Source organism: Streptomyces sp. NPDC085944 (assembly GCF_040686295.1).
GTDB classification, from domain to species: domain Bacteria; phylum Actinomycetota; class Actinomycetes; order Streptomycetales; family Streptomycetaceae; genus Streptomyces; species Streptomyces salinarius.
Genome location: NZ_JBFBJX010000001.1, coordinates 250,463 through 303,218 on the forward strand (window position 1 = coordinate 250,463; position 52,756 = coordinate 303,218).

The 52,756-nt window shown below is 70.9% G+C and carries 67 protein-coding genes (1 of these 67 only partly in view); 42 read left to right on the forward strand and 25 right to left on the reverse strand.

The features are described from left to right. Positions 1–501 precede the first annotated feature (501 nt). The 7 genes from AB0P07_RS01225 to AB0P07_RS01255 all read right to left on the reverse strand — a co-directional run bounded on the left by AB0P07_RS01225 (position 502) and on the right by AB0P07_RS01255 (position 7,823). Complete coding sequence (locus AB0P07_RS01225) at positions 502–1,218, reverse strand: hypothetical protein (RefSeq protein WP_365543414.1); 717 nt, start codon at positions 1,216–1,218, stop codon at positions 502–504. Between the two features lie 3 nt (positions 1,219–1,221). Further along, positions 1,222–2,328: a hypothetical protein gene (locus AB0P07_RS01230; RefSeq protein WP_365543417.1), complete on the reverse strand. Its 1,107-nt coding sequence runs from the start codon at positions 2,326–2,328 to the stop codon at positions 1,222–1,224. 17 nt (positions 2,329–2,345) lie between these two features. Next, positions 2,346–3,545, reverse strand: coding sequence for a hypothetical protein (locus tag AB0P07_RS01235; RefSeq protein WP_365543419.1), 1,200 nt, complete (start codon positions 3,543–3,545; stop codon positions 2,346–2,348). A gap of 64 nt (positions 3,546–3,609) precedes the next feature. Beyond that, positions 3,610–4,554 (reverse strand): phage tail protein, encoded by a 945-nt coding sequence (locus AB0P07_RS01240; protein ID WP_365543421.1) that lies wholly within the window; start codon positions 4,552–4,554, stop codon positions 3,610–3,612. Positions 4,555–4,596: 42 nt separating this feature from the next. Further along, positions 4,597–5,880: a tape-measure protein gene (locus AB0P07_RS01245; RefSeq protein WP_365543424.1), complete on the reverse strand. Its 1,284-nt coding sequence runs from the start codon at positions 5,878–5,880 to the stop codon at positions 4,597–4,599. Next, positions 5,877–7,076 carry a phage tail protein gene (locus AB0P07_RS01250; protein WP_365543427.1) on the reverse strand — a complete coding sequence of 400 codons (1,200 nt, stop codon included), beginning with the start codon at positions 7,074–7,076 and terminating at the stop codon, positions 5,877–5,879. The genes AB0P07_RS01245 and AB0P07_RS01250 overlap by 4 nt, the downstream gene beginning before the upstream one ends. Positions 7,077–7,115: 39 nt before the next feature. After that, the gene (locus AB0P07_RS01255) at positions 7,116–7,823 is read right to left on the reverse strand and encodes a hypothetical protein (RefSeq protein ID WP_365543430.1); all 708 of its coding nucleotides are present in this window, start codon (positions 7,821–7,823) and stop codon (positions 7,116–7,118) included. Positions 7,824–7,863: 40 nt separating this feature from the next. On the opposite strand from AB0P07_RS01255, the gene AB0P07_RS01260 reads away from it, so the two are divergent. Both AB0P07_RS01260 and AB0P07_RS01265 read left to right on the forward strand, forming a co-directional pair. After that, positions 7,864–8,277, forward strand: a complete 414-nt coding sequence (locus AB0P07_RS01260; protein ID WP_197924114.1) for a DUF3592 domain-containing protein — start codon at positions 7,864–7,866, stop codon at positions 8,275–8,277. A gap of 255 nt (positions 8,278–8,532) precedes the next feature. Next, on the forward strand, positions 8,533–8,934 hold the full coding sequence (locus tag AB0P07_RS01265) for a DUF3592 domain-containing protein (RefSeq protein ID WP_365543434.1): 402 nt from the start codon (positions 8,533–8,535) through the stop codon (positions 8,932–8,934). A gap of 109 nt (positions 8,935–9,043) precedes the next feature. Here the strand turns inward: AB0P07_RS01265 and AB0P07_RS01270 are convergent, their stop codons facing one another. The 4 genes from AB0P07_RS01270 to AB0P07_RS01285 form a co-directional block, all read right to left on the reverse strand. Further along, the gene (locus AB0P07_RS01270; RefSeq protein ID WP_365543437.1) at positions 9,044–9,394 is read right to left on the reverse strand and encodes a hypothetical protein; all 351 of its coding nucleotides are present in this window, start codon (positions 9,392–9,394) and stop codon (positions 9,044–9,046) included. Positions 9,395–9,459: 65 nt separating this feature from the next. Continuing rightward, positions 9,460–9,750, reverse strand: coding sequence for a hypothetical protein (locus AB0P07_RS01275; RefSeq protein WP_365543440.1), 291 nt, complete (start codon positions 9,748–9,750; stop codon positions 9,460–9,462). Positions 9,751–9,841: 91 nt separating this feature from the next. Beyond that, a complete protein-coding gene (locus tag AB0P07_RS01280) occupies positions 9,842–10,441 on the reverse strand; it encodes a phage tail protein (protein ID WP_362341904.1) in 600 nt (199 codons plus the stop codon). A 168-nt stretch (positions 10,442–10,609) separates the two neighbouring features. After that, positions 10,610–11,020, reverse strand: coding sequence for a hypothetical protein (locus AB0P07_RS01285; protein WP_256109417.1), 411 nt, complete (start codon positions 11,018–11,020; stop codon positions 10,610–10,612). 354 nt (positions 11,021–11,374) lie between these two features. Here AB0P07_RS01285 and AB0P07_RS01290 point away from each other — a divergent pair, with 354 nt between their 5' ends. After that, positions 11,375–11,638: a hypothetical protein gene (locus AB0P07_RS01290; protein ID WP_365544486.1), complete on the forward strand. Its 264-nt coding sequence runs from the start codon at positions 11,375–11,377 to the stop codon at positions 11,636–11,638. 69 nt (positions 11,639–11,707) lie between these two features. Here AB0P07_RS01290 and AB0P07_RS01295 read toward each other — a convergent pair whose 3' ends face one another. Next, positions 11,708–11,914, reverse strand: a complete 207-nt coding sequence (locus tag AB0P07_RS01295) for a helix-turn-helix domain-containing protein (RefSeq protein WP_365544489.1) — start codon at positions 11,912–11,914, stop codon at positions 11,708–11,710. An 8-nt stretch (positions 11,915–11,922) separates the two neighbouring features. Continuing rightward, positions 11,923–12,675 (reverse strand): hypothetical protein, encoded by a 753-nt coding sequence (locus tag AB0P07_RS01300; protein ID WP_365543443.1) that lies wholly within the window; start codon positions 12,673–12,675, stop codon positions 11,923–11,925. Positions 12,676–12,913: 238 nt separating this feature from the next. On the opposite strand from AB0P07_RS01300, the gene AB0P07_RS01305 reads away from it, so the two are divergent. From AB0P07_RS01305 to AB0P07_RS01340, 8 genes are all read left to right on the forward strand, one after another. After that, entirely contained in the window at positions 12,914–13,357 is a 444-nt protein-coding gene (locus AB0P07_RS01305) for a helix-turn-helix transcriptional regulator (protein ID WP_365543446.1), read from the forward strand. Between the two features lie 194 nt (positions 13,358–13,551). Next, positions 13,552–14,256 (forward strand): hypothetical protein, encoded by a 705-nt coding sequence (locus tag AB0P07_RS01310; RefSeq protein ID WP_365543449.1) that lies wholly within the window; start codon positions 13,552–13,554, stop codon positions 14,254–14,256. Positions 14,257–14,608: 352 nt separating this feature from the next. Continuing rightward, the gene (gene rpsL / locus AB0P07_RS01315; RefSeq protein ID WP_003948652.1) at positions 14,609–14,980 is read left to right on the forward strand and encodes a 30S ribosomal protein S12; all 372 of its coding nucleotides are present in this window, start codon (positions 14,609–14,611) and stop codon (positions 14,978–14,980) included. Between the two features lie 2 nt (positions 14,981–14,982). Further along, on the forward strand, positions 14,983–15,453 hold the full coding sequence (gene rpsG, locus AB0P07_RS01320; protein WP_003974303.1) for a 30S ribosomal protein S7: 471 nt from the start codon (positions 14,983–14,985) through the stop codon (positions 15,451–15,453). 39 nt (positions 15,454–15,492) lie between these two features. Continuing rightward, on the forward strand, positions 15,493–17,619 hold the full coding sequence (gene fusA, locus AB0P07_RS01325) for an elongation factor G (RefSeq protein ID WP_362281441.1): 2,127 nt from the start codon (positions 15,493–15,495) through the stop codon (positions 17,617–17,619). 174 nt (positions 17,620–17,793) lie between these two features. Beyond that, the gene (gene tuf, locus AB0P07_RS01330; RefSeq protein ID WP_007443930.1) at positions 17,794–18,987 is read left to right on the forward strand and encodes an elongation factor Tu; all 1,194 of its coding nucleotides are present in this window, start codon (positions 17,794–17,796) and stop codon (positions 18,985–18,987) included. 197 nt (positions 18,988–19,184) lie between these two features. Beyond that, the gene (locus tag AB0P07_RS01335) at positions 19,185–20,084 is read left to right on the forward strand and encodes a hypothetical protein (RefSeq protein ID WP_365543454.1); all 900 of its coding nucleotides are present in this window, start codon (positions 19,185–19,187) and stop codon (positions 20,082–20,084) included. Continuing rightward, on the forward strand, positions 20,081–20,332 hold the full coding sequence (locus tag AB0P07_RS01340; protein WP_365543456.1) for a hypothetical protein: 252 nt from the start codon (positions 20,081–20,083) through the stop codon (positions 20,330–20,332). The genes AB0P07_RS01335 and AB0P07_RS01340 overlap by 4 nt, the downstream gene beginning before the upstream one ends. Before the next feature lie 8 nt (positions 20,333–20,340). On the opposite strand, the gene AB0P07_RS01345 is transcribed toward AB0P07_RS01340, so the two are convergent. Together AB0P07_RS01345 and AB0P07_RS01350 are read right to left on the reverse strand one after the other, a co-directional pair. Beyond that, on the reverse strand, positions 20,341–22,815 hold the full coding sequence (locus AB0P07_RS01345; protein ID WP_365543459.1) for an ABC transporter permease: 2,475 nt from the start codon (positions 22,813–22,815) through the stop codon (positions 20,341–20,343). Between the two features lie 276 nt (positions 22,816–23,091). After that, on the reverse strand, positions 23,092–23,838 hold the full coding sequence (locus tag AB0P07_RS01350) for an ABC transporter ATP-binding protein (RefSeq protein ID WP_365543462.1): 747 nt from the start codon (positions 23,836–23,838) through the stop codon (positions 23,092–23,094). 171 nt (positions 23,839–24,009) lie between these two features. Between AB0P07_RS01350 and AB0P07_RS01355 the strand changes: the two genes are divergently transcribed. The 3 genes from AB0P07_RS01355 (at position 24,010) to AB0P07_RS01365 (ending at position 27,242) form a co-directional block, all read left to right on the forward strand. Then, complete coding sequence (locus tag AB0P07_RS01355; RefSeq protein ID WP_365543465.1) at positions 24,010–25,341, forward strand: sensor domain-containing protein; 1,332 nt, start codon at positions 24,010–24,012, stop codon at positions 25,339–25,341. Next, positions 25,341–25,973, forward strand: a complete 633-nt coding sequence (locus AB0P07_RS01360; protein WP_365544492.1) for a response regulator transcription factor — start codon at positions 25,341–25,343, stop codon at positions 25,971–25,973. The genes AB0P07_RS01355 and AB0P07_RS01360 overlap by 1 nt, the downstream gene beginning before the upstream one ends. A gap of 147 nt (positions 25,974–26,120) precedes the next feature. Next, positions 26,121–27,242: a hypothetical protein gene (locus AB0P07_RS01365; protein WP_365543468.1), complete on the forward strand. Its 1,122-nt coding sequence runs from the start codon at positions 26,121–26,123 to the stop codon at positions 27,240–27,242. Positions 27,243–27,375: 133 nt separating this feature from the next. Here AB0P07_RS01365 and AB0P07_RS01370 read toward each other — a convergent pair whose 3' ends face one another. The 4 genes from AB0P07_RS01370 to AB0P07_RS01385 form a co-directional block, all read right to left on the reverse strand. Continuing rightward, positions 27,376–28,752, reverse strand: a complete 1,377-nt coding sequence (locus AB0P07_RS01370) for an alpha-lytic protease prodomain-containing protein (protein WP_365543471.1) — start codon at positions 28,750–28,752, stop codon at positions 27,376–27,378. Between the two features lie 117 nt (positions 28,753–28,869). Then, complete coding sequence (locus AB0P07_RS01375) at positions 28,870–29,817, reverse strand: LysR family transcriptional regulator (RefSeq protein ID WP_365543474.1); 948 nt, start codon at positions 29,815–29,817, stop codon at positions 28,870–28,872. Positions 29,818–29,902: 85 nt separating this feature from the next. Next, positions 29,903–31,651 carry an NlpC/P60 family protein gene (locus tag AB0P07_RS01380; protein ID WP_365543477.1) on the reverse strand — a complete coding sequence of 583 codons (1,749 nt, stop codon included), beginning with the start codon at positions 31,649–31,651 and terminating at the stop codon, positions 29,903–29,905. A 4-nt stretch (positions 31,652–31,655) separates the two neighbouring features. Further along, positions 31,656–32,660, reverse strand: coding sequence for a WYL domain-containing protein (locus AB0P07_RS01385; protein WP_365543480.1), 1,005 nt, complete (start codon positions 32,658–32,660; stop codon positions 31,656–31,658). A gap of 74 nt (positions 32,661–32,734) precedes the next feature. Between AB0P07_RS01385 and AB0P07_RS01390 the strand changes: the two genes are divergently transcribed. After that, positions 32,735–33,136 (forward strand): VOC family protein, encoded by a 402-nt coding sequence (locus AB0P07_RS01390; protein WP_365543483.1) that lies wholly within the window; start codon positions 32,735–32,737, stop codon positions 33,134–33,136. A gap of 9 nt (positions 33,137–33,145) precedes the next feature. Here the strand turns inward: AB0P07_RS01390 and AB0P07_RS01395 are convergent, their stop codons facing one another. From AB0P07_RS01395 to AB0P07_RS01405, 3 genes are all read right to left on the reverse strand, one after another. Next, positions 33,146–34,030, reverse strand: coding sequence for a hypothetical protein (locus AB0P07_RS01395; RefSeq protein ID WP_365543487.1), 885 nt, complete (start codon positions 34,028–34,030; stop codon positions 33,146–33,148). A gap of 17 nt (positions 34,031–34,047) precedes the next feature. Then, positions 34,048–34,926: a helix-turn-helix domain-containing protein gene (locus AB0P07_RS01400; protein WP_365543489.1), complete on the reverse strand. Its 879-nt coding sequence runs from the start codon at positions 34,924–34,926 to the stop codon at positions 34,048–34,050. A 254-nt stretch (positions 34,927–35,180) separates the two neighbouring features. Beyond that, positions 35,181–35,615 carry an ATP-binding protein gene (locus AB0P07_RS01405; RefSeq protein ID WP_365543492.1) on the reverse strand — a complete coding sequence of 145 codons (435 nt, stop codon included), beginning with the start codon at positions 35,613–35,615 and terminating at the stop codon, positions 35,181–35,183. A 112-nt stretch (positions 35,616–35,727) separates the two neighbouring features. Here AB0P07_RS01405 and AB0P07_RS01410 point away from each other — a divergent pair, with 112 nt between their 5' ends. Further along, positions 35,728–36,576: a helix-turn-helix transcriptional regulator gene (locus AB0P07_RS01410; RefSeq protein ID WP_134656334.1), complete on the forward strand. Its 849-nt coding sequence runs from the start codon at positions 35,728–35,730 to the stop codon at positions 36,574–36,576. After that, entirely contained in the window at positions 36,573–36,761 is a 189-nt protein-coding gene (locus AB0P07_RS01415; protein ID WP_365543495.1) for a DUF397 domain-containing protein, read from the forward strand. The genes AB0P07_RS01410 and AB0P07_RS01415 overlap by 4 nt, the downstream gene beginning before the upstream one ends. On the opposite strand, the gene AB0P07_RS01420 is transcribed toward AB0P07_RS01415, so the two are convergent. Further along, the gene (locus AB0P07_RS01420; protein ID WP_365543498.1) at positions 36,715–37,629 is read right to left on the reverse strand and encodes a helix-turn-helix transcriptional regulator; all 915 of its coding nucleotides are present in this window, start codon (positions 37,627–37,629) and stop codon (positions 36,715–36,717) included. The genes AB0P07_RS01415 and AB0P07_RS01420 overlap by 47 nt on opposite strands. A 77-nt stretch (positions 37,630–37,706) precedes the next feature. Between AB0P07_RS01420 and AB0P07_RS01425 the strand changes: the two genes are divergently transcribed. From AB0P07_RS01425 to AB0P07_RS01440, 4 genes are all read left to right on the forward strand, one after another. Beyond that, positions 37,707–38,465 (forward strand): SDR family oxidoreductase, encoded by a 759-nt coding sequence (locus AB0P07_RS01425; protein ID WP_365543501.1) that lies wholly within the window; start codon positions 37,707–37,709, stop codon positions 38,463–38,465. Between the two features lies 1 nt (position 38,466). After that, a complete protein-coding gene (locus AB0P07_RS01430) occupies positions 38,467–38,676 on the forward strand; it encodes a 4-oxalocrotonate tautomerase family protein (protein ID WP_115743711.1) in 210 nt (69 codons plus the stop codon). A 157-nt stretch (positions 38,677–38,833) separates the two neighbouring features. After that, positions 38,834–40,192, forward strand: coding sequence for an NADP-specific glutamate dehydrogenase (gene gdhA, locus AB0P07_RS01435; RefSeq protein WP_365543505.1), 1,359 nt, complete (start codon positions 38,834–38,836; stop codon positions 40,190–40,192). Between the two features lie 84 nt (positions 40,193–40,276). Then, the gene (locus AB0P07_RS01440; RefSeq protein WP_365543507.1) at positions 40,277–40,606 is read left to right on the forward strand and encodes a cupin domain-containing protein; all 330 of its coding nucleotides are present in this window, start codon (positions 40,277–40,279) and stop codon (positions 40,604–40,606) included. Between the two features lie 29 nt (positions 40,607–40,635). On the opposite strand, the gene AB0P07_RS01445 is transcribed toward AB0P07_RS01440, so the two are convergent. Next, entirely contained in the window at positions 40,636–40,995 is a 360-nt protein-coding gene (locus AB0P07_RS01445; RefSeq protein ID WP_365543510.1) for a hypothetical protein, read from the reverse strand. 53 nt (positions 40,996–41,048) lie between these two features. Continuing rightward, on the reverse strand, positions 41,049–41,408 hold the full coding sequence (locus AB0P07_RS01450; RefSeq protein ID WP_365543513.1) for a MerR family transcriptional regulator: 360 nt from the start codon (positions 41,406–41,408) through the stop codon (positions 41,049–41,051). A 486-nt stretch (positions 41,409–41,894) separates the two neighbouring features. Here AB0P07_RS01450 and AB0P07_RS01455 point away from each other — a divergent pair, with 486 nt between their 5' ends. From AB0P07_RS01455 to rplF, 21 genes are all read left to right on the forward strand, one after another. Further along, positions 41,895–42,542: a hypothetical protein gene (locus tag AB0P07_RS01455; protein ID WP_365543516.1), complete on the forward strand. Its 648-nt coding sequence runs from the start codon at positions 41,895–41,897 to the stop codon at positions 42,540–42,542. Positions 42,543–42,558: 16 nt separating this feature from the next. Further along, on the forward strand, positions 42,559–42,891 hold the full coding sequence (locus tag AB0P07_RS01460; protein WP_365543518.1) for a hypothetical protein: 333 nt from the start codon (positions 42,559–42,561) through the stop codon (positions 42,889–42,891). Then, a complete protein-coding gene (locus tag AB0P07_RS01465; protein WP_365543520.1) occupies positions 42,888–43,583 on the forward strand; it encodes a hypothetical protein in 696 nt (231 codons plus the stop codon). The genes AB0P07_RS01460 and AB0P07_RS01465 overlap by 4 nt, the downstream gene beginning before the upstream one ends. Next, the gene (locus AB0P07_RS01470; RefSeq protein ID WP_365543523.1) at positions 43,541–44,053 is read left to right on the forward strand and encodes a hypothetical protein; all 513 of its coding nucleotides are present in this window, start codon (positions 43,541–43,543) and stop codon (positions 44,051–44,053) included. Before AB0P07_RS01465 ends, AB0P07_RS01470 begins: the two co-directional genes overlap by 43 nt. A gap of 626 nt (positions 44,054–44,679) precedes the next feature. Continuing rightward, positions 44,680–44,988, forward strand: a complete 309-nt coding sequence (gene rpsJ / locus AB0P07_RS01475) for a 30S ribosomal protein S10 (protein WP_003948644.1) — start codon at positions 44,680–44,682, stop codon at positions 44,986–44,988. A gap of 16 nt (positions 44,989–45,004) precedes the next feature. Next, complete coding sequence (gene rplC, locus AB0P07_RS01480) at positions 45,005–45,649, forward strand: 50S ribosomal protein L3 (protein ID WP_055605688.1); 645 nt, start codon at positions 45,005–45,007, stop codon at positions 45,647–45,649. Between the two features lie 8 nt (positions 45,650–45,657). After that, complete coding sequence (gene rplD, locus AB0P07_RS01485) at positions 45,658–46,314, forward strand: 50S ribosomal protein L4 (protein ID WP_061443025.1); 657 nt, start codon at positions 45,658–45,660, stop codon at positions 46,312–46,314. After that, the gene (gene rplW, locus AB0P07_RS01490) at positions 46,314–46,733 is read left to right on the forward strand and encodes a 50S ribosomal protein L23 (protein WP_007443985.1); all 420 of its coding nucleotides are present in this window, start codon (positions 46,314–46,316) and stop codon (positions 46,731–46,733) included. Before rplD ends, rplW begins: the two co-directional genes overlap by 1 nt. A gap of 40 nt (positions 46,734–46,773) precedes the next feature. Further along, positions 46,774–47,610: a 50S ribosomal protein L2 gene (rplB, locus tag AB0P07_RS01495; RefSeq protein WP_003974264.1), complete on the forward strand. Its 837-nt coding sequence runs from the start codon at positions 46,774–46,776 to the stop codon at positions 47,608–47,610. Positions 47,611–47,622: 12 nt separating this feature from the next. Beyond that, the gene (gene rpsS / locus AB0P07_RS01500) at positions 47,623–47,904 is read left to right on the forward strand and encodes a 30S ribosomal protein S19 (protein ID WP_003974263.1); all 282 of its coding nucleotides are present in this window, start codon (positions 47,623–47,625) and stop codon (positions 47,902–47,904) included. Between the two features lie 42 nt (positions 47,905–47,946). Further along, complete coding sequence (gene rplV / locus AB0P07_RS01505) at positions 47,947–48,294, forward strand: 50S ribosomal protein L22 (RefSeq protein WP_003974262.1); 348 nt, start codon at positions 47,947–47,949, stop codon at positions 48,292–48,294. Further along, positions 48,294–49,124: a 30S ribosomal protein S3 gene (rpsC, locus tag AB0P07_RS01510; RefSeq protein WP_365543526.1), complete on the forward strand. Its 831-nt coding sequence runs from the start codon at positions 48,294–48,296 to the stop codon at positions 49,122–49,124. Before rplV ends, rpsC begins: the two co-directional genes overlap by 1 nt. Before the next feature lie 5 nt (positions 49,125–49,129). After that, entirely contained in the window at positions 49,130–49,549 is a 420-nt protein-coding gene (rplP, locus tag AB0P07_RS01515) for a 50S ribosomal protein L16 (RefSeq protein ID WP_003974260.1), read from the forward strand. After that, positions 49,549–49,773: a 50S ribosomal protein L29 gene (rpmC, locus tag AB0P07_RS01520; protein WP_003974259.1), complete on the forward strand. Its 225-nt coding sequence runs from the start codon at positions 49,549–49,551 to the stop codon at positions 49,771–49,773. Before rplP ends, rpmC begins: the two co-directional genes overlap by 1 nt. After that, positions 49,773–50,060: a 30S ribosomal protein S17 gene (gene rpsQ / locus AB0P07_RS01525; protein WP_003974258.1), complete on the forward strand. Its 288-nt coding sequence runs from the start codon at positions 49,773–49,775 to the stop codon at positions 50,058–50,060. The genes rpmC and rpsQ overlap by 1 nt, the downstream gene beginning before the upstream one ends. A 107-nt stretch (positions 50,061–50,167) precedes the next feature. Further along, positions 50,168–50,536: a 50S ribosomal protein L14 gene (rplN, locus tag AB0P07_RS01530; RefSeq protein WP_003974257.1), complete on the forward strand. Its 369-nt coding sequence runs from the start codon at positions 50,168–50,170 to the stop codon at positions 50,534–50,536. Between the two features lie 2 nt (positions 50,537–50,538). After that, positions 50,539–50,862, forward strand: coding sequence for a 50S ribosomal protein L24 (rplX, locus tag AB0P07_RS01535; RefSeq protein WP_003974256.1), 324 nt, complete (start codon positions 50,539–50,541; stop codon positions 50,860–50,862). Continuing rightward, a complete protein-coding gene (gene rplE / locus AB0P07_RS01540; protein WP_003974255.1) occupies positions 50,862–51,419 on the forward strand; it encodes a 50S ribosomal protein L5 in 558 nt (185 codons plus the stop codon). Before rplX ends, rplE begins: the two co-directional genes overlap by 1 nt. A 5-nt stretch (positions 51,420–51,424) precedes the next feature. After that, a complete protein-coding gene (locus AB0P07_RS01545; protein WP_003948630.1) occupies positions 51,425–51,610 on the forward strand; it encodes a type Z 30S ribosomal protein S14 in 186 nt (61 codons plus the stop codon). A gap of 211 nt (positions 51,611–51,821) precedes the next feature. Continuing rightward, on the forward strand, positions 51,822–52,220 hold the full coding sequence (rpsH, locus tag AB0P07_RS01550) for a 30S ribosomal protein S8 (protein ID WP_026248232.1): 399 nt from the start codon (positions 51,822–51,824) through the stop codon (positions 52,218–52,220). A 24-nt stretch (positions 52,221–52,244) separates the two neighbouring features. Then, a protein-coding gene (gene rplF, locus AB0P07_RS01555; RefSeq protein ID WP_030145478.1) for a 50S ribosomal protein L6 crosses the window boundary here: on the forward strand, positions 52,245–52,756 show its 5' portion. The gene runs 28 nt beyond the window's last position; the window shows 512 of its 540 coding nt (coding positions 1–512); it begins with the start codon at positions 52,245–52,247; its stop codon lies beyond the right edge, outside the window.

The following is a 52,756-nucleotide window of genomic DNA, read 5'->3' on the forward strand; positions in this document are numbered from 1 at the left end:
GTTCGGTCGTGTGGCGGGATGCTCGGGAGGTCGTGGCCGCTGGGGGCGGCGGGGGCCGGGGTGGCCGTGGTGGTCTGGGCCGGTTCGGTCGTGTGTAGTGGTGTCCGGGAGGTCTTGGTGCTCGGGAGGCCGTGGGGCAGGGCAGGCCGTGGAGTCCGGGGCGTGTTCGGTCGTGTGGCGGGATGCTCGGGAGGTCGTGGCCGCTGGGGGCGGCGGGGGCCGGGGTGGCCGTGGTGGTCTGGGCCGGTTCGGTCGTGTGGCGGGATGCTCGGGAGGTCGTGGCCGCTGGGGGCGGCGGGGGCCGGGGTGGCTGCGGTGGTCTGGGCCGGTTCGGTCGTGTGCAGTGGTGTCCGGGGAGGCGGCGATGCCCGGGAAGGCCGCGAGTCCGGGGCCGGTCCGCTCGTGGTACGCGGTGGCGGGGATCGTCGCGGACCGGATCGGACCGGCCGTCCCGTTCACCGGCGCACCACGGCCGGGTGAACGGGCGGGCCGGGCGGTGGGTCAGGACTGGATGCCGTACAGGGCGAGGGGGTGGCAGCGCACGGTGTCCCCGCCGGCGGCGACCCTGGCCTGGATCTCGAAGGTGACGGTGGCGCCGTAGTCGGCGGGCACGCGGTCGGTGAGGACCAGCCCGGCACCCGCGGTGCCCACCGGGCCGGTCTGGACGCCGTCCACGAGCAGCCGTACCTCGGCGCCCGCGCTGCCCTCGACGGCGACGGCGCAGTGCAGCCGCGGGTGCTGGACGATGCCCGGGCCCTTGAAGAGCGTCGTCCACTCGGTGGCACCGGTGGACTCCCAGCGCCCCGCGTCGGCGGGGGCGGGCAGTGGATACGGAACGTAGGGCCGGGCCAGCCCGCCGCGTGCCGCGTCGTCGGCGAGGACGACGTTGCCCCTGCGGTCGAGGACCTGCACCGGCTGGACCGGCAGCGTGTCGGGGGCCGCCGTCCACACGGTCAGGGCCAGCGAGCCGTCGTCCCGGCGGACGACGAATCCCTGCTGGGGCCGGTCCTCGCCCCGGTCCGGCTGGACCCGCCCCAGGTAGAGGAGGTCCTCGTCGCCGGAGGTGCGCACCCGCAGCCGGCCCTGCTCACCGATGACCACCTCGCCGCCCATGATCTGGTTCTGCGCCGGGGTGGTGTTGGCGCTGCCCATCAGCTCCCGCACCTGGCGTTCCAGTGCGCGGACGCGGTCGAGCAGATCGGTCGGGATGATCGCCACGGGTCAGGCTCCTTCCAGGTAGAGGACGGCGGACTCGGCCTTGGTCCGCTGCGGCGGGGTGACCGCCATGCCGACGATCCGGTAGGTGGTGTCGAGCCCCTCGTGGTGCCACAGGTCGTGGACGCGCAGCCGGATGTTCGCCCCCAGCAGCGCGGGCGTGATCCGCCCGTCCAGCAGGACCGTCAGCTCGGGAATGACCTCCGGGCGACTCTGCCGGGCCAGTTCGGCGCGGGCCAGCGAGCGCAGGGTGGCCTCGTCGGCGACCCCGCCGTGGTCGGAGGTGGTCTCCAGACGCGGCCAGCCCGCCTGGAGCTCGCCGGGGAGCTCCTCGCGCACGGTCAGCGGCTGGGACTCCTGCGACTGGTCGGTGTTGGCCGACTCGCCGCGCGCCACCCACACGTTCGCCTGCACGGTGGAGTCCGTCGGCAGGCTGTAGGTGAGAACGCGTCCGGGGTGGTCGAGGAGGACGTCCGTGTGCCCGGTCCGGATCTGCGGGTGGCCGAGCTGGAGTCGTTTGACCCGGCGGCCCGCCGCGTCCCGGTAGCAGTGGATGCGCCACTCGAAGCCGTCACTCAGCTGACCCAGCTTGTCCAGCAGTTCCCGGACGCGGCCGAGCGCGGAGTAGGTGTAGGCGTAGTCGCGGAGCACCCCGGACCGTTCGTGGCCCAGGCTGATGCCGATGTCGCCGCCGGGCTGCTCCTGCGCGTGGGCGACCAGGGCACGGGCGATGTCGAACTGGTCCAGGCCGGTGCCCGTGAGGTCGTGGGCGAGGATGCGGTGGTCCAGGTACGAGTCGAAGGTGCCGGCCTGGAACTGCACCTTCAGCCGGCCCTGGTCGTCGGAGGCCGGTGTGCAGGTCCACAGGATGCCGCCCCACCAGATGTCGCCGTCGCGCTCCAGCCAGACCGCGGTGCGGCCGGGCCGGAGCGCCGCCCGGGCCCGGGCGGCCAGCGCGCCCTCGGGCAGCGGGACGGTGGCGCTGAGCGAGCCGGGCTTGCCTATGTAGTCGTCGAACTTGGTCTCCGTGAGCGGCAGCACGTCCAGCAGCCGGTCGGTGCGCAGGTCGCAGAAGAGGGCCCGGTAGACGGGCGTGGTGACGGAAGCGGTCATGGGTGTCCTCACCGTCCTCACACGAGCGGGTCGACGCGGATGTAACGGTTGTCGAACCAGCCCGTGTTGCTGGTCGCCGAGGAGACGTAGGCGGAGACCGCCGTGTACTCCTCGCCCGCCACCAGACCGTGGACCTGGAAGGTCATCGCCACGGACGTCATGGCCTTGGAGCCGACGGTCGCCGAGCGGACCTCGTCGGCGGCGAGCACCAGCGCCCCGTCCTTGCGGATGTTGACGCCCATCCGGCACCACTGCCCGTCGACGCCGGTGCGGCCCATGAACCCGACGGTCACGAGGATCGCGCCGCTCACCGGAACCGTGAACGGGGCGGTGATCGTGGGGCCCTTGGTGTCGGTGACGGCCTCCACCCAGGAGGTGGAGGAGCAGTAGCCGCCGTCGTTGTTGTACGCCCAGGCGGTGGACGGGACGGCCGGCCGCCACACGGTGCCGTCCCAGCGCTGCAGTGCACCCGCCTCGTCGCGGTACTGGCCGGGGTACTCGCCGGCGACGAGCGCGCTCTGCGGGGCGATGCCGCCGATCTGGCGGGGGTAGGTGGCCCAGCGGGTACCGTCCCAGCGTTCCAGGGCGGTGGAGACGTCGCGGTACTGGCCCGGGTAGCCGCCCGGGACGTCGCGGCCCCAGGACTCGGCCAGGATGCCGCCGATGCCCACGGTGGACACGCGCAGGTCGTAGACGGCGTCCGCCCAGGAGATGCCGCCCGTGCCGACCGAGGCGCCGGCGGGCACGGTCACCTGGGCCAGCGGCAGCGAGGCCGGTGGCGTCTGCGGCGGTACGGGGGTGCCGGACGCCTCGCCCTTGACGACCTCCAGGACGGCCTCGGTACGGTCGCCGCCGTCGAACTCGGCGTCGTACACGCGCAGCACGACCAGGTCGACGCGCGGGTTGGCGGCGTTTCCGTCGTCGAGGGTGAGGCCGGTGTAGTCGGTCAGGACGACCGGGTAGGCCCCGGCCGCTCCCTGGCCCTGGATCACGGCGCGGCCCGGGGCGACGGTCAGGCTCATGTCGGCGCTCTCGCCGAACACGTACAGCCCGGACATCAGGTGTGCGCCGGTCTCGGAACCGGGCAGCACGCCGGCCGCGCTGGTCAGCGCGCCGGTGGGGCTCATGGTGCCGAGCGGGGCCAGCCGGGTGTCGGCCCGGGACTGGCCGGTCTGCGTCTCGGTGCGGTTGATCAGCCAGGCACTGCGTACGGGCATGGTGTCCTCCTGGTAAGGGGTCCTGAAGAGCGATGGAGCGGGAATCCGGGAGAGTCCGGCCGGGTCACCAGTGCGCGTCGCGCCAGCGCAGGGTGGCCGAGGCCCGCGGGTCCGGAGTGGTGTCGCCGGCCCGGAAGGCCAGCTCGGTGCTGCCGGGCGGCAGGTGGAACAGCTGCTCGGGGGCGGAGTCGGGGGCCGCGGTGTAGAGGCGGGAGGTGGTTCCGTTGAGCAGGACCGTGCCGGACTCGGTGTCGACGGTCAGGACGTCCTGCGGGCCGAGCACGATGTCGTAGCGGAGCCGCCGGCCGTCGCCGAGCCGGGTCAGGGCGGGCTGCCGCACCGGGCCCCGGAACTCGATCACCGGGTGGGCCGCGGCTCCGCCCCCGTTGACGGCGGTGCAGGTGCCGGCGGCGCCGGACGTGCCCCACTCGAGCGGCCAGTGCAGGCCCGCCGGGGTGGCACCGGGCGTCCGCGGCCAGTCCAGGCCCGGCTCCGGCGCCGGCAGGTGGGCCCGGGCCTCCCGCAGGACGGTCCCGAAGCGGCGCGGGTCGGTGGCGGTCCACTGGAGACTGGTCCGGGAGGCGCCGTGCACCACGAAGGAACGGTCCTGCGGTACGACCCGGCGGCTCACCCGGGCGCGTACGGCGAGGGTCTCGCCGTGCAGCCGCACGGCGAGCCACTGTTCGCCACCGTCCGCGCCGGTGGCGGCCCGGAAGGCGGCGGCGACGGCCCGGGCTTGGCCGGCCGTACGGGGCAGCAGCCACACGGACGCCCCGATCAGGCGGGGCTGCGCCCAGCGGGCACCGGGCCAGGCGCCGTGCTGGTCGGGGCGGACGATGTCGCCGGTGTCGAGCACCGGCAGGTCGTCCCAGCCGGTGATGCCGGTGCGGTCGATCTCGTACGGGGTCCCGGGGCCCATCAGCAGTCCGGCCCACTGGATCTGCCCGTCGCGGGTGATCAGTGAGCCGGGTGCGGTCGCCTGCGGGTATGGGGTTGTCGTCTCGGCCATGGAGGGCCGTCACCTCGCTTCATGGGTGGGGCGGGCACGGGCTCATGCCGCCGCGTGCAGGAACAGCAGGTCGGCGGCGACGGCGAGCGGACCGTTGCCCTCGGCCGCCCGGTAGCTGCCCAGCCGGGCGCGGTCCGGTGAGGCTGCGACGCCCGGAGTCCTCGGTACGGCGGCCTCGGCTGGGCGCAGCCGGCTGAGCGCGGAGAGCGGCAGCACCGAGGGGGCGCCGCCGGTGCCCGCGGGCTGGACGACGCCGCCCTCGGCGAGCTGGGGGATCTTGGGCAGGTCGACGCCGAACTTCTTGCCGAAGAAGTTGAAGCTGAGCTTGTTCAGGCCGTCGATCACCCAGTTGGCGAACGAGATCAGGGCCTTGACCGGCCCGGTGACCGCGGCCATGACGCCCTGCATGCCGGTGCTGATGAACCGGCCCATGCCGCCGAGGGTCCTGGACACGGCGTCCTTGACCCGCTTGAACTTGTCGGGGATCTTCCTCGTCATCCAGTCCAGGACGGGCTGGACGGCCGTGCGGAAGCCGCCGAAGGCACGGCGGACCAGGCCGGACAGGGCGCGGGTGGCCGAGGTGGCGGCGGAGCGGGTGCCGTTGAACCCCTTGGACAGGGCGGCGCCCACGACCTTCAGGACCGTCGTGATGACCTTGACGTAGGCCTTGAAGTAGGCCGAGACCACGGTGGCGTACGCCTTGAGGACGGGCCCGAGGAACTTCACGATGCCCCGGAACACCTTCAGGGCCTGGTCGAAGACCTTCTTGATGATCCGTTGCCCGGTCTCGGAGTTGACCGCGTAGTCGATCAGGTAGCCGACCAGCGGGCCGACCAGGCCGAGCAGGAACCCGAGCGGGTTGGCGCGCATGGCGACGTTGACGGCGGTCATCGCGCCGGAGGCGACGGTGAGCGCGCCGCCGAAGAGCCCCATCAGCTTGGACACCGTGCCCGAGCCCTTGCCGAGCGCGCCGACGAGTCCGCTGAAGGCGGTGCCCCCGGAGGCGATGGACTTCAGCGGCGCGACGACGGCGCGGGCCTTGCCCCGGCCGGTACGGAGCTGGGTCGCCGTACGGCCGGCGGTGCGGCCCGTCCTGGTGAGGGACCGGCCGGCGGCGTCCGCACGGGTCTTCACCTGCGTGAGCGCGGTGCCCGCCGAGGCGGCGCCGCCCCTGATGCGGTCGGCGGCGGCCCCGGCCCGGCCGACGTTCTGCGCGAGGGACCGTACGGAGCGGGCACTGCCGGTCAGGCGGGTGCGGAAGGAGCGCAGGGCTCCGGCGACTCCCGCGAGCGGGTCCGCGCCGGCACCGATCGCGGCGGCGCTCATCCGCGGGCCTTGGACAGGAACAGCAGGGCGGCGGCGGTCTCCTGGAGGTCGGCCGAGGACGCCTCGTAGTAGTTCTCGATCTGGAAGCCGGAGACGGCACCGGCCGTCGCGTTGACGGAGTCGGCGCGGCTGCGGCGCGCGGTGTGCCGCAGCAGCCGGTCCAGCTTGGACAGCGGCAGCACGGCCTCCGCCTCACCGGCCTCGGCGACGATGGTGTGCACGCCGCCGTTGCGGGGCTGGACGATGCCGCCCGCGGCGAGCCGCGGGATCCGCGGCAGGCTGATGCCGAAGGACTTGCCGCCGACGCCCGGGACCCAGCCGGGGATCCTGACCTTGATGCGGTTGAGCTTGCCGATGGCGGAGTTGATGATGCCGATCACGGAGTTGATCGGGCCCTTCACCGCGCCCTTGATCTTGCCGAAGGCGCGGCTCGCGATGCCCTTGAGGCCGCCCCAGATGCTGGACAGCTTCTCCTTGACCCGGCTGAAGGCCCTCGGGATGACGCTGCGGATCCAGTTGACGACGGGGGTGATGATCTTCTTGATGCCGTTCCAGACACTGGAGATCACCTTCTTGACGGCCTTCATCACCGTCGTGATGATCTTCTTCCAGGCGTTGAAGTAGGTCTTGATGACCTTGGCGACGGCCTTGATGACGACGGTGATCGCCTTCTTGATGCCGCTCCAGACCTTCTTGATCAGCGCGGCGCCCTTCTTCATGATCGGCCCGATGACCTTCATGGCCGCGCTGATGACCTTCTTGATCGCGGCGAAGGCGACCTTGAGGACCTTCTGCATGGTCTTCGAACGGGCGGCCATCTCGACCACCTTCTGGACGAGCGGCGCGAGCAGGGACAGCAACTGGCCGACGAGGTTGCCCTTCATCGACTTGTTGAGCCCCTTCATGCCCTTGGACGCCTTGTCGGCCCCGGACTTGAACTTCCCGACCTGGCCGCCGCTCTTCTGCCCGGTCTTGCCGGCCTTCGACATCGACCGCGCGGCCTTGTCGGCGGCGCGCTGGATGTTCTGCAGCTCGCGGGCGGAGCCGTGGGCGGAGGTCTTGAGCTTCTTGAGCTCGCGGTCGCCGGTGCCGACCGCACGGCCGAGGCTCTGAGCCGCTCTGGCTCCCGCCGTGGCCTGGTTCTGGAGCCCGCGGACCGCTGCTGACGCCCGGCCTGCCGCTGTGGCGAGGGACATGGTTCTCTCCTTGAACGTCTCGGTGAGGCGATGCCCGGATCACGCCAGTGCACGCGACAGGGAATCCGCCTGCGTCTGTACGTCCCGGAGGGCCCGCTGGACCTGCCGAAGTTGATCCGCTTCCGCACGCGCGGACCGGCGCTGGGAAGGAGTGGCGAACGACCGCTGCGCGCGTTGCTCGGCTTGGCGCGCCTGGCGTGCGACGGACGTCGCCGTGTGCCGGGCCGCCGAGGACTGGCCCGCCGCGAGTTGGCGGATCTTGAGCCCATGGGTGGTGAGGGTGCGGCGGGTCAGTGTGCCCGCCCGCTTGAGGTTGGTGATCTTGAGATTGTGGCCGCGCAGGGTCCTCTCCAGGCCGGCCAACCTGTCGGCCGGTCCGCCGCCGTCTCCGGTCGAGTTCTCGGCCTCGTCGTCGGGCGTGCCCGCACGGCGGGCCCGACCCACGATGCCTAGGCGGGTGTTCTCCAACCTGGTGACCCAGGGGAACTTGTACACCTCCGCGCCCGCGAGCGTGATGCCGGTGGGAGTTATGGCGAGCGCTTCCATGTCCCACTTGACGATCTGGTTGCTGAAGTACTCCAGCTGATTCGACGCGTTGACCGCCTTGTGGGCGAAGTGGTCGTCGAACTTCTGGTACTTGGAGCGGAGTTCGTCGACCTCCTGCTTCACGACGGCGTAGGCCGCTTTCCAGTCGTCGAGTGTCGGAGCGGTTGGGCCGTAGGGGCTGTAGCCTGACCCGTCAATCATGGGGCTTCCCTTCACTGTTGCTTCCGGCTTGGATGGGCGTATGGCATCCGCGTACCTCGCTGCTTCGGGCTCGGCGTATTTCCTCCCCCACACCCTCGTGCTGCTGGGGTGCTCCGGGGTCATGGCCTTTATGGCCCAACGGGCGTTCGCCGTGCGGGCGAGGGGTGTGCGAGTCGCGGGAGTCTGCGTCAGGCACACGTTCGCCAAGGACGGCGTCGCCGTGATCGTCAGGTACGAGGTGGCGTCGGGTGAGAAGTTCACCTGCCTGAGCCGGCCGGCGGCGGTTGCGTGCGCGCGGGTGGGGGAGCCGGTGGATGTGGTTTACGACCCCCGCCGACCGAAGAACGCCGAGGTACCGCCGATCGGGTACGGCATGGCCGTCATGCTGTCGGTTCTGGCGCTGGTGCTCGGGGTCCCCGGGCTCGTGCTGCTGGGCTGGATTGTCGGCGGTTAGCGCGGCTCGACCGGCTTGCGGAGGCGCAGCGCCCCTCCCGGAGCCCTCCCCGGCCGGCTCTCGGCCCGGGGTGCCGGCCGGTCGGCTCGCGTCGGGCGAAGAAGCGTATGAGTCCCGTACGGCCGCGGTGTGCGGCAGGGTGGAGCGCCTGCTCGGGTCGGCCGGGTCGGTGGGAGCGGGCGCTCTCCTTTTCGCCTCCGGGCCCCGCAACGAGACTTTCTTGACGGGTTTCCTGGCAGAAGCTACCTTCCGCCGATGAACCTGGTGGGTGCTCTTTTCCTGCTCCTGGCGCTGGTCTTGGCCGCCTGCGGTGTGCATGTCGGCCATGCTCGATGGCGGCATGAAGCGTTTCTGCGCAGCGGGCGAGCGGTAACCGTGAAGGGCACTTGTGTGAATCTGAGGTGGACCAACGGCGGGCTGGTCGCCAGTGGTATCTCGTACGTCGACAAGGGGGGCCACCGTCGATTGGTGTGGACGCAGCCGCACCGGACCATTCTCGTGCCGGTCGGTGAAAAGGCCTCGGTGCGGTATGACCCCGATGGGAAGTCGAACCCTCTGGTCAACGGTGTTGCCGCCGGTATCGGTTCGTACGGCCTTGCTGCGGTCTGCCTCGTTCTCTCGGCGATCTTTCTCTTCAACGGAATCCGACAGATCTGAACCCGGTCGTGGGTGGGAAAGCCGCCGGGCCGTGCCCCGGTGAAGCGGTGTCGCCGACGGTCGCTGCGACTGTGCCCTTCGTTTTGTGTGCCGACAGTCCGGCTCTCACTCACATGAAGAAGCGCATGAGTTCACCGGGGCTCGGCCCCTCGGCGTCGGCCGCCGTCGGCTCCGCAGCTTCCCCGGGCGGGTCCGCGGAGAGTGCCTCGTCACCCGGTCTGGGCACCGGCACCGGCGGCTCGGGCGGCTCGGAGTCCTCGTCCGTGTTGACGGAGGCGAACATCCAGTTGGCGGCGGCCAGGTGGTCGACGGCGGCGGCCAGGAGGTAGTCCGTGACCGTCCACTCGGCCCCGTCGCCGTGGAGTTCCTGGTTGACGGCGCTGTCGCGTGGCATGTGCTTGACCAGCACCGCGAGCCGGCGGGAGGTGAGCCGGCCGCGGTGCCAGTCGAGCAGGTCCACACCGAAGTGCCGCAGCAGGTCGGCTTCCAGAGCCTCGGCGTGTTCTTCGACGAACGCGTCGAGGCTCAGCCTTCCCCCAGGCCGAGCCCGGTCTCCTTGCCGTACGCCTCCAGGATCGCGGCGATGTCCTGCATGGTGATGTCGTGCCGCTCGAAGCGGGTGAACTGCTCGTCGCCCAGCAGCAGTTTCAGGAGCCCGTCGACGTCGTTGTCGTCGAGGCCGCGCAGCGCCCTGGCGGTGGCGCGGCTCAGTTCGGTGGGCAGTTCGAAGGTGTCGCCGTCGAGGGCGAACGACCAGGAGCGGCCGACCGCCTCCATGCGCTGGGCGCGGGCGGCGTTCACGTCGAATGAGGTCATGGGTGTTCTGCTCCGTCCGTGGAGTGGGTGAGGTGGCGCGGGAGGGTGCCGGGTGGGGCCGGGCGGGCGGCCCGGCCCCACCCGGCGGGGATCACGGGGCGGTCGGCACCGCGTAGGCGGCGTCCTTCATCACGAAGGTCGCCAGGGCCTGGCCGTCACCCGGGGACAGCGCGGTGAAGGTGACACCGAGCAGCGCGGCCGCCTTGCGGGCGAGCTTGATGTCGTCGGTGGCCGTCACCTGGCCGCGCGGGATGACGAAGCGGTAGGTGACCGCCGAGCCGTCGGTGAACTCCAGGCCGAGCGCGCGCTCGTCGAAGGTCGGGCCGTCCGGCACGTCGAACTGGACGGCGCCGGAGGTGGCGTCCCGGCGGAAGTCCGCCGACTTGCCGCCCAGGAAGAAGGGCAGCGTGTCCTCGTTGAACTGCAGCATCGAGAACTTCAGCGTCAGGTCCCGGTCCGCGTAGACGAACCGGGCCGGGCTGATCGACTGCCACGTCTCGACCGGGTCCAGCTTGTCCTTCTTGGAGAAGGTCACGCCGTCGGTGGAGGTGTAGCCGAGGTCGGTCCACGCCGACCCCCAGTCGGACGCCGGGTCGTCGGAGAAGGCCGCCGGGAGGGGGGCGTTGACGTCCGCGATGAGGACGCGGCCCGTGCCGGCGACGCGGATCTCGGACGAGTTGTTGCCTGCCATGGATGTCTCCTTGGGATGGGTTTCCGTAGGTGGTGGTGCGGTGGTGCGGTGGTGCGGTGGTGCGGTGGTGCCTGCCGTGGGTACGGCGAAGGCCCCGCCGGTCGACGGGGCCTCGTCTGTGGGGGCGCGGAGTGCGGTCCGCTCCCGGGTGGGCCGGTGCTGCCGGGGTCAGCCGATGCGCAGCGAGACGCGCAGCACGCAGAGGTAGCGGTTGGCCGCCGGGTACAGGTACTCCGGCAGCCAGCGCGGGCCGTCGGCCTCGACCACGTCGCTGATCACGACGTTCGTCCCGTACGTCCGGCCGGCCGCCGCGAGCAGTTCGGCGCGGGCGGCGTTCGCCAGCCGGTGGGCCGTCGGCTTGTCCGGCCCGTAGGCCTCCAGCTCGACGAGCGGCTGGTCCAGGTGGAGGTCGTCGATCCACGCGCCGCCGCGCCGGGAGACGATCACCGCCGGCTGGGTGCCGTCGAAGCCCGGCGGCGGAGTCTCGTCCACGACCGCCTCCGCGAGATCGGGGCGGTCGGAGAGGAGTTCCACGACGATGGCCTCCACGTCGGGGAAGGTGCTCGGAGAGGAACTCATGGGAGGGCATCACTCCTGTCGGTGGTGGGGTGCCCGCAGCGGGTGGGGCGAGGGCGGGAACGCGAACGGCGGAGCGGTGCCCGGAAGGGAGGGATGGGCACAGCTCCGCCGCTGCATCCATTGTGACGCACTCCGTGCGTGTGCGCAACTAACTAGGGCGGACGCGCAATCAATCCATGTGGCGACGCCGATGCGCCGCACGCGTAACTCCCGCATCGCGGGGCCCTGTTTGTTAGTCTGCCTATGTCGAACACATATTCGAGTGCGTGGATTCGAAGGGTGGCGGTTCCGAAGCGGGGAGCGCCGTGACGCGGCGCAAGCACGAAGGAGTTGCGGCGGGGTGAACGGAGCGTGATGGTGATCAGTGCCCAGGAACGGCTGGACGACGTCGTGGTCGCGGTGGTCGAAGTGGCCGCGGAGGCGGGGGAATCGGGTACGTACACCGCCGACGTCGCCCGCACACTCGCCGCCGTCGTCGGCAAGGTCGGGGCGCGGATCGCCGCCGAGGCGGAGACGCGGGGGTTCCGCTGCGGCTGGCGCGAGGCGGTGGTCCCGTCGGCGGACGGAGCGCAGGACGGGGCCCGGGTCTTCCGGATGCCCGCCGGGCCGGGGGAGTAGCGGCGCGCACGGGAAGAGGGGCGGTCCGGGTGGACCGCCCCTCTTCCTCTTTCGTGCGTCTTGTACGTCCTACGCGCTTCGGCCGGACGCGCCCGGCCGCCCGCCCCGGGCGTCGCGCTCGGCGGCGAAGACGTCCTCCAGCCGGAACAGCTGTGCGCGCCCCTGTCTGCCGGCGGGGGAGAGGTGCCCCCGCTGGACCCACTTGCGGATGGTCGCCGGGGACACACCGGCCTCGACGGCGGCCAGCGCGCCGGTGAGCAGGGTCGGCGTCGTCATCGGCGTCGTCATCGGCGTATCTCCCGGTCCGCGGTGTCGGTCGCGGAGCCGGTCAGTTCCGCGAGGTCGGCACCGGACTCGGCCGCCAGCCGGGCCCACTCGCCGACGCCCCAGGCGTGCCGGTGCGCCGGGTCCGTACGGCAGTCGCAGTCCTGGTCGGTGCACCGGCAGGCGGGGTTGACGCAGAGCACCGCGCGCCGGGCGGGCAGGGCGCGCAGGGAGACGGAGTCGCACCACGGGCAGCGGCCGCTCACCCGCACCACCGGTTCCGCGGCGCCCAGCGCGCGGGTGCAGCGCCGGGCCATCCGGCGGACCTCGTCGCGGATGTGCTCCACGAGCAGGGTGTCGTCGGCGGCCCGGCCGAGCAGCGCGGCGACGCGCAGGAGCCGTCCGGCCACCTGGGTCCGGCGGGGGCGCGGCAGCCGGAGCCGGTCGTGCACGGCCTCGTCGAGCTCCACCACGCCGTCGGTGATGTCGCGGACGGCATCGGAGACGTGCAGACGCAGGGGTGCGGTGGACGGTCCCGACGGGGTGAGGCCGTGCAGTTGTTCGGCTCGCAGTGCCTCCTCCCGTTCGGCGCGGGTGCGACCCGGCGACGGGGTGGTCGGACGCACCGCGGCCGGCGGCGGAGCCGAGGGGGAGTGGTGGGCCGGCGCCAGCTCCGCCAGCAGCTCGGGGAACTGCCGCAGCAGCAGTTCGATCCAGAGCAGGGCGTCACGGGCCGGCTGGGCCGTCTTCGCGGCGTCGTTCGGTGCGGACATCGGTGGTCCTTTCTCCCCGGGCAACAGTGTGTTGCGAGCCCGCACACTTGCATGTTGCGCGCTCGCGCGCAAGTGTCATATGCCGATCCGGTCGGAACCGGCCAATCCCACCGCGTCTGGCGCGTGCTCGGCGCGGATCGGCTCGACAGAACCCTCACAAACGAGACGGCGTAAGCCGGTAATTCCTTGCGCGCAAGCGCGATACGCTGATATCCGCTTTGGAGGGAGGCGACCGCGCGTGACCACAGGAGAACTCGACCGCTTCGCGGCCTGGATCGAGGAACTGATCCGCCGACGCGGCTTCGACATCGACAACCCGCGTGGTGGCGGGAAATCCCGCCTCGCCGACGAGGCCGGGGTGCACCGGGCGGCCATCACCCGGCTGCTCCAGCGGCAGAGCATGCCCGACCTGGAGACGACGCGCAGGCTGGCCCACGTCCTCCAGGTGCCGGTGCGCGACATGCTGATCCGCTCCGGCCGCCTCACCGAGGACGACCTCCCCCTGCCGTCAGTGCCCGCGGCCGGTGCCGCCCAGGGGCGGCGCCTCACGCTGGAGGAGGCCGCCGACGGTCTCGGTGTCGTCGCCGAGCAGCGGGAGATGTTCATCAGGATCGCCGGCCAGTTCCTCCCCGACGCGTCGGCGGCGGTGCCCGAGGAGAGGACTCCGCTGGCCTCCGACTGACCCCGGCCCCCAGGTGCCCCACACATGCCCCTCTGTGCGATGTTGATCTTGTCGCATGCCTGGCCGAAGGGGCTCGAAGGGGCGCCAGTAAACTGTGGAGGCCTGTCCCCCCACCACGGCAGGCGCAGTCATCGGAGTCGGCGCGCGCCCTTCGGGCGAAGTGGTGCGCGCGTCGTCCCGGGTACGGAACTGCCGTGAACGCAGCGCCGGCATTTCTGGGGGACGGGGGATGGGGCATGGCCGAGCAGGGCGACCGGCCTCTCCGGGCATCAGACGCCCCCTCCACCGAATCCGGTGCTTCCGGGGCCGAGTCCCCCGCGGCCGGCGGTTCCCCGGCCCCCTCCGGCGGTGCCCCGCCCGGCGAGCGGGCCCCGGCCCCTTCGGTCGAGGGCGCGGAGGACTACACGGGGCTCCTCGCCGTACTCGGCCGCCATCTCGACCGGCACGCGCCCGACGAGGTCGTGGTGCTGCTCCGGGCGGAGCTGGACCGCCGTGAGGCGGCGGCGTACGCCAGCGGCTGGCAGGACGCCGCGGCGCAGTACGAACCGGCGCTGGCCGAGGCGCGGGCCGCGGGCGGGCGGACCTTACGCCTGGTGCGGGGGACGCCGGGCCAGGCTGCTGTGATCCCGCTGCGCCAGGAGGGGACGCAAAGGACCGGCCGCGACCCTGCCGACGGGCACGGGCACGGGCACGAAAGTGACGGCGGCGCCGAGTCGGGGAAGCGAAGTGGCTCCGCGCCCCACCCGGACCCGGATGACGGGCGGCAGCCCGCCGCGCCGCCCGCGCTGGTGCCGAAGAGTCCCAGTTCCCGCGCGCCCACCATCCCCAAGCTGCGCACCAACCGCCGGAGGCCGGCCGGCGGAGGCCGGGCCGGCACCCCGGGCGGCGACGCGCTGTGAGGGCGGGGGGCGGCGTCCGTACGGAGCACTCGGCCCTGGGGACGCGCCCGCCCCGCCCTCTGCCGGGCGTTCCACCGAACGGGGACACAGTGGAGCGAAACGGGTGCGGCTGCCGGTGTCGCCCATTTGTTTTGACCGCAGCGAATGCGCTAGGTACGCTCAGACCTTGTGCCTGGGGTGTGCCCTGGCCCTCGTGCGTGCCTACGACCGCACCGGGGCCGTATGTGGCCACCGCATTCCGCGTCTCCTTCCGCCTCGCGGACGGGGCTCGCGGTTTCGACACACCCGACCGCGTGGGTCGGTGACGTTCCAGGTTAGCTTCACCATTCGGCACACAGAAACCGGAGAAGTAGTGCCTACGATCCAGCAGCTGGTCCGCAAGGGCCGGCAGGACAAGGTCGAGAAGAACAAGACGCCCGCACTCGAGGGTTCCCCTCAGCGTCGCGGCGTCTGCACGCGTGTGTTCACGACCACCCCGAAGAAGCCGAACTCGGCCCTGCGTAAGGTCGCGCGTGTGCGTCTGACCAGCGGGATCGAGGTCACCGCTTACATTCCGGGTGAGGGGCACAACCTGCAGGAGCACTCCATCGTGCTCGTGCGCGGCGGCCGTGTGAAGGACCTGCCGGGTGTTCGCTACAAGATCATCCGCGGTTCGCTTGACACCCAGGGTGTGAAGAACCGCAAGCAGGCTCGCAGCCGCTACGGCGCCAAGAAGGAGAAGTAAGAATGCCTCGTAAGGGCCCCGCCCCGAAGCGCCCGGTCATCATCGACCCGGTCTACGGTTCTCCTCTGGTGACCTCCCTGATCAACAAGGTGCTGCTGAACGGCAAGCGCTCCACCGCCGAGCGCATCGTCTACGGCGCCATGGAGGGTCTGCGCGAGAAGACCGGCAACGACCCGGTCATCACGCTCAAGCGCGCTCTCGAGAACATCAAGCCGACCCTCGAGGTCAAGTCCCGCCGTGTCGGTGGCGCGACCTACCAGGTCCCGATCGAGGTCAAGCCGGGCCGTGCGAACACGCTCGCCCTGCGCTGGCTCGTCGGTTACTCCCGCGCCCGTCGCGAGAAGACCATGACCGAGCGTCTGCTCAACGAGCTCCTCGACGCCTCCAACGGCCTGGGTGCCGCTGTGAAGAAGCGCGAGGACACGCACAAGATGGCCGAGTCCAACAAGGCCTTCGCGCACTACCGCTGGTAGTCGCTCCCCACATCGAGACCGAGAGAAGACTGAAGCCTTATGGCTACCACTTCACTTGACCTGGCCAAGGTCCGCAACATCGGGATCATGGCCCACATCGACGCGGGCAAGACGACGACCACCGAGCGGATCCTGTTCTACACGGGTGTGTCGTACAAGATCGGTGAGGTCCACGACGGCGCCGCCACGATGGACTGGATGGAGCAGGAGCAGGAGCGTGGCATCACGATCACGTCCGCTGCCACCACCTGCCACTGGCCGCTCGAGGACAACGACTACACGATCAACATCATCGACACCCCGGGGCACGTCGACTTCACCGTCGAGGTGGAGCGTTCCCTGCGCGTGCTCGACGGTGCCGTGACCGTGTTCGACGGTGTCGCCGGTGTCGAGCCGCAGTCCGAGACGGTGTGGCGTCAGGCCGACCGTTACGGCGTGCCGCGTATCTGCTTCGTCAACAAGCTGGACCGTACCGGCGCCGAGTTCCACCGCTGCGTGGAGATGATCTCGGACCGCCTGGGCGCCCAGCCGCTCGTCATGCAGCTCCCGATCGGTGCCGAGGCCGACTTCAAGGGCGTCGTGGACCTGGTCCGCATGAAGGCGCTCGTGTGGTCCGCCGAGGCGGCCAAGGGCGAGATGTACGAGACCGTCGACATCCCGGCCACGCACACCGAGGCCGCCGAGGAGTGGCGCGGCAAGCTGGTCGAGGCCGTCGCGGAGAACGACGAAGAGATCATGGAGATGTTCCTCGAGGGCCAGGAGCCCACCGAGGAGCAGCTCTACGCCGCGATCCGTCGTATCACCATCGCGACCGGCAAGTCCGACGACACCACGGTCACCCCGGTGTTCTGCGGCACCGCGTTCAAGAACAAGGGCGTCCAGCCCCTGCTCGACGCGGTCGTGCGCTACCTGCCGACCCCCCTCGACGTCGAGGCCATCGAGGGCCACGACGTCAAGGACCCCGAGGTCGTCGTCAAGCGCAAGCCGTCCGAGGACGAGCCGCTGGCCGCGCTCGCGTTCAAGATCATGAGCGACCCGCACCTCGGCAAGCTCACCTTCGTCCGGGTCTACTCGGGCCGCCTGCAGTCCGGCACCGCGGTGCTGAACTCCGTCAAGGGCAAGAAGGAGCGCATCGGCAAGATCTACCGCATGCACGCCAACAAGCGTGAGGAGATCGAGTCGGTGGGCGCCGGCGACATCGTCGCCGTCATGGGCCTGAAGCAGACCACCACCGGTGAGACGCTGTCCGACGACAAGAGCCCGGTGATCCTGGAGTCCATGGACTTCCCGGCGCCGGTCATCGAGGTCGCGATCGAGCCCAAGTCCAAGGGCGACCAGGAGAAGCTGGGTGTCGCCATCCAGCGTCTCGCGGAGGAGGACCCCTCCTTCCAGGTGCACACCAACGAGGAGACCGGCCAGACCGTCATCGGCGGTATGGGCGAGCTTCACCTCGAGGTGCTGGTCGACCGGATGAAGCGCGAGTTCAAGGTCGAGGCCAACGTCGGCAAGCCGCAGGTCGCGTACCGTGAGACGATCCGCAAGACCGTCGAGCGCGTGGACTACACCCACAAGAAGCAGACCGGTGGTACCGGTCAGTTCGCCAAGGTGCAGATCGCGATCGAGCCGATCGAGGGCGGCGACGCCTCGTACGAGTTCGTGAACAAGGTGACCGGTGGCCGGATCCCGAAGGAGTACATCCCTTCGGTGGACGCCGGTGCCCAGGAGGCCATGCAGTTCGGCATCCTGGCCGGCTACGAGATGACGGGCGTCCGCGTCACGCTCATCGACGGTGGCTACCACGAGGTCGACTCCTCCGAGCTCGCCTTCAAGATCGCCGGTTCGCAGGCCTTCAAGGAGGCCGCGCGCAAGGCTTCGCCCGTGCTCCTGGAGCCGATGATGGCCGTCGAGGTCACCACGCCCGAGGACTACATGGGTGAGGTCATCGGCGACATCAACTCCCGCCGTGGCCAGATCCAGGCCATGGAGGAGCGTGCGGGCGCCCGCGTCGTCAAGGGCCTCGTGCCCCTGTCGGAGATGTTCGGCTACGTCGGCGACCTCCGCAGCAAGACGTCGGGTCGCGCAAGCTACTCGATGCAGTTCGACTCCTACGCCGAGGTTCCCCGGAACGTCGCCGAGGAGATCATCGCGAAGGCCAAGGGCGAGTAACGGGCTACTCCGTTCAACGGACCCCGTTCTCACGCTTTAGGCTTGACCCCGGAGCCCGCATGGGGCATTCCGCCGTGAACCCGGTGGAATGCCCCCGGCACCCGGGCTTTCCAGCAAAGATCATCCTGGCGCCGATGAGTAAGGCGTACAGAACCACTCCACAGGAGGACCCCAGTGGCGAAGGCGAAGTTCGAGCGGACTAAGCCGCACGTCAACATCGGCACCATCGGTCACATCGACCACGGTAAGACGACCCTCACGGCCGCCATTACCAAGGTGCTGCACGACGCGTACCCGGACCTGAACGAGGCCTCGGCCTTCGACCAGATCGACAAGGCGCCCGAGGAGCGCCAGCGCGGTATCACCATCTCCATCGCGCACGTCGAGTACCAGACCGAGGCGCGTCACTACGCCCACGTCGACTGCCCCGGTCACGCGGACTACATCAAGAACATGATCACGGGTGCCGCGCAGATGGACGGCGCCATCCTCGTGGTCGCCGCCACCGACGGCCCGATGCCGCAGACCAAGGAGCACGTGCTCCTGGCCCGCCAGGTCGGCGTTCCGTACATCGTCGTCGCCCTGAACAAGGCCGACATGGTGGACGACGAGGAGATCCTGGAGCTCGTCGAGCTCGAGGTCCGTGAGCTCCTCTCCGAGTACGAGTTCCCGGGCGACGACGTTCCGGTCGTCAAGGTCTCCGCCCTGAAGGCCCTCGAGGGCGACAAGGAGTGGGGCAACTCCGTCCTCGAGCTCATGAAGGCCGTGGACGAGGCCATCCCGGAGCCCGAGCGCGACGTCGACAAGCCGTTCCTGATGCCGATCGAGGACGTCTTCACCATCACCGGTCGCGGTACGGTCGTCACCGGCCGCATCGAGCGTGGTGTCCTCAAGGTCAACGAGACCGTCGACATCATCGGCATCAAGCAGGAGAAGACCACCACCACGGTCACCGGCATCGAGATGTTCCGGAAGCTCCTCGACGAGGGCCAGGCCGGTGAGAACGTCGGTCTGCTCCTGCGCGGCATCAAGCGCGAGGACGTCGAGCGCGGCCAGGTCATCATCAAGCCGGGCTCGGTCACCCCGCACACCGAGTTCGAGGCCCAGGCCTACATCCTGTCGAAGGACGAGGGTGGCCGTCACACCCCCTTCTTCAACAACTACCGTCCGCAGTTCTACTTCCGTACGACGGACGTGACCGGCGTCGTGACCCTCCCCGAGGGCACCGAGATGGTCATGCCGGGTGACAACACCGAGATGAAGGTGGAGCTCATCCAGCCCGTCGCCATGGAAGAGGGCCTGAAGTTCGCCATCCGCGAGGGTGGCCGGACCGTGGGCGCCGGCCAGGTCACCAAGATCAACAAGTAAGTTCGCTTGCTTGTCGGTCACCTGACCTGACATGGGCTGATGCCTGAGGAAGGGCCCGTACGACTTCGGTCGTACGGGCCCTTTCCGTGTTGCCGGAGACCGCCCGGGCGTCATGTGCGTGCCTGAGCCTTCACTCGATCGCGTGCACGGTCGGCATATACGCCTGGCAATGTTCGGCGCTCTTCTACGTTCGCCGCATGGTCAGTTCATCCCATGAGACGCTGCACCGGATCTTCCAAGAGGACCCGGGTCTCTTCGTACGCGCGGTCAAAGGCGTGGGCGTCACCTTCGCCGACCCCGTCGCGGCCGTCCCCTTCCCCACCGACCTCACCGAGAACCGCCCGGTGGAACGGCGCGTGGACACGCTGCTGCGCCTGGAGACCGGGGACGGCGCGAGGTTTCTCCTCGCCGTGGAGTCCCAGGGCAGGCCGGACTCCGACAAGCCCGCGAGCTGGGCGTACTACCTGTCCCACCTGCACGCCAAGTACCAGCTGCCGCCGCTTCTCCTGGTCGTCTGCGCCGACCGCCGCACCGCCGACTGGGCGTCCCGGCACGTCGACATCGGCCCGGTGCAGTGGCCCTCGCTCACCGTGCGCCCGCTGGTCCTGGGGCCGGACAGCCTGCCGGTCATCAAGAGCCCCGACGAGGCCGCGCGCGACATCCCCCTGACGGTCCTCTCCGCGGCCGTGCACCGCCGGGACCCGGATGCCGGTGCCATACTGAAAGCGCTGGCGACGGCACTGAAAGACCTGTCGGCCGACGACGAGAGCACCGCAAGCAAGTTCATCGAACTCACGGAACAAGGCCTCGGCACGACGCCGGCCGCGAACCTCTGGAGGCAGATCATGGCCGCCGACCTCTCCTTCTTCCAGTCGCAGACCGCGCAGAACCTTCGGGCGGAGGGGCGCGAGGAGGGGCGGGCGGTCGGCCGTGCCGAAGTCGTTCTGCTTCTGCTGGGGGATCGGGGGGTTGAGGTGTCAGAGGAGGCGCGGGAGCGCATCCTGGGCTGTCAGGACCTCGACATCCTCGACGTCTGGCTCAGGCGGGCGACCACGGCGGTGTCGGTCGCCGAGGTGTTCGGGGATGCCGAGGGATGAGCGGGACGAGTCCCGACCTCTCCTTCTTCCAGTCGCAGACCGCGCAGAACCTTCGGGCGGAGGGGCGGGTGGCCACTCGTGCCGAGGACATCCTGCTCCTGCTCGGGGACCGGGGTGTCGAGGTGTCCGAGGAGGCGCGGGAGCGGATTCTGGGCTGTCAGGACCTCGGTGTTCTCGGTGTCTGGTTCAGGAGGGCGATCACGGCCGTGTCGGTCGCCGAGGTGTTCGGGGCGTCCGACGGCGGCTGAAGTCCCGGTCATTCGCGGACGAGTGCGCGGCGGCGCACCGGCAGGGCGGCGGATGCGAGTGTCGCCGCCACGGTGAGCGTCGCGCAGGCACCCGCGACCGTGGCGACGGCCGCCCACGGGAGGACCGGGGCGGCGGGCACCGCGAGCAGGTGCAGGGCGACCCCCATGCCCGCCAGGTTGAGACCGGCGACCAGCAGCCCCAGCAGGGCGCCCACCGCGGTGACCGTCAGTGACTCGACGGCGAGCAGCCGCAGCACCTGTGCGTCGGTGGCGCCCGTGAGCCGCAGGACCGTCAGATCGCGGACCCGGTCGGACGTCGCCGTCAGCATCGTGTTGACCACGGAGATCCCCGTGTAGAGCAGGGCGATGCCCAGGACCAGGAGCAGACCGGCCCGCGTCGTGTCCGTCGAGCCGGGGGATGCGGCCGCGGCCCACGCGTCCCCGCTCGCCACCCGTCCGCCCACCGGTGTCACCGCCTCGCGCAGCCCTGCGGCCACCGCGTCGGCGTCGGTACCGTCGGCGAGGGCGACGTCCACCCGGTCGGCAGGGGCGCCGGCGGCGTTGGCGGCGGTGACGTAGACGCCGTTGTCGCCGGTTCCGGTGTGCATCACGGCGGCGATGCGCAGGGTCTTCCGTGTACCGTCCCCGAGCCAGATCCGTACGTTCCGGCCGACCGTGTGCTCCTCCCACTCCTCGTTCACGATGATCGAGTGGTCGTCGAGGCCGGACACCCTGCCCGCGGCGAGCGGGAGTCGGGTGGTGGCGGTGAAGGCCTCGGGGTCGGCGACGGCACGCAGGTCGGACCTGACGAGGGCCACGCCGTCCTCCAGGGTGTACACCGCGCCCGACGAGGTCGGGGAGATCTCCGCCCCGGGCACCGCGCGCAGGCGGCCCAAGGTCGCCGCGTCGAAGCCCGTACCGGGCGGCGCCGTGACCACGAAGGCGGCGGCGGTCCGCTGACGGACCTCTGCGGCCCTCGCCTCGTTCAGGCTCGCGACGGCGCCGAGCAGGGAGCCCGTGAGCGCCACCGTGACCAGCACCGGCGCCGCGAGGGCCGCGGTACGGCGTACCCCTGCCGCCGTGTTCTCCCGGACCAGCAGGCCCGTGGCGCCGGGCAGGCGGGCCGGCAGCCAGGTGAGCAGACGCGTCACCGGGCGCACCACGACCGGTGCGAGCAGCGCGGCCGCGGTGATCAGCAGCATCGGGCGGGTCACGTACGTCTTGCGGTGCAGCAGGTCGCCCGGGTCGCCGGCCAGCGAGACACCCAGCGACACCAGCGCGGTCAGCAGCAGCCCCGCCCCGCACACCCACCGGCCCCGGGTCATCGTCCCGGTGTCGACGGACGCCTCGCGCAGGGCCTCGACGGGGCCGGTGCGTCCCGCCCGCCACGCCGCCGCCGTCGCGCCGCACAGGGCGACGACGAGCCCCGTCCAGAAGGCCAGGTGATACGGCCAGGTGGGGTCGCCGATGGTGAACCAGGCCGGTGCGAGGCCGCCGTCCACCACGTGTGCCGCCAGAAGCGGCGCGGCGTACGCGCCGAGCACGCAGCCGGCCCCGGACGCGAGGGCGCCGACTGTGAGGGCCTCGGTCAGCACCATCCGGCGCAGCTGCCCCGGTGTCGCCCCGGCCGTGCGCAGCAGCCCGAACTCCCGGCGTCGCTGCGCCACCGCGAAGGCGAACGTGGACGCCACGACGAACACCGACACGAACGCGGTGACGCCGCCGGCGGTGCCGAACAGCGCGTTCAGGGCGGTCAGCGCCTCACGGTCCCGGTCGGGATCGGCGTCCGCGTACCGGCGTTCGTCCCCGCTGAGCACGCGGACGCCCGCGCCGGCCGGCACCGAGTCCCGTACGGCCTTCCGTACGGCGGGCGCCTCCGCTTCGACCACCAGCTGCGCGCTGACGGGGGCGAGCCGCAAGGCCCGTACGTCGGTGAAGAAGACGGCGTCCTCGAACCCGAGGCCGGGCACCGTGCCCACCACCCGCAGCGTGCCCCGGTCCGTGCGCAACCGCTCGCCCGGCGCGCTCCAGTCACCGGTGACGACGACCTCGTCGGCGGCGCGGGGGGCGCGGCCGGCGTCGAGGCGGTACGGGGCGAACGCGGCGGTGGACCACGGGTGGCCGACCAGGTCGCCTGGGGCGTGGCGGCCGTGGCCGCCTTGGACGTGGACCGGGAAGGAGCGGTCCTGGACGACGGTGCCGAGCCTTTTCAGGCGGGTCACGAGCGGCTCCGGTACGGGGCGCGGTCGGGCCAGCTTCTCCGTCTTCTCACCGGAGGGCGTCGGCACCCGCAGGGTGTCCTGCCCCCGCACCACGACCGGTGCGGCGGCGAACCGCTCGGGACCGCGGTCGGGCGCGTCCAGTGTGGAGGCCAGTGCCAGGCCCATCACCGTCAGGAGCGCTACTCCGAGCGTGAGGGCGACGAAGCTGCCCATGAAGGCGGGCCAGCGGGTGCGTAGGGTGCGCAGGGCGGTGATCAGCACGGGTGGCCTCCGGCCGGGTTGGGTTGGGGTGCCGTTGTGAGCGGGAGGGGCCAGGGCCTCGGCGCCGATGGCGTGCCCGGCGTGGGTGCGGGGGCGGGGGTAGGCGGCCCGGCCTTGCGGGGTGCCTTCCCCAGTGCCTGAACGGCCTGCGAGGTACCCCCAGCGCCCACCCGTGCCGCCCCAGCGGCACGACTGCCCGCAGCGGGGGGCGACTGGCCGCAGCGACGGCGGCATGGCGACTGCCTGCAGCTACGACGGCATGGCGGCTGCCCGTAGCTACGACCGCGGTGTTTCCAGCCCGGACAGGTGGGTGGCGATCGTGGCGGCGGTCGGGGTGGGGAGGTCGCCGTGTACGTGGCCGTCGACCAGGAAGACCACGCGGTCGGCGCAGGACGCGGCCACCGGGTCGTGGGTGACCATGACGACCGTCTGGCCGGTGTCGTCGACCATGCCGCGCAGCAGGGCCAGCACCTCCCGGCCGGTCCGGGAGTCCAGCGCCCCCGTCGGCTCGTCGGCGAACAGCACCTCCGGGCGGGTGATCAGGGCGCGGGCGAGGGCGACGCGTTGCTGCTGGCCGCCGGAGAGTTCGGTCGGCCGGTGCCGGGCGCGGTCCGCGAGGCCGACCTGGCGCAGTGCCTCGCGCACCCGGCCCCGCGCAGGGCGACGGCCGGACAGCCGCAGCGGGAGCACCACGTTCTGCGCTGCGGTCAGGGACGGCAGCAGGTTGAACGCCTGGAAGACGAAGCCGATGCGCTCCCGTCGCAGCAGGGTCAGCCGCCGCTCGCTCAGCCCCGTCAGCTCCGTGCCGCCGACCTCGACCGACCCCGACGTGGGCCGGTCGAGACCGGCCGCGCACTGCAGCAGGGTCGACTTGCCCGAGCCGGACGGCCCCATCACCGCGGTGAACGTGCCTCGCGGAAAGGCGAGGGAGACGTCGTCGAGGGCCGGCACCGCGCCGTCGCCCGCCCCGTACCGCCGGCTGACGGAGCGCAGCCGTACCGCATCGTCGTCGCTGCCGTTCATGTCGTGCCCTCTCGCCGGTGCCGTATCGCTCGCTGACCGGCCCCACACAACCCTTCGCGACCACGTCGGCGCAGTGCGGCAGGGGCGAGAGGAGAGGTAGGGCAGGCCATACCCCCGAGACGCCCACTGGGCCGATGGCCCCGCCGCGCGCACGGCTCTACGGTGATCCGCATGCATCCCCGCCCCCGCACCGGCCACCGCACCGTGTGGCAGGCCCTGCCCGCCCACGGGTACCTGCTCTCACCGTGGCCCTGGCGCGCCCTCGCCTACCTGGCGACCGGCGCGGTGGCCGGCGCCGCGACCCTGGTGGGCATCGTGGCCGCGGTCGCCGTAGGGGGCGTACTCGCCGTCGTCCTGGTGGGGCTGCCGCTGCTGGTGCTCACCGCCCTCGCCGGCATCCCCGTGGCCCGCCTGGAACGGCACCGGCTGCGCCTGATCGACCGCGCCCCCGCCCCCGCCCGCCCCGTACGGCAGCCGCCCGCCACCGGCCCGTGGCCCTGGCTGACCACACGGCTGCGCGAGCGGGCGACCTGGCGGGAGCTGGGCCACGCCCTCCTCTTCGCCCTCGTCCTGTGGCCGCTGGACGCCCTGGTCGTCGCGTTCGCGCTCGCCGTGCCCCTCCACCTCGCCGGCACCCCGCTGCTGATGGCCACGGCCGGCGGCGGCGAGGAGGCGAAGGTGCTCAAGCAGTGGACGGTCACCACCTGGCCGGCCGCGTCCGGCGTCGCCGCGCTCGGGCTGCTGCTCCTCGCCCTCGGCGGCTACGCGCTGGGCCTGGCGGCGGGCGCGCGGGCCGAGCTGACGCGCGTGCTCGTGGGTGCCCCGCGCGAGGACGACCAGACGGCCAGGGTCGTCGAACTCACCCGCTCCCGCGTACGGTTGGTGGACGCCTTCGAGGTCGAGCGGCGCCGCATCGAACGCGACCTGCACGACGGCGCCCAACAGCGCCTGGTCGCCCTGACCATGGCCCTCGGCCTGGCTCGCCTGGACGCGCCGCCGGGACCGCTCGCCGACCAGCTCGCCAAGGCGCACGGCGAGGCGGGCCGGGCGCTGGCGGAGCTGCGCGAGCTGATCCACGGCATCCACCCGAAGGTCCTCGCCGACTACGGCCTGCCCGCGGCCGTCGCCGACGCCGCCGACCGTTCCGCCGTCCCCGTAGACGTCACCCTGCAACTGCCCGGACGGCTGCCCCAGGCCGTGGAGGCCGCCGCCTACTTCGTGGTCTGCGAGGCCCTCGCCAACATCGGCAGGCACAGCGGCGCCACCCGCGCGGCGGTGACCGGCGGCCACCGCGACGGACGGCTGGTGCTGCGGGTCCGGGACGACGGGCAGGGCGGGGCGGACGCCGCGGCGGGCAGCGGGCTGACCGGACTGGCCGACCGGGTGTCGGTCCTGGATGGCAGACTCTCCCTGTCCAGCCCGCCGGGCGGACCGACCCTGCTGAGCGTGGAGATTCCGTGCGAGCCCTGCGACCCCCGCGAGCGGGCCCGGCCCTGCGCGTAGTGCTGGCCGAGGACAGCGTGCTCCTGCGCGACGGCCTGACCGGCCTGCTCGCCCGCTTCGGCCACGAGGTCGTGGCGGCCGTCGGCGACGCGGACGCGCTCGTCACCGCCGTGACGGAACACGCCCCGGACATCGTCGTCACCGACGTCCGCATGCCGCCCGGCTTCCAGGACGAGGGACTGCACGCGGCCGTACGCCTGCGCGAGGAGCGGCCCACGCTGCCCGTCCTCGTCCTCAGCCAGTACGTGCAACGGACCTACGCCGCCGACCTGCTGGACTCCGGCGACGGCACCGGCGTCGGCTACCTGCTCAAGGACCGCGTCGGCCAGGTCGAGGAGTTCGTCGACGCGCTGGCCGAGGTGGCCGGCGGCGGCACGGTCGTCGACCCGGAGGTGGTACGCCAGTTGCTGCGCCGCCGCCGTGACCCGCTGGAGCGGCTGAGCCCGCGCGAGCGCGAGGTGCTGGCCCTGATCGCGGAGGGCCGGTCCAACGCGGCCGTCGCCCGCGAACTCGTCGTCTCCGAGGCGGCCGTGGGCAAACACATCGGCAGCATCCTCACCAAGCTCGACCTGCCCCCGGCGACCGAGACCCACCGCAGGGTGCTGGCGGTGCTGACCTATCTGCGGGCCTGACGCCCGTTTCGCCCGGCGGGGTGCGGGAAGGTGTACGGGTTCGGTCACAAGTCCCGCACGGAACGGCACTTCCTCTCCACGCGGCGGCACGATGGAGCACCACAAGCCCTTGATCGCGTCGCACCGCGTCACCAGGAAAGCGAGCCCGTGAGTTCCGTCCCGCCTCCCGACCGTTCCGACGACGAACCGGCCCCCTCCCTCTCCGACGAGGAGTTGGAGTCGTTCCTGCGGGAGGCCGCCGAAGGCGGTGGGGCCCCCGCGCCCAAGGAGCCGTCGGCGCGGGCGCGGATGGTGGCGGCCCGGCTGCGCGAGCAGGAGGAGCCCACGCCCTGGCGCGGTCCGCAACCCGCCCCGAAGCCCCGGCGCCGGTGGGGCGCGGTCGTCGGCGTGGTGGCGCTGGCGGCGGTCGCGGTGATCGCTCTGCGGCCCTCCCTGGTCACGGACCGCTTCCCCGGCGGGGAGGCGGGCGCCGCCGCTGCGGCGCCGGCGCCGCAGCCCGCCGAGACGGCGCGGCCGAGCGGTGCCCCCGGGGACACCGGCGGGTCGGAACAGGCCACGCGCGACGAGCCGTTCCGCGGCTCGCCCGCCCTGCGCTGGGCCGAGGGCGCCGACGCCATCGAGCTGCCGGAGGCCAAGGCGGTGGCCGGGATGAGCAGGGCCGACGCGGAGCTGGCCCTGCGGCGCACCAAGGAGTTCCTGGTCGCCGCGAACCTCGATCCGGACGTGATCGCGGGTGGACGGCCCGACGAGGCGCTGGACCTGCTCGACCCCGAGGCGCAGAAGGACCTGCTGCCGGACCGGCGGCGGGGGCTGCGCGAGCCGTCGCGCGAAAACGACCCCGTCGGGCTGTTCAGCCGGTTCGACCCGAACGAGGTGCGGCTCGCGGGCGACGTGGTCAAGGTGCGCGGCCGCATGTCGCTGGGCGGGGGCAAGTCGGGCGAGATCAAGGTGCACGCCGACTACACCTTCGTGTATCCGCTGGTGAGGGCCGACGGCGGCGACCACGTCGAGCGCACCATCGTGCGCCGGGAGATCACGACGCTGCTGCTGGACCCCGACCGCTGGTACGCCACGCCGGGCAAGCTCGCGATCCACGAGTACAAGGTCAACACGTTCAACACCGCCTGCGCGGTGTACGACGGCTACCTGCACCCCGTCTTCCCCGAGGACCGGGAGCGGGCGGCCGGGCCCTCCGTCGACCCGTACGACCGCAGCGGGGAGCTGAGGGACACGCAGGGCGAGGAGTGCGGCACGGTCACCCGCACCTGACCCTCGCGACCCCCGTACGACGACGCGACCGGGCCCGGGCGCTCTCCCTCACGCACGCCCGGACCCGTCCCCCGTTGTCCCCCTGTGGGGGTCAGAGGGGCTTCACGCCGTCACAACCGTCGCACCGGTCACGTCACACCCGCTGCCACAGCGCGGGAACGTTCGACGGCTCCCAGCCCGGCTGGGCCTGGTGGCCCTGCAGGCAGCGGTAGGTGGCGCCGCCGTACGTCACGGTGTCGCCCGGCTGGTAGACGGTGCCGGCCGCCCAGGTGCCGCCGGGCTCCTCGCCGCCGTCGTCACCGCCGCCGCCGTCGCCGCCGGTGGTCTTGAGCGTGAGCCCGTAGTTCTGGAGCAGCGCGTTGATCGGCTGGAAGAAGGTCTCGCCGCCACTGCGGCAGTCGCCGGAGCCGCCCGAGGTGACGCCCTGCGCCTGGCTGCCGGAGATGTAGGAGCCGCCGGAGTCGCCGGGCTCCGCGCACACCGTGGTCTTGGTGACCGGCGAGATGGTGCCTTCCTGGTAGGTGACGCTGGTGTTCAGCTGCGTGACGGTGCCGCAGTGCCAGCCGGTCGTCGAGCCGGACCGGCACACGGACGCGCCGACCGGGGCGGCCGTGGAACCGGTGACCCGGACGTTCTGCCCACCGGCGCCCAGGACGTACGGGGTCGCCGTCCAGCTGGAGTTGGTGGCCACCCACGCCATGTCGCGGCCGGGGAAGATCGAGCCCTGGAAGGTGCCCTGGGCCACCCGGTTGGCGCCCGTCGTACTGGCTCCCGCCCGGCCGCAGTGGCCCGCGGTGGCGAAGCCCTGCTGGGTGCCCTTGGTGATCGGGAAGCCGATCGAGCAGCGGCTGCTGTTGTTGATGTAGTACGCCTCGCCGCCGCGCAGGTCGTAGAAGGTGCGCGGCCGCTCGGTGCGGCTCTCGACGCGGGCCAGGGAACGGTCCACACCGGCCGCCGCCAGCAGCGAACGCGCCGCCGCCGGGCGTATCGCCTCCACGACGACGGTGTTGGTGCGTGTGTCGACGTACCAGACGGGCGCGTCGGCGGTGTCGTGCTTCGCCGCCGCCTTGTCCAGGCGGGCCTTGGCCGCGTCCAGGTCGGCGAGCGAGTGCCGTACGACCTTCGCCTCGGCGCCCCGGGCCTCGATCGCGGAGACGTCGCCCGCGTCGGTCGTCGCGACGGTCAGGGTGCCGGACTCGGCACCGGCCACCCACGCCCCCGCGAAGTCGCCGCCGAGCGAGGCGCGCAGCCGGGCCGCGGTGGCCCCCGCCTCGGCCTCGTTGGCCAGGCGGCGCTCGGCCTGCCGGCGGTCGAGGCCGAGGTCCCGCTGCATGGCCTTGACCAGAGCGGGCGGCGCGGCGTCGGTGCGCAGCGTCTCGGCCGCGGTGGGGGCCGCGTCGGCGGGTGCCGTCCCGGCGCTCGCGGAGCCGCTGAGCCCGGCCACGAGCAGGGCCGCGGTCGCGGCTACGGCGGCACCCACGGCTCTGTGGTGTCGGTGTCGGTGGGGCATGGGGGATCTCCTCGGTCTCGGTGGGGAGGTGCCGAAACCGTAGGGAGGGGCGACCGGCCGCCATAAGAGCTCAGTCGTCCCTCTCCCCGGCGTTATGGAACGCCGGCGCACGCCGCCTCACGGAACCCGGTGTGCCGACATCCACTCCGTGTAGCTGTCGCTGTTCGCCGCCACGCTCGCGTGCGCCATGCGCGCCTGCGAGAGCACGGCGGCGGCGGTGTCCCGCCGCTGCGTCGCCGCGTGCCAGCCGAGCAGGTGCCGCCAGGTCAGCGGGGTGTCGGCCAGGGGCCGGGTCACGATGCCGGGCGTGGTCGGGAAGGTCGCCCGGCACAGCCCGACCGCCCGCCCCACCTGCACCAGGTGCACCAGGGACGCGGTGTCCGTCTCGTACATGCGGCGCGGGGTGAAGCCGGCCCGGGCGCAGGACGCGGTGAAGCAGTCGCCGAAGCAGCCGTCGCCGGGTACGCAGGCCCACTCCTCGTCGGCCAGCGCGGTCAGGTCCACTTCCGTGCGGTGGGCCAGCGGGTGGCCGTCGGTCATCATGACGAACACCGGGTCGACGGCGACCTCCCGCCACACCAGCCCCTCCCCGGCGGGTGGCGGTGCGGTGCCGCAGGTCCCGGCCAGCGCGAAGTCCAGCCGCCCCTCGGCGAGCTGCCCGGCCAACTCGCGCTCGGACCAGGAGGTGCAGGTGGTCATCCGGGCGTCCGGCGCCACATCGGCCAGCCGGTCGAGGAGGGCGCCCAGTAAGGGACCGTGGGTGCCGCCGATCCGCAGCCGCTCCGTGGTACGCGGCGCCCGGGCGAACCGGGCCGCCTCCTGCTGCAGCTCGGTCACCGCCGGGAGCACGATCCGGCTCCGCTCCAGTACCAGCTCGCCCAGCGCGGTGGCCCGCACGCCGTGCCGGCCGCGCACGAACAGCGCTCCGCCCAGGGCTCGTTCGATCCGCTTGAGCTGCGCGCTCAACGCGGGCTGCGCGAGACCGAGAGCCGTCGCCGCCCTGGTGAGGCTGCCGGCGTCGGCGATGGCCCGGACCGTCTTGAGATGCCGCAACTCCAGCTCCATGAGGGGAGCTTGCGACGTCTCGGGGCAGAGGGCAAGAGGCTGGTACAGACCAGTGGGGGCCGGCTCTCCCCGGCGCCCGGCCGGCTCAGATCCGGTGCACCGTGTGCAGGGTCCGCGCGTACGTTCCGGTGCCGTCGAGCAGCGAGTTGCCGCCCAGGTCCGACATGGTCGGCCCGTTGACCGTCTTGCGGCTGGACAGGAAGCGGCGCCGGCCGGCGGTGTCCGCGCCCAGGTAGATGCCGACGTGGTCGGTCGTCGCCACCGCGTTGTCGTCGCCCGAGTCGGCGTTGAACAGCACGAGGTCGCCGGGCTGAAGCTGCTCGGCCGGGGGCGGCAGCGTGCCGTCGGTCCGCGCGATCCGCACGCCGGGGGAGTGGTCGGCCATGTCCCGGGACTTGCGCGGCAGGCGGGTGCCGGAGGTGTCCTCGCCCGCGGCCAGCGGCACGCCCATGTGGTAGCCGTAGACCATGCGGGTGTAGCCGGAGCAGTCGAGGTTGCCGGTCTGTCTGCTGGAGGGGCCGGTGTGGGCGCCGTCCGGGAAGGTCCAGCCGGTGCCCATGTACTCGTGGAAGTCGGCGCCCTCGTAGCGGTAGCCCTGCGGGTCCAGGTAGCCGTACCCCGCCTCGCCCATGACCTGCCGCCCCTCGGCCGGGCCGGAACCGGCGACCACGGGGGACGCCCCGGCGAGGAACATCGCGGCATGCGCCAGGACGTCGGGTGCCGGAGAGCCGGACCAGCCCCGGACCACCTGCTCCAGCTGCGGTGTCCAGACCCCGTCGAAGGGCTCGGGCAGGACCCGCACCCAGTCCGAGTGGGTGACGGCCGGCGGCTCCGCCCAGTTCGCGGCGTCCACCTGGAACCGGCCGACGCGCAGGGTGACCGGCAGGTTGGTGCAGCCGCGGTTGGCGAGTACGCGCAGGCCCACGCGGCCCTTGCCGAAGGTGTCGTCGGTGACGTCGAAGGACCACGCGGACGGCTCGGTGCCCGCCGAGGGCCACGCCTTGGCGCGGACCCGGGTGCCCTCCCGGCGGACCCGTATCGTCCAGTCGGTGCCTGCGGGCACGCCGTCGGCGAGGGCCACGGCCGGGGCCAGTTGCGTGACCGTGTCGTCGACCTCCTTCTCCACCCGGAGCTGGACCGAGCCGGAGGTGGTGAAGGACAGCCGGGCCCGGTAGTTGTTGTGGGTGTTCTGGTAGCCGAAGGAGAGGGCGTACGAGCAGGCGTCGCCCTCCGGCACCTTGTCGAACCGCGCGACGGACCGCACGTCCACGTCGGTGACCTCGCCGTCCCGGAGGCTGGCGTGGCGACTGGCGTAGTCGGTGGTGAGGGTGATGATCCCGGCGCCCGGGACCACCGCGTAGTCGCTCTCCACCGGCCCGAGGGTGGACCAGCTCCCCCCGCCCGGGGAGGTGCCCCAGTACGCGCGGTCGCCGACGGGCAGCGAGGTGTCGGGCAGGGTGCGCGCGAAGTCGTCGACGAAGGGCTTCTTGTTCTCGGTGAACGTCCGTTCCGGCCCGGGCAGCAGCACACTGCGGGCACCGTGCGTCAGCAGCGCCACGCGTCTGCCGCCGGAGGTGACCTCGGTGCGGACCGGAGTGCCCGGCAGCACGGTGACGGTGAGCGCGGACTCCAGGGCGAGGCCGCTGAAGTACGCGGGGTTCAACGGCGGCAGTGTCACGGAGGAACGGGCCGCGGTCAGACCGGCCGGAGCGGCGGACGCGGCGGCCGTTGCGGTGGCGCGTGCGGGGGAGGCGGCGGCCGCGCCGCCGAACGGAACCGTGGCGGCCGAGGCCGCGAAGGCGGCGAGCACGCCGCGCCGTGAGGTGTGGGTCATGCCGTCATGATCGCCTCCGGGCCGGGGTGTCCGGGACCGGTCGGTCCCTCTCCTCCACGTTCTCTTCGAGGAGTTCGTGGACGCGGTGCAGCAGGGCCCGGCGTACGGCGTCCGGCGCCAGGACGCGCAACGGCGTGGCGAGGCTGACCAGATACCGGGCCAGCCCCTCCGCGCTCGACCCGCCGATCTCGACGACCGTGGCGTCCGGCCCGTCGGCCCGGTGCAGCCCGACGGTGGCGGGAATGGACCGCAGCGCCTGCTCCATGGGCACCGGCAGGCGGACGGTGGCCAGCACCGCGTACGGCCCGGTCGCGCTCGCCCGGGACACGAGGAGCGCCGGATCGGGCAGCGGCTCGGTGAACTCGACGGCCCGCCCGGTCGGCTGCAGCCGCTCGACCCGGTCGGCCCGGAAGGTCCGCCACTCGCCCCGCGCGACGTCCCGCGCCACGAAATACCAGCGCCGCCCGGTGTGCACGAGCCGGTACGGGTCGACGTCCCGCACACTGGCCCGCCCCTCCCAGTCCCGGTACGCCATCCGGGCCCGCTCGCCCCGCCGGCACGCGGCCGCCAGCTCCAGCAGCGTCCCGGCCGCGACCTGCGGTTCCCCGGCCGCCCTCGGCGTCTGCACGAACGCGTCGTCCATGTCCCCGAGCCGCTCCGCGACCCGCCGGGGCAGCACCTGCCGCAGCTTCAGCAGCGCCGACAGCGCGGCCTGGTCCCCGCCGAGCGCCCCGCTCAGCGCGGCCTCCCGCAGCCCGACGGCCACGGCGAGGGCCTCCTCGTCGTCCAGGATCAACGGCGGCGTACGCGTCCCCGGCCGCAGCCGGTACCCGCCCCACGGACCGGGGTCGGAGTCGACGGTGTACCCCAGCTCCCGCAGCCGCGCCACGTCCCGCCGCACGGTCCGGTCCGTGACCTCCATCCGCTCGGCCAGCTCACCGCAGGTCCATGCGGGACGGACGGCGAGCAGGGAGACCAGTCGCAGCAGCCGGGCGGAAGTACTGAGCACGGTGGTGAAGTCTGCCACCGAATGACGAGTGACCAGGACCGAGCCTGTCCTGGTCACGTCCTACGGTTCCTTCCATGACGACAACGGAGAACACCCCCGCCCCTTCCGCCCCGGCCTTCCGCTACTCGGCCGTCACCTTCGACTGCTCCGACCCCGCCGAGATGGCCCGCTTCTGGGGCGAGGCCCTCGGCCTCACCGTCGCCTTCAACACGGACGACTTCTACTTCCTCGGCGGCAAGGACGGCGCCGCCGGCCTCGGCTTCCACCGCCTCGCCGACTACCGCCCGCCGACCTGGCCCGGCACCGACCAGGAGAAGCAGGCCCACATCGACATCGCGGCCGACGACCTGGACGAAGGAGAGGCCCGCCTGCTGGCCCTGGGCGCGACGAAGCCCGACTTCCAGCCGTCACCGGACCGCTGGCGGGTCCTGCTGGACCCGGCGGGGCACCCGTTCTGTGTTTCTACGGTGGCGTGAGGGGGAGGGCTACTCGCTCTCGAAGACGGCCTCGGCCGAGAAGGCGGTGACGGCCCGTGCGAGCCAGTGACGGAGAACCTCGGGGTCGCCGCACTCCGTGATGCGCGTACGGACCTCGTCGGAGACGTCGAGTCCACGCTGTTCCAGGACCAGCAGCACATCCTGGGCGCCCTGCTGGGCGCGGCCCTGTTCGCGGCCTTCGTCGCGGATCTCTTCGGAGATGTACGACTTGTAGAAGGAGAGGTCCACGGCCACCAGATTCCTCCAGAGGTGCCTGGCCGGGCGATTGCCCAGCCCATGTGCGGTGAATTCGACGATGGGGGCGGCAATGTCTTCGGGCGCGTCACTCAACGCGGTGGACAGGGCCTTCAGTATCGCATTCACGACCGGTTCCGCGGCGTGTGTGATGGCCGCCAGGCTGGCCAGGACGAGGTCGGCGCGGGCCTCGTCCGGATCGGTGATCACCGGCATGTTGTGGGGGCCGGCGACCGCGGGCCGCAGAGTGAGGGTGGGCAATTCGGGCGGTCCGCTGGTCGCCGCCCGCTGCGCCCATTTCGCCGTGGCGTGGTCCTGGCAGACCACCAGGAGGGCTGTGGGCAGCCGGTACTTCGTCCACAGATACGAGACGTAGTACGCCCAGCTCGCGGGTTTGTCCGGGTCCTTCTTTCCCTGCGCCTCCACCGCGAGGAGGAACGGTCCCCGCTCTGCGGTCTCGAAGCGCAGCAGTGTGTCCACACGGCGTTCGACGGGGCTGGCCTCGGTGAGGTCGGTCGGCAACGCCGTCGCCCCGATGGGCCTGGGAAGGTCGATTCCCAGGAAGTGCGTGACGCGGCTGAACAATCCCGGATCGTGCTGGAAGATGCGGTGCATCGCCTCGTGGGACGAGCTGACCATGGAAGTCCTTGGTTCGGTTACGGGTGGGAGGCTGCGCGGCAGTCGCGGCAGCGGCTCTCTGGGGAGGACGCCCGGAAACCCCGGTCGCAGCCCTCGCAGTTCTGGAGCGGGTGGCGCGGCGGCGGTACGGCGGCCGACCGTGTGCGGAACGGGGGCGGCGGTGGCAGCCGGTCGGCGAGACGGTGGGCGAGGAGGGCGGCCGGGCGACGCAGGGGCTCGTCGGGGAGGCCGTCGGTCAGTGCGTGACGTACGGCGCCGAGAGCGACGTCCCGTTCCAGCCAGGCGGCGACGCCCGGCACCAGGTGGGCCGTGTCGGTGGCGGAGAGCAGCAGCCGGGCATCGCGTCGTCGCAGGTCGGCCAGGAGGTCGAGGGCTGTCTGGAGGAGCGCGGGGGCGGTGCTGACCGGCTGCGGTACGGCGGGCAGCGCCTTGTGTCCCGTACGGCGCGGGGGCGGGGGCGGGGGCGTGCGCTTCGCGGGCGGGCAGCCCGTGTCTGCCGGTTCGCGGCGTCGGTCCGCGTGCGGCTGGTTGCAGGAGACCGTGCGGGTGACGATCCGGCCGGTCTCCGTGCGGTGGCGTTCGCGGCGCAGGTAGCCGTGGGCCTCCAGCTCGCGCAGGGCGGCGGCGATGCGGGTGGGGCCCTCGGGGAAGCGGGCGGCGAGCGACTTGATGTCGGCGCCCGCGCCGGTGGGCAGCGACTGGAGGTGGCAGCCGAGGCCGATCGCGAGGAGCGACAGCTCCTTGTGCTGGACCAGGTGGTTGCCGATCACCACGAAGCGGGTGGTGTGGCGGGTGTTGTCATGGGTGATGCCGCCGCCGTGGCGACGCGTACGCGTTGGATTGTCGGCGGGGGCTGACTGGGCGTGCGGGGGCGCGCTAGGGTTCTGGACATCCATCGGGAAGGTTCTGATTCCTTGCTTCCTGGGTGGTAGGCCCTCGCACCGGGATGCCAGTCCCAGCGGGGGCCGATGTCTTTTCGGTTGTGCTTGCTTGCGCTGAGAGTAGGGGAGTTGGGGACCCGGAAATCCAGCTCAGCCGGTGATGTTCACCCACCCGAGTGACGACGTGCCTCGGGCGGGAGGGGTGGGGCTTGGTAGGGGTCATTTCCCCCGGTTTCTTGTCTTGGTAGGGCACCGACGGCACCGGAACCTCAGAACGCGGGTTTCGGTGGCGTACAGCGCAGTTCGGCCCAGACGGTCTTGCGGGGGAAGCGCCCCTCGGTCACTCCCCAGCGGTGCGACAACGCCTCGACCAGCAGCAGACCCCGGCCGGATTCGGCGTCGGAGGACGGCTCTTGCGGGGCGGGGAGTTCCTGGCCCCGCGTGTCGGTGACCTCGATGCGGAGGATGTCGCCGATGACGTACAGGGTGAGCCGGAAATCGCGACCGGGGACGCGTCCGTGGTCCGCCGCGTTGTTGGCCAGCTCGGCGACGAGCAGGCGTGCCGGGTCCAGGGGCAGGCCCCAGGCACGCAGCTGCTCGGTCGCGAGCAGGCGGGCGAGGCGGGCGCCGCGTGGGGTGGGCGACAGCTGCACGCTGAAATTGCGGACGGGCGCGGTGAGTTCGGTGGTGGATTCCTGATTCACGTCACTCAGCGTGGCGGTGTGTGCGTACCGTGAGAAGTGACTCAACGGGTACGTACGGTGACTGTCCGGCGCTTGTCCAGCGGTGTCGGAGCTGTCGGGGAAGGGGCAGGGGATGGCGGTCGAGACGGACGAGTCGGGGTGGGAGGTCGACCCCGACGACGAGTGGGGCGTTGCGGTCATCACCACGGTGGGACGGCAGTTGAAGCTCCGCCGCGAGGCGGCGGGCATGCGGGCCGGCGACTTCGGCGTCGCGGTCGGGTACGGCGAGGACCTCGTCTACAAGGTCGAGGGCGGCAAGCGGATTCCCCGGCAGGAGTATCTGGACAGGGCCGACGAGGTGCTGGGCGCCGATGGGCTCATCTCGGCGGCCTGGGAGGACGTGAAGAAGGTCCGGTACCCGAAGAAGGTCCGGGAGCTGGGGAAGTTGGAGGCGAAGGCCGTCGAGATCGCGCTGTACGAGTGCCACATCGTCCCCGGCCTGTTGCAGACACGGGACCACGCGCGTGCCGTGATCGGGGCGGCTCAACCGCCGTACTCGCCGGACGACGTGGAACGCATGGTGGCCGCGCGACTGGCCAGGCAGACGGTATTCGAGCGCGAGCCGGCTCCAGCGCTGAGTTTCGTCCTGGAAGAGGGCCCTCTGCGACGCCCCATTGGCGGCACAATGGTCTGGCGTGAGCAGCTCGAACGCCTGTTGGAGCTAGGGCGGTTGCACAACGTCGTGCTTCAGGTGATGCGGACGGGCTGTGATACCCACTCCGGCCTGGACGGGAGGATCGAGTTGCTGAAGTTCCCGGACGGCACGGCGGTGGGGCGCTCCGACGGAGCTTTCAACAACCGGCCGGTCACCGAGCCCAAACACCTGCGCATCCTTGAGTTGCGGTATGGCACGATCCGGGCTCAGGCGCTCTCACCAGGGGAGTCGCTGGCGTTCATCGAGCAACTGCTGGGAGAAACATGATCCGCGAGGCCGAACTGGTCTGGTTCAAGAGCAGCTACAGCGGCGGCAATGACGGCAACTCCTGCGTAGAACTGGCGTTGACCCCCACCGCGATCCACGTCCGTGACTCCAAGACCGCCGACGGCCCCCGCCTGACGCTCACCCCCGCCGCCTGGGTGACGTTCCTGCCGTACGCGTCGCGCTGACCGTCGGCTCGACGACCTCCTGCGTGCCGACCACCGACAGCAGCTCCAGCAGTCCCGCGCTGTCGGTCCCGACGGCCGGGGTGAACCAGAGGAGCCGCTGGCGCCCGTCCTCGCTGAAGAGGTGGAGGCAGTTGACCTCGATCAGGCCCAGCGTGGGATGGACGAGGCGTTTGCGGTCCTCCCGCCGTCGGAAGGCCACGTCGTGGTCGGCCCACAGCGCGGCGAACTCGGGGGAGACGCGGAGCAGCGTGCGGATCAGCGAGCCGACCTCCGCGTCGTCCGCGTCCCGGCGCCCGGCGGCGGCCCGCAGGTCGGCGACGAAGGAGCGGGACTTCTCCTCGTGGTCGTCCTCCGGGTACAGGCGCCGCGCGTCCGGCTCGGTGAACCACCGGTGCACGAAACTGGCGCGGGGCCCCCGGAAACCGGAGTGGTCCCCGAGCAGCGCCACCGCCAGCGGATTCTGTACGAGGGTGACGTGCAGGTCGGTGATCACCTGCGCCGGGGTCGAGTCCAGCCGCCCCAGCAGATCCAGCATGCCGGGATGGACGTGCGACGCGGCCCCGCCCTGCACGGGCACCGGCCGGTCGGCGATCCGGTACAGGTAGTCCCGCTCGTCGCCGGACAGCCGCAGCGCCCGCGCCAGCGCGGCCAGCATCTGCTCGGACGGCTGGGACCCGGCGCCGCGCTCCAGCTCGTTGTAGTAGTCCACGGACGCGCCCGCGAGGTGCGCGACCTCCTCGCGGCGCAGCCCCGGCACCCGGCGGCGCGGCCCCGCCGGAAGCCCGACGTCGGCCGGGCGGATCCGTTCCCGCCGCGACCGCAGGAAAGCTCCCAGCTCGGCGTACTTCACAGCGCTCATGCCCTCCATTCTGCGCCGGGCCGGGCCGCTGACCCAGGGGACGGCATCCCCTGGCTGCGCCGCCCGACCGGGCGCATCGTGGAGCCATGACCACGCACACCGATCAACAGACCCCCGCCGAACGGGTCGCCGTCGTCACCGGCGGATCCCGCGGCATCGGCCGGGCGGTCTCCCAGAAACTCGCCGAGGACGGCCTGGCCGTCGTCGTGAACTACGCCAGGGACGCCTCGGCCGCCGACGAGACGGTGGCGGCGATCACCGAGGCCGGTGGACGGGCCGTCGCCGTACGGGCCGACGTGGCGGAGGAGAAGGAGGTCGTCGCCCTGTTCGACCGGGCGGAGGAGGAGTACGGCGGCGTCGACGTCGTCGTGAACTCGGCCGGCCGGATGACCCTTTCGCCCATCGCCGACCTGGACCTCGCGGCACTGGACGCCGTGCACCGCACCAACATCCGGGGCACCTTCGTCGTCGCCCAGCAGGCGGCACGGCGGCTGCGTACCGGCGGCTCGTTCGTGGGCTTCTCGACGTCCGTCGTCGGCACGCAGTTCCCCATGTACGGCGCCTACGCGGCCAGCAAGGGCGCCGTGGAGGCCATGACGATGATCCTGGCGCGCGAGCTGCGCGGCCGGGACATCACCGTGAACACGGTCGCACCCGGACCGACGGCCACCGACCTGTTCCTCGACGGCAAGACGCCCGAGCAGATCGACCGGCTCGCGAAGACGCCGCCGCTGGAGCGGCTGGGCACCCCGGAGGACATCGCCGCCGTGGTCGCCTTCCTGTCCAGCCCCGCCGGGCACTGGGTCAACGGCCAGATTCTGCGCGCCAACGGAGGAATGATCTGACATGCCTTTCGCACACTTCAAGGTCCCCGCGGGCACTCTCTCGGCCGAGGACAAGAAGAAGATCGTCGAACGCACCACCGACCTCTACGCGGAGATCTACGGGGAGCGCGCCCGCCCGACCACCGTCGTCCTGGTCGACGAGGTCCCGGACGGCGGCTGGGGCGTCGCGGGCAACGTCCTCACCGCCGCGATGCTGAACGGGGAGGGGTGACGTCGCCGGGAGGCCTTCGTCTCATCCAGTGATCGGGTGCTGGCCACGGCGTTTACCTGCGCGTAACACTTAGGCGTCCCGCGCGCGGCAATGGCGCCGAGCGCCTCCCACCGGTCGCTGCACGCGACCGGTGCCCGCCGTACCGGAAAGGGCCCCTGTGACGACGCGAAGCGAGACGCAGACCACCCTCGACCACCTCCTCACCGAGATCGAGCACCGCAACCCGGCCCAGCCGGAGTTCCACCAGGCGGCGCACGAGGTCCTGGAATCGCTCGCCCCGGTCGTCGCGGCCCGCCCCGAGTACGCCGAGCCGGGCCTGATCGAGCGGCTGGTGGAGCCGGAGCGCCAGGTGATCTTCCGGGTGCCGTGGCAGGACGACCAGGGGCGCGTCCACGTCAACCGCGGCTTCCGCGTCGAGTTCAACAGCGCGCTCGGCCCCTACAAGGGCGGCCTGCGCTTCCACCCCTCCGTCAACCTGGGCGTCGTCAAGTTCCTGGGCTTCGAGCAGATCTTCAAGAACGCGCTGACCGGCCTCGGCATCGGCGGCGGCAAGGGCGGCAGCGACTTCGACCCGCACGGGCGCAGCGACGCCGAGGTCATGCGGTTCTGCCAGTCGTTCATGACGGAGCTGTACCGGCACATCGGCGAGCACACCGACGTCCCGGCCGGTGACATCGGCGTCGGCGGCCGCGAGATCGGCTACCTCTTCGGCCAGTACCGCCGGATCACCAACCGCTGGGAGGCCGGCGTCCTCACCGGCAAGGGCCGGGGCTGGGGCGGCTCGCTGATCCGCCCGGAGGCGACGGGCTACGGCAACGTGCTCTTCGCGGCGGCGATGCTGCGCGAGCGCGGGGAGGACCTGGAGGGCCAGACCGCGGTCGTCTCGGGCTCCGGCAACGTGGCGATCTACACCATCGAGAAGCTGACCGCCCTCGGCGCCAACGCGATCACCTGCTCGGACTCCTCCGGCTACGTCGTCGACGAGAAGGGCATCGACCTCGACCTGCTCAAGCAGATCAAGGAGGTCGAGCGCGGCCGCGTCGACGCGTACGCCGAGCGCCGGGGCGCCTCGGCCCGCTTCGTCCCCGGCGGCCGCGTCTGGGAGGTCCCGGCCGACCTGGCACTCCCGTCGGCCACGCAGAACGAGCTGAACGAGGCCGACGCCGAGGCCCTGATCCGCAACGGCGTGAAGGCGGTCTCCGAGGGCGCGAACATGCCGACGACCCCTGAGGCCGTCCACCTCCTCCAGAAGGCCGGCGTCGCCTTCGGCCCCGGCAAGGCGGCCAACGCGGGCGGCGTCGCGGTCAGCGCCCTGGAGATGGCACAGAACCACGCCCGTACGGCGTGGACGGCTGGGCGCGTGGAGGAGGAGCTGGCGGCGATCATGACCAACATCCACACCACCTGCCACGAAACCGCCGAGCGCTACGACGCCCCGGGCGACTACGTCACCGGCGCGAACATCGCGGGCTTCGAGCGGGTGGCCGACGCGATGCTGGCGCAGGGCGTCATCTGACGGACGCGTCCGCGAGGACATGGGTGGCGGTGTGCCCCGTATGGCCCTGGTGGCCGTCCGGGGCACCCGACGACACTGGCGCCCATGCGGAAACTCTCCCTCGACGCCCTCGCCCGCGAACACCTCGAACAGGCCGCGGCCTCCTCCAGCGGCCGCAGCGCCACCACGGTCCACGGCGGCCACGAGCTGGTCCTGCGCCAGACCCTCCTCGCCCTGACCGCCGGCACCACCCTCGCCGAACACGAGAACCCCGGCGAGGCGACCGTCCAGATCCTGCGCGGCCGCGTCCGACTCACCAGCGGTGACGACTCCTGGGACGGCCGCACGGGCGACCTCGTCCTGATCCCCCCGGCCCGCCACAGTCTGGAGGCTCTGGAGGACTCCGCTGTGCTGCTGACGGTGGCGAAACGCTGAGGGAATCGCCCATCAGCTGCGGCAATGCCTCAGTGGTCGGAGTAGCTGAAGTCGCCCACGGTCCAGGCGCTGACGTCCTCGATCGCCACGCGGTACATCCCGCCCGTCTCCGGGATCCCCATCGTGCCCTGGAGGATCCGGGCGACGTGGAAGTGCAGGTGCGTGGGCGCCGCCGCCGACTCCGCCGGAGCGTCGAACACGGCGGAGAAGGCGCCCAGGTCGGTGGAGCCGGTCAGTACCTCCGACACCCTCTGCCGCCACACGGACTCGGGGGCCAGACGACCGGTGATGACAGCACCGTGGGTGACCACGGTCAAGGACATGCGACTGCTCTGTGCGGACTCCACACGGGCAGCAATGTCAAGGAGCAGCTCATCGGGCTTCGACATGGGTACGGATTTTATCCGCAGGCCCGTCCGCTCGGAACGGCCGGCCGGTGGCACTACCGGGCAGGGCGGGCGGTACTTCCCGGCTTGCCCCCGGATGCCCCGGCGCCACCGCGGCGCAGCTCCTCGTTGATGCGCTGAGCCTCTTCGAGCTGGTCTTCCAGGATGATGATGCGGCAGGCCGCGTCGATGGACGTTCCCTGGTCGACCATCTCGCGGGCGCGGGCGGCGACGCGCAGCTGGTAGCGGGAGTAGCGACGGTGTCCCCCCTCCGAGCGCAGGGGCGTGATCAGCCGGGCCTCGCCCAGGGCGCGCAGGAAGGCGGGCGTGGTGCCCAGCATCTCGGCCGCCCGCCCCATGGTGTACGCGGGGTAGTCGTCGTCGTCGATCGGGTCGAGCGGTGTGTCTTCGGTCATCTGCACCTCTGTTTGCGGAACGCGTCGAGGGGCCTTGGTGCCGTACGGCACCAAGGCCCCGAGGGATTTGTAACACCATCTGCCGGCCTACTGCACGGCCGGCCTTCTGTTGCGGGATCGCGGATGCGTGACCGTGAGACCACCTTCCGTTCCGGGGTCTGCGGTACCCGGTGAGCACCTGCTCGCCCGGGCGATCCTGATGGCGTCCTCCTCCTTCTTCTCTCTGTTCGCATGCGGGCAGTTCGTCTCTGCCGCGCCCTACGGACTTTCTTGGCTACGGCATAAGACTAACCACAGCCGCAGCCGCATGTCTACATCAGCCGCTACAGATTTTCCGCCAAGCAGGTGAGTGACTTTCTGTACCGGGGGGAGCGTGCGGCGCCCGCCGCGCCTCCCGCACCGGACACCACCGGCCGCCGGGCCACCGATCAGTGGGACGATGACGCTTCAGCCGATCGAGCGACGCGCGGGGAGGCCGGGCACGACATGGCCCGTTACACGGAGGCACTGACCGTCGAGCGGGGCGGTTTCCGTATCAAGGTGCCGGAGTCCTGGTGGGAGTTCGACGTACGCCCGGAGTCCCGGGACGACTCGATCCGCCGCATGGTCGACGACCGAATACGCCGGCACCCGGAACTGAAGCCCTCCCGGTCCGCGTACGTCACCTTCCTCCAGAAGGCGGCGTCCGACGCGTGGAAGTCGGGTGCGCTGTACTGCGGTTGCATGGCGGAGAGCTTCGGCGGCGACACCCCGATCACGGGCTCCGTCACCGTCTCCCTGGTCGGCGGCCGCACGTCCTCCGGCGACCCCCTTCCCACCGACCCGGCCGCCGTCGCCGGCCAGTTGGCCGTCAAGGAGGCCAGGAAGCCCGGCGACTCCTGGCGCAAGGTCACCACGGTCGACATCCCCGGCGTCGGCCCCGCCGCCCGCACCCAGGGCGTCGAGGACATCCCGGTCCCGGACGACGCCCTGAACCGCACGGTCCGCGCGGTCCTCATGCAGACCTACATCCCGGTCCCCGGCCAGGAGGGCAAGGTCGCCCTGGTGGCGGGCAGCAGCCAGGTCCTCGACCTCGCGGACTCCTTCTTCGACATCTTCGACGCGATCACGTCGACGTTCCGGTTCGTGGGCTGAGGGGAGCGGGGGAGCGGTGACCGCGGAGTTCGTCCTCGACCTGGACGAGGGAATGCTGGCGTACTTCCGCGAGATGGCGGACGTCCTCGTGGACCGCTGCGGCATCTCCCGCCCCGAGGCGGTGGCGAGGATCAACCGCCGGTACGCGGACCTGGAGATCGCCCCGTACCCGGACCTCATGTGCCACGAGGCACCGGAGTTCTGGGCCCTGTCCGCCTACTACGGCCGCGGCGACCACCTGCTCCCCCCGACCGGCGACCCGGACGCCGACGCCCACATCGACTTCTCCCGCCTGCCGGTCCATCCGGCCCCGGCCCGGGACTCGCGCTTCTGGACGCTGCCGCAGTGACTCCGGCGTGGGGCGAGTTCATCGAGAAGTTCCCATCAGCGCTGTCGCGCAGGCCCGCGGAATTACACACTCTGGGCCGGATCGAGCAACTGATCGCCTGGGATCACGATACGGACGAGCGGGCCCTGGTGTCGCAGACCTTGTCGGCAGCGCTGGGAGGAAGCACGTTGGCAACGCGGCGGGGCCCGGGCCGACAGACCCATGACGTGTTCTGGGCCGCTCCGGAGAGCAGGACCGTGTGGAACGCGCTGCCTCCGTCCGTTCTGGAAGCGATCGGCCGGTGCGATACGGATCGGCTGGGGGTGGAGAGGTCGCGAGTCGCGCCGCACGTCGGGGAGAAGATGACGGTGCCGGTGTACTCGGTGGCGGACCGGTTCGCCTCCTGGGAGCGTGTGGTCCGCCGTATGGAGCCGGGCTGGGGCAGTGACGATTTCTACCCCATCAGCGCCTACGGCAACGACCTCGACTCCAGGGACGCTCTGGACCGGGTGATGCGTGCATTGCCCGACAAGGCCGACGAAGGCCCGCTGGGGCAACTCCTTGCTCGGCTGGACGCACGCTTCCGTGCCGCCACCCTCCCGGACCCGGAGCGTTCGCTCCGCCCCTGGGTACGTCCCACGACGCAGAGGCCGGAAGACGAACTCGGCGAGTGGTGGAGGCGCAGGCCGCTGCGCATGCCGTGGGCCGACTGACCATGGCGACACACTGGGACTGGGAAACCGGCGAAGGCCTGCTGGCCCTGAACGACCCAAAGGAATGGGACGCCGCGTTCGATCGCGGGGAGAGAAGCCTCGGCACGGCGGCGATCGGCCTGGCCTTCAACTGCCCGTTGGAGGAGGCGTCGCCCCGCATCGTCAGGGCGATGGGGCTCGCGGACGTTGCCCAGAGAGGGTTCGCCTTCACGGCGGCAGGAACGGCGGCCCGCCTCAACGGCGCGTTGACGCCGGAGCTGTACGCCGCGCTGCGGCCAGCGGGACCGGGCCGCAGGAGCATCGCGGTGAACGCCATCGCCGACACCCTGACCTTCGTACCGTTCCGGCGCCTGCCGGCATGGCTGAAATGCTGGAGCGTCGTCTCAACAGTGGGGGACAAGCTGGACGCATGGCGGCTGAGCTCCTGTTACGCGGTGATCGACGTTTGGAAGACTGTGCGCGGACGATGACGCCGCGTCAGCCACTCACCCACACCGCAACGCCACGACGGAACCCTTCGTAGTCCTCGGCCCCTCAGGCGCCCTGCCGGGCATCCTGCGGCCCGAGTCCGACGCACCGGAGGAAGGGAAGGCCGGATTCCGGGCATACGACGAGATTCTGGATCAGCTGCTCGCCGTGTCCTGACGGGGCGACCGTCCGGACGCGGCGCCCGGGTTTGATCTCCGTCACCCCCGGGGTATTCTCTCCGGCCCGATTGGCCAGCCCCGCGCCCCGTATGGCAGACTAGCGGGGTTGCTCGGTCGAGTGCCGATGCTGCGCGCCTCCCGCCGGGGGGACCGGAAGCGAGTCCCACAGTACTCGTCGTCCCACGTATTACATCGAGAGGTGTAGGGGCGGACGTACGGGAATCTTCCGGGAAGCGTCAGCGGGGTTCCGGCCAGGCACCCGGTGGGCCTCTCGCCCCCGGTCCGCGGTTCCGGAAGGGCCCGCACTCCCCATCGCAGGGAAGTCCCGAAAAGGGACATCCATGTCAGCGAGAGTGCGACACGCCCGACCGCGTGGGTCGGAGGGGGAGCGGAATGGACAAGGACCACCGGGTCCAGAGCGTTACGAGAGACAGGACTACTGAGTAGCCATGGCGGGACAGAAGATCCGCATCCGGCTCAAGGCCTACGACCACGAGGTCATCGACTCCTCGGCGAAGAAGATCGTCGAGACGGTGACCCGCACTGGTGCGTCGGTCGCGGGCCCGGTGCCGCTGCCCACTGAGAAGAACGTGTACTGCGTCATCAAGTCGCCGCACAAGTACAAGGACTCGCGCGAGCACTTCGAGATGCGCACGCACAAGCGCCTGATCGACATCCTCGACCCGACTCCCAAGACCGTTGACTCTCTGATGCGACTCGACCTCCCGGCCGGTGTCGACATCGAGATCAAGCTCTGAGGCCGGTGATCTGAAGATGACGAAGCAGATCAAGGGCATCCTGGGCGAGAAGCTCGGCATGACGCAGGTGTGGGACGAGAGCAACCGCGTTGTTCCGGTCACCGTCGTCAAGGCCGGCCCCAACGTCGTCACCCAGGTCCGCACGAACGACGTCGACGGCTACGAGTCCGTCCAGATCGCGTTCGGCGAGATCGACCCGCGCAAGGTGAACAAGCCCCTCAAGGGCCACTTCGCCAAGGCCGACGTCACCCCCCGCCGCCACCTCGTCGAGATCCGTACGGCCGACGCCGCCGAGTACACCCTCGGTCAGGAAGTCACCGCCGAGGTCTTCGAGGCCGGCATCAAGGTCGACGTGACCGGCAAGAGCAAGGGCAAGGGCTTCGCCGGTGTCATGAAGCGTCACAACTTCAAGGGCCTCGGCGCCGGACACGGCACCCAGCGCAAGCACCGCTCGCCCGGTTCCATCGGTGGCTGCGCCACCCCGGGCCGCGTGTTCAAGGGCCTCCGCATGGCCGGCCGCATGGGCAACGAGCGGGTCACCACCCAGAACCTGACCGTCCACGCCGTTGACGCGGAGAAGGGCCTGCTGCTCATCAAGGGCGCGGTTCCCGGTCCGAACGGCGGCCTCGTCCTGGTCCGCACCGCGGCCAAGGGGGCCTGAGGTAACCGATGAGCACTGTTGACATCCTTTCGCCGGCCGGCGAGAAGACCGGAAGCGTCGAGCTGCCCGAGGGCATCTTCGGCGTGGAGAAGGTCAGCATTCCGCTGATCCACCAGGTCGTCGTCGCGCAGCTGGCCGCTGCCCGTCAGGGCACGCACAAGACCAAGACCCGCGGCGAGGTCCGTGGTGGCGGCAAGAAGCCGTACCGCCAGAAGGGCACCGGCCGCGCCCGTCAGGGTTCGACCCGTGCGCCGCAGTTCGCCGGCGGTGGCGTCGTCCACGGTCCCGTGCCGCGTGACTACTCGCAGCGGACCCCGAAGAAGATGAAGGCCGCGGCCCTGCGCCACGCCCTCACCGACCGGGCCCGCCACAACCGCATCCACGTCGTCTCCGGCGTCATCGAGGGCGAGACCCCGTCCACGAAGGCCGCCCGGACGCTGTTCGGCAAGATCTCGGAGCGCAAGAACCTGCTCCTGGTCGCCGACCGCAGCGACGAGGCCGCGTGGCTGTCCGCCCGCAACCTGCCCCAGATCCACATCCTGGAGCCGGGCCAGCTGAACACGTACGACGTTCTCGTCTCGGACGACGTGGTCTTCACCCAGGCCGCCTTCGAGTCCTTCGTGTCCGGCCCGAAGGCCAATGACACCGAAGGGAGCGAGGCCTGATGGCTACGCGTCACCCGAGTATCGCCTCCAAGGCGGCCAAGGCCGCCAAGGCCGCGCGCGTCGCCAAGGCGCGCCGCCACGAGGCCGAGGGCAAGAACACCGTCGTCACCCCGGCCAGCAAGGCGTTCACGGACCCCCGTGACGTGCTGCTGAAGCCGGTCGTGTCCGAGAAGAGCTACGCGCTCCTCGACGAGAACAAGTACACGTTCATCGTCGCGCCGGGCTCCAACAAGACCCAGATCAAGGAGGCCGTCCAGGCGGTCTTCTCGGTCAAGGTCACCGGGGTCAACACGATCAACCGCCAGGGCAAGCGGAAGCGGACCCGCACGGGCTTCGGCAAGCGTGCCGACAGCAAGCGCGCGATCGTGACCCTCGCCGAGGGCGACCGTATCGACATCTTCGGCGGTCCGACCTCCTGACGGAGGTCCGGATCGTCCGGAATCGGACGAGGACTGAGAAATGGGAATCCGCAAGTACAAGCCGACGACGCCGGGCCGCCGTGGCTCCTCCGTCGCCGACTTCGTCGAGGTCACGCGGTCCACGCCGGAGAAGTCGCTGGTCCGCCCGCTGCACAGCAAGGGCGGCCGTAACAACGCCGGTCGTGTGACCGTTCGCCACCAGGGTGGCGGACACAAGCGCGCCTACCGCGTCATCGACTTCCGTCGGCACGACAAGGACGGCGTGCCGGCGAAGGTCGCGCACATCGAGTACGACCCCAACCGCACCGCGCGCATCGCGCTGCTGCACTACGCCGACGGCGAGAAGCGCTACATCCTCGCCCCGCGCAACCTGCAGCAGGGCGACCGCGTCGAGAACGGTCCCGGGGCCGACATCAAGCCGGGCAACAACCTGGCGCTCCGCAACATCCCGGTCGGTACCACGATCCACGCGATCGAGCTCCGTCCCGGTGGCGGCGCCAAGTTCGCCCGCTCCGCCGGTGCCTCCGTGCAGCTGCTCGCGAAGGAGGGCACGATGGCCCACCTTCGTATGCCGTCCGGAGAGATCCGCCTGGTCGACCAGCGCTGCCGCGCCACGGTCGGCGAGGTCGGCAACGCCGAGCAGTCCAACATCAACTGGGGCAAGGCGGGCCGCAAGCGGTGGCTGGGCGTTCGCCCGACCGTCCGTGGTGTGGTCATGAACCCGGTGGACCACCCGCACGGTGGTGGTGAGGGCCGGACCTCCGGTGGTCGTCACCCCGTGTCCCCGTGGGGCAAGAAGGAAGGCCGTACTCGTTCGCCCAAGAAGGCGTCGAACAAGTACATCGTCCGCCGCCGCAAGACGAACAAGAAGCGCTAAGGACGGGTTGAGATGCCTCGTAGCTTGAAGAAGGGACCCTTCGTCGACGACCACCTGATCAAGAAGGTGGACACGCAGAACGAAGCCGGTACCAAGAACGTCATCAAGACCTGGTCCCGTCGCTCGATGATCGTCCCGGCGATGCTCGGCCACACGATCGCGGTGCACAACGGCAAGACCCACATCCCGGTGTTTGTCACCGAGTCCATGGTCGGCCACAAGCTCGGCGAGTTCTCGCCGACGCGCACCTTCCGGGGTCACGTCAAGGACGACCGGAAGTCGAAGCGCCGCTAACAGCGGGGTGGAATGACCATGACAAACACTGAAGGGACAACCATGGAAGCCAGGGCCCAGGCGCGGTACATCCGCGTCACGCCCATGAAGGCCCGCCGCGTGGTGGACCTCATCCGTGGCATGGATGCCACGGAGGCTCAGGCGGTCCTGCGTTTCGCCCCGCAGGCCGCGAGCGTGCCGGTCGGCAAGGTGCTGGACAGCGCCATCGCCAACGCCGCGCACAACTACGACCACACCGACGCCGACAGCCTCTTCATTTCCGAGGCGTACGTCGACGAGGGCCCGACCCTGAAGCGGTTCCGTCCGCGTGCCCAGGGCCGCGCCTACCGGATCCGCAAGCGGACCAGCCACATCACCGTGGTCGTCAGCAGCAAGGAAGGAACCCGGTAATGGGCCAGAAGGTAAACCCGCACGGGTTCCGGCTCGGTGTCACGACCGACTTCAAGTCGCGTTGGTACGCCGACAAGCTGTACAAGGACTACGTCAAGGAAGACGTCGCCATCCGTCGGATGCTGACGTCCGGCATGGAGCGCGCCGGCATCTCCAAGGTCGAGATCGAGCGCACCCGTGACCGCGTCCGCGTGGACATCCACACGGCTCGTCCGGGCATCGTCATCGGCCGCCGCGGTGCGGAGGCCGACAAGATCCGCGGTCGGCTCGAGAAGCTCACCGGCAAGCAGGTCCAGCTGAACATCCTCGAGGTCAAGAACCCCGAGACGGATGCCCAGCTGGTCGCCCAGGCCGTCGCCGAGCAGCTCTCCTCCCGCGTCTCCTTCCGTCGCGCCATGCGCAAGAGCATGCAGGGCACGATGAAGGCCGGCGCCAAGGGCATCAAGATCCAGTGCGGTGGCCGCCTCGGCGGCGCCGAGATGTCCCGCTCGGAGTTCTACCGCGAGGGCCGTGTGCCCCTGCACACGCTCCGCGCGAACGTGGACTACGGCTTCTTCGAGGCCAAGACGACCTTCGGCCGCATCGGTGTGAAGGTCTGGATCTACAAGGGCGACGTCAAGAACATCGCCGAGGTCCGCGCCGAGAACGCCGCCGCCCGCGCCGGCAACCGTCCGGCCCGTGGCGGCAGCGACCGCCCGGCCCGCGGTGGCCGCGGTGGCGAGCGTCGTGGGCGCAAGCCGCAGCAGCAGCAGGCTCCGGCCGCCGAGGCTCCCAAGGCCGACGCGCCCGCCGCTGCCGCTCCGGCTGAGAGCACCGGAACGGAGGCCTGACCGTCATGCTGATCCCCCGTAGGGTCAAGCACCGCAAGCAGCACCACCCGAAGCGCCGTGGTATGGCCAAGGGCGGTACGCAGGTTGCGTTCGGCGAGTACGGCATCCAGGCCCTCACGCCGGCGTACGTGACCAACCGCCAGATCGAGGCGGCCCGTATCGCGATGACCCGCCACATCAAGCGTGGCGGCAAGGTCTGGATCAACATCTACCCGGACCGCCCGCTCACGAAGAAGCCGGCCGAGACCCGCATGGGTTCCGGTAAGGGTTCTCCGGAGTGGTGGATCGCGAACGTGCACCCGGGTCGGGTCATGTTCGAGCTGTCCTACCCCAACGAGAAGATCGCCCGTGAGGCGCTGACTCGTGCGGCCCACAAGCTGCCGATGAAGTGCCGGATCGTCAAGCGCGAGGCAGGTGAAGCGTGATGTCGGCCGGTACCAAGGCGTCCGAGCTGCGCGAGCTGGGCAACGAGGAGCTTCTGGCGAAGCTCCGCGAGGCCAAGGAAGAGCTGTTCAACCTCCGCTTCCAGGCGGCGACGGGCCAGCTCGAGAACCACGGTCGGCTCAAGGCCGTCCGTAAGGACATCGCCCGGATCTACACCCTGATGCGTGAGCGCGAGCTGGGCATCGAGACGGTGGAGAGCGCCTGATGAGCGAGAGCAACGTGACTGAAGAGACGAAGGCCGCGCGCGGCTTCCGCAAGACCCGCCAGGGTCTGGTCGTCAGCGACAAGATGGACAAGACCGTCGTCGTCGCCGTCGAGGACCGCGTGACCCACGCCCTGTACGGCAAGGTCATCCGCCGTACCGAGAAGCTCAAGGCTCACGACGAGCAGAACGCCGCGGGCGTCGGCGACCGTGTCCTCCTCATGGAGACCCGGCCGCTGTCCGCGACGAAGCGCTGGCGCGTCGTCGAGGTCCTCGAGAAGGCCAAGTAAGAAATCTCCTGCGGGGCATTCCCCACAGGACAGTTCCGCCAGGCTCCGGGAGTCGTTCACCAAGGTGACCGACTCCCGGGGAACCGGCAGACATTCAGGAGATAGACGTGATCCAGCAGGAGTCGCGGCTGCGTGTCGCCGACAACACGGGTGCGAAGGAAATCCTGACCATCCGTGTGCTCGGTGGCTCGGGCCGCCGCTACGCGGGTATCGGTGACGTCATCGTCGCCACCGTCAAGGACGCGATCCCCGGTGGCAACGTGAAGAAGGGTGACGTCGTCAAGGCGGTCATCGTTCGCACCGTCAAGGAGCGCCGCCGTCCCGACGGCTCGTACATCCGCTTCGACGAGAACGCCGCCGTCATTCTGAAGAACGACGGCGACCCTCGCGGCACCCGTATCTTCGGCCCGGTGGGCCGTGAGCTGCGCGAGAAGAAGTTCATGAAGATCATCTCCCTCGCGCCGGAGGTGCTGTGAGCATGAAGATCAAGAAGGGCGACCTGGTCCAGGTCATCACCGGTAAGGACAAGGGCAAGCAGGGCAAGGTCATCGCGGCCTTCCCCCGTGAGGACCGCGTCCTGGTCGAGGGTGTCAACCGGGTCAAGAAGCACACCAAGGCCGGTCCGACCGCTCGCGGTTCGCAGGCCGGCGGCATCGTGACCACCGAGGCCCCGATCCACGTCTCCAACGTCCAGCTGGTCGTGGAGAAGGACGGCAACAAGGTCGTCACGCGCGTCGGTTACCGCTTCGACGACGAGGGCAACAAGGTTCGCGTTGCCAAGCGGACGGGTGAGGACATCTGATGGCTACCACCACCACTCCGCGTCTCAAGACGAAGTACCGCGAGGAGATCGCGGGCAAGCTGCGTGAGGAGTTCTCCTACGAGAACGTCATGCAGATCCCCGGCCTCGTGAAGATCGTGGTCAACATGGGTGTCGGCGACGCCGCCCGTGACTCGAAGCTGATCGAGGGCGCGATCCGCGACCTGACCACCATCACCGGTCAGAAGCCGGCCGTCACCAAGGCCCGCAAGTCCATCGCGCAGTTCAAGCTGCGTGAGGGTCAGCCGATCGGTGCCCACGTCACGCTCCGTGGCGACCGCATGTGGGAGTTCCTGGACCGCACCCTGTCGCTCGCGCTGCCGCGCATCCGCGACTTCCGCGGTCTGTCCCCCAAGCAGTTCGACGGCCGTGGCAACTACACCTTCGGTCTCACGGAGCAGGTCATGTTCCACGAGATCGACCAGGACAAGATCGACCGCACCCGGGGTATGGACATCACCGTGGTGACCACGGCGACCAACGACGCTGAGGGCCGCGCGCTCCTCCGTCACCTCGGCTTCCCCTTCAAGGAGGCGTGAGCGAGATGGCGAAGAAGGCTCTGATTGCCAAGGCTGCTCGCAAGCCCAAGTTCGGTGTCCGCGGCTACACGCGCTGCCAGCGCTGCGGCCGTCCGCACTCCGTCTACCGCAAGTTCGGCCTGTGCCGCGTGTGCCTTCGTGAGATGGCTCACCGTGGCGAGCTGCCGGGCGTGACCAAGAGCTCCTGGTAATCCGGTAATCCCGGGTTATTCAGACTCTCGGTAAGCATCTGGGTCGGCAGAGGCCCACCTCCGCATGCCGTAGGCTTGCGGGGTTGGGCGTCTGTCGCGCCCGTACGACTTACTACGCCGTAGGTCCACCGCGCCGCACCCGTCCCGTCTCGGATCGGGGAGAGGGATGGCGCACCAGGAAACCCCGGCGAGAGAGGCCGAAGGCCAATTCATGACCATGACTGATCCGATCGCAGACATGCTTACGCGTCTGCGGAACGCGAACTCGGCGTACCACGACTCCGTGACGATGCCGGCGTCCAAGATCAAGTCTCACATCGCGGAGATCCTCCAGCAGGAGGGCTTCATCACGGGCTGGAAGACCGAGGACGCCGAGGTCGGCAAGAACCTCGTTCTCGAGCTGAAGTTCGGCCCGAACCGTGAGCGCTCCATCGCGGGCATCAAGCGGATCTCCAAGCCCGGTCTCCGGGTGTACGCGAAGTCCACCAACCTGCCCAAGGTGCTGGGCGGCCTCGGCGTGGCGATCATCTCCACGTCCCACGGGCTCCTCACCGACAAGCAGGCCGGCAAGAAGGGCGTAGGCGGAGAAGTCCTCGCCTACGTCTGGTAACGGAAGGGAACGGAGGAAACAGCTATGTCGCGCATCGGCAAGCTCCCCATCGCGGTTCCCGCCGGCGTGGACGTCACCATCGACGGCCGTACGGTCTCGGTCAAGGGCCCCAAGGGCACGCTGACCCACACCGTCGTGGCGCCGATCGACATCGCCAAGGGTGAGGACGGCGTTCTGAACGTCACCCGCCCCAACGACGAGCGTCAGAGCAAGGCCCTGCACGGCCTGTCCCGCACGCTGGTGGCGAACATGATCACCGGCGTGACCCAGGGTTACGTGAAGAAGCTCGAGATCAGCGGTGTCGGTTACCGCGTGCTCGCCAAGGGTTCGAACCTGGAGTTCTCCCTCGGCTACAGCCACCCGATCCTCGTCGAGGCCCCCGAGGGAATCACCTTCAAGGTGGAGAACCCGACCCACTTCTCGGTCGAGGGCATCGACAAGCAGAAGGTCGGCGAGGTTGCGGCCAACATCCGCAAGCTGCGCAAGCCCGACCCGTACAAGGCCAAGGGCGTCAAGTACGAGGGCGAAGTCATCCG

Coding starts and splice junctions, on each gene's coding strand:
- rplX (WP_003974256.1), top strand. CDS start 50,539: ATGAAGATCAAGAAGGGCGACCTGGTCCAGGTCATCACCGGTAAGGAC.
- rpsJ (WP_003948644.1), top strand. CDS start 44,680: ATGGCGGGACAGAAGATCCGCATCCGGCTCAAGGCCTACGACCACGAG.
- AB0P07_RS01400 (WP_365543489.1), bottom strand. CDS start 34,926: ATGGATGTCCAGAACCCTAGCGCGCCCCCGCACGCCCAGTCAGCCCCC.
- rplB (WP_003974264.1), top strand. CDS start 46,774: ATGGGAATCCGCAAGTACAAGCCGACGACGCCGGGCCGCCGTGGCTCC.
- AB0P07_RS01285 (WP_256109417.1), bottom strand. CDS start 11,020: ATGAGTTCCTCTCCGAGCACCTTCCCCGACGTGGAGGCCATCGTCGTG.
- AB0P07_RS01265 (WP_365543434.1), top strand. CDS start 8,533: ATGAACCTGGTGGGTGCTCTTTTCCTGCTCCTGGCGCTGGTCTTGGCC.
- AB0P07_RS01230 (WP_365543417.1), bottom strand. CDS start 2,328: ATGACCGCTTCCGTCACCACGCCCGTCTACCGGGCCCTCTTCTGCGAC.
- AB0P07_RS01395 (WP_365543487.1), bottom strand. CDS start 34,030: ATGGTCAGCTCGTCCCACGAGGCGATGCACCGCATCTTCCAGCACGAT.
- rpsH (WP_026248232.1), top strand. CDS start 51,822: ATGACCATGACTGATCCGATCGCAGACATGCTTACGCGTCTGCGGAAC.
- AB0P07_RS01235 (WP_365543419.1), bottom strand. CDS start 3,545: ATGCCCGTACGCAGTGCCTGGCTGATCAACCGCACCGAGACGCAGACC.
- AB0P07_RS01445 (WP_365543510.1), bottom strand. CDS start 40,995: ATGTCGAAGCCCGATGAGCTGCTCCTTGACATTGCTGCCCGTGTGGAG.
- AB0P07_RS01260 (WP_197924114.1), top strand. CDS start 7,864: ATGGCATCCGCGTACCTCGCTGCTTCGGGCTCGGCGTATTTCCTCCCC.
- rplC (WP_055605688.1), top strand. CDS start 45,005: ATGACGAAGCAGATCAAGGGCATCCTGGGCGAGAAGCTCGGCATGACG.
- AB0P07_RS01545 (WP_003948630.1), top strand. CDS start 51,425: ATGGCGAAGAAGGCTCTGATTGCCAAGGCTGCTCGCAAGCCCAAGTTC.
- AB0P07_RS01255 (WP_365543430.1), bottom strand. CDS start 7,823: ATGATTGACGGGTCAGGCTACAGCCCCTACGGCCCAACCGCTCCGACA.
- AB0P07_RS01240 (WP_365543421.1), bottom strand. CDS start 4,554: ATGGCCGAGACGACAACCCCATACCCGCAGGCGACCGCACCCGGCTCA.
- rpsC (WP_365543526.1), top strand. CDS start 48,294: ATGGGCCAGAAGGTAAACCCGCACGGGTTCCGGCTCGGTGTCACGACC.
- AB0P07_RS01340 (WP_365543456.1), top strand. CDS start 20,081: ATGAGCGGGACGAGTCCCGACCTCTCCTTCTTCCAGTCGCAGACCGCG.
- AB0P07_RS01430 (WP_115743711.1), top strand. CDS start 38,467: ATGCCTTTCGCACACTTCAAGGTCCCCGCGGGCACTCTCTCGGCCGAG.
- AB0P07_RS01350 (WP_365543462.1), bottom strand. CDS start 23,838: ATGAACGGCAGCGACGACGATGCGGTACGGCTGCGCTCCGTCAGCCGG.
- AB0P07_RS01450 (WP_365543513.1), bottom strand. CDS start 41,408: ATGACCGAAGACACACCGCTCGACCCGATCGACGACGACGACTACCCC.
- AB0P07_RS01245 (WP_365543424.1), bottom strand. CDS start 5,880: ATGAGCGCCGCCGCGATCGGTGCCGGCGCGGACCCGCTCGCGGGAGTC.
- AB0P07_RS01250 (WP_365543427.1), bottom strand. CDS start 7,076: ATGTCCCTCGCCACAGCGGCAGGCCGGGCGTCAGCAGCGGTCCGCGGG.
- rplP (WP_003974260.1), top strand. CDS start 49,130: ATGCTGATCCCCCGTAGGGTCAAGCACCGCAAGCAGCACCACCCGAAG.
- AB0P07_RS01440 (WP_365543507.1), top strand. CDS start 40,277: ATGCGGAAACTCTCCCTCGACGCCCTCGCCCGCGAACACCTCGAACAG.
- rplE (WP_003974255.1), top strand. CDS start 50,862: ATGGCTACCACCACCACTCCGCGTCTCAAGACGAAGTACCGCGAGGAG.
- AB0P07_RS01300 (WP_365543443.1), bottom strand. CDS start 12,675: ATGTCCGCACCGAACGACGCCGCGAAGACGGCCCAGCCGGCCCGTGAC.
- rpsQ (WP_003974258.1), top strand. CDS start 49,773: ATGAGCGAGAGCAACGTGACTGAAGAGACGAAGGCCGCGCGCGGCTTC.
- rplD (WP_061443025.1), top strand. CDS start 45,658: ATGAGCACTGTTGACATCCTTTCGCCGGCCGGCGAGAAGACCGGAAGC.
- AB0P07_RS01295 (WP_365544489.1), bottom strand. CDS start 11,914: ATGACGACGCCGACCCTGCTCACCGGCGCGCTGGCCGCCGTCGAGGCC.
- AB0P07_RS01410 (WP_134656334.1), top strand. CDS start 35,728: ATGGCGGTCGAGACGGACGAGTCGGGGTGGGAGGTCGACCCCGACGAC.
- rplV (WP_003974262.1), top strand. CDS start 47,947: ATGGAAGCCAGGGCCCAGGCGCGGTACATCCGCGTCACGCCCATGAAG.
- AB0P07_RS01290 (WP_365544486.1), top strand. CDS start 11,375: ATGGTGATCAGTGCCCAGGAACGGCTGGACGACGTCGTGGTCGCGGTG.
- AB0P07_RS01415 (WP_365543495.1), top strand. CDS start 36,573: ATGATCCGCGAGGCCGAACTGGTCTGGTTCAAGAGCAGCTACAGCGGC.
- AB0P07_RS01275 (WP_365543440.1), bottom strand. CDS start 9,750: ATGACCTCATTCGACGTGAACGCCGCCCGCGCCCAGCGCATGGAGGCG.
- AB0P07_RS01420 (WP_365543498.1), bottom strand. CDS start 37,629: ATGGAGGGCATGAGCGCTGTGAAGTACGCCGAGCTGGGAGCTTTCCTG.
- AB0P07_RS01425 (WP_365543501.1), top strand. CDS start 37,707: ATGACCACGCACACCGATCAACAGACCCCCGCCGAACGGGTCGCCGTC.
- AB0P07_RS01355 (WP_365543465.1), top strand. CDS start 24,010: ATGCATCCCCGCCCCCGCACCGGCCACCGCACCGTGTGGCAGGCCCTG.
- AB0P07_RS01375 (WP_365543474.1), bottom strand. CDS start 29,817: ATGGAGCTGGAGTTGCGGCATCTCAAGACGGTCCGGGCCATCGCCGAC.
- rpsS (WP_003974263.1), top strand. CDS start 47,623: ATGCCTCGTAGCTTGAAGAAGGGACCCTTCGTCGACGACCACCTGATC.
- rplW (WP_007443985.1), top strand. CDS start 46,314: ATGGCTACGCGTCACCCGAGTATCGCCTCCAAGGCGGCCAAGGCCGCC.
- AB0P07_RS01280 (WP_362341904.1), bottom strand. CDS start 10,441: ATGGCAGGCAACAACTCGTCCGAGATCCGCGTCGCCGGCACGGGCCGC.
- AB0P07_RS01335 (WP_365543454.1), top strand. CDS start 19,185: ATGGTCAGTTCATCCCATGAGACGCTGCACCGGATCTTCCAAGAGGAC.
- rpsG (WP_003974303.1), top strand. CDS start 14,983: ATGCCTCGTAAGGGCCCCGCCCCGAAGCGCCCGGTCATCATCGACCCG.
- fusA (WP_362281441.1), top strand. CDS start 15,493: ATGGCTACCACTTCACTTGACCTGGCCAAGGTCCGCAACATCGGGATC.
- AB0P07_RS01380 (WP_365543477.1), bottom strand. CDS start 31,651: ATGACCCACACCTCACGGCGCGGCGTGCTCGCCGCCTTCGCGGCCTCG.
- AB0P07_RS01455 (WP_365543516.1), top strand. CDS start 41,895: ATGGCCCGTTACACGGAGGCACTGACCGTCGAGCGGGGCGGTTTCCGT.
- rpmC (WP_003974259.1), top strand. CDS start 49,549: ATGTCGGCCGGTACCAAGGCGTCCGAGCTGCGCGAGCTGGGCAACGAG.
- AB0P07_RS01370 (WP_365543471.1), bottom strand. CDS start 28,752: ATGCCCCACCGACACCGACACCACAGAGCCGTGGGTGCCGCCGTAGCC.
- AB0P07_RS01390 (WP_365543483.1), top strand. CDS start 32,735: ATGACGACAACGGAGAACACCCCCGCCCCTTCCGCCCCGGCCTTCCGC.